The sequence below is a fragment of the Corynebacterium macclintockiae genome (assembly GCF_027570165.1).
Classification (GTDB): Bacteria; Actinomycetota; Actinomycetes; order Mycobacteriales; family Mycobacteriaceae; genus Corynebacterium; species Corynebacterium macclintockiae.
Window position 1 is genome coordinate 114,345 of sequence record NZ_JAKMUV010000002.1, and the last position, 57,671, is coordinate 172,015.

The window sequence follows — 57,671 nt, forward strand, 5'->3', positions numbered from 1 at the left end:
GACAACGTGATGATCGACCTGGCCGGTGAGGGGGAGAACGACCCGTACCGCATGGCGCAGGTAATCCGCCGCAAGGTGGGCAAGCTGATCTCCGACAAGTGGAACCGCAAGCCGATGATCGTGCCGACCGTGGTTCCGATGAGCTCCGAGATCGTCGAGGAACTCGACGAAGAGGACTCCCGCGAGTCCATCTAGCGAGCCGCTTTTCGCTACGCTGGGGTGCCATGGACAATCGCACCATGAGCACCTCCCAGTCCGAACGCGAAGCGCTGGCTAACCTGCTGCAGCAGTCCGGCCCCGATGCACCTACACTCTGCGAGGGGTGGACCACCCGCGACCTCGCTGTGCACCTCGTTATCCGCGAGTATCGCCCCGACGCTGCAGCGGGGCTTTTCTTCAAGGGGCTGGCAAATCGCCTGGATTCCGTCAGCCACGACTATGAATCTAAGCCATTCGGTGAGCTGGTTGAGATGTACCGCAGCGGTCCGCCCGCGTGGAACCCGATGCGCCTGGCAGACAAGTATGCCAACCTCGCCGAGAACTTCATCCACCACGAGGACGTGCGCCGCGGGGGAGGGGAGGGCGCCCCGCGTGATTTACCGCAGTCTGCCCGGGATGACCTGTGGAATGCGGTGAAGGTGATGGCTAAGTTCTTCCTGCGTTCCTCGACTATCCACGTAGTCCTGGAGCGCACGGATGCCGCCACGCCGACCGTCGCCCGCGCCGGAGCTGATTCTTCCTTCGACGAGGTGCGGGTGAAGGGCGCCTCCGGGGAGCTCTTGCTGTGGCTGTACGGTCGCGATAGCGTTGCCGAAGTCACCTTGACCCCGGAGGATCCGGCTACAGTGAACCGCATTGGTCGCCACGTATTTTAACCCATCTTTTTAGAGCAAAGCGCGTGTTGCTCGTGTGACTACTGTGGTTGCTGCGACTAGAGTGGTGACCATGTCTGTCACAAGTCGTTCACGCAGCTCGGCGCCCCGCAACCGGGACGCCCACGTCGGCCGTTCTAGCTCTGGCTACTCCGGCTATTCCGGGGACGAGGGCTTCGAAAGGACCGGCAGCGCCTTTGGAGTGGTCGGCCATTCTCTAGGATCTGCGTTCAGCGGTGCCGCACGGGGGATTGGTGGCCTGACCCGCCGTCTAGCCAGCCACAACCGTAGTAGCGACTTTGACACTTTTGACGATGAAGATCTAGACGTTGTAGAGGAGGCGGAGACGCAGGTGATCTCCAAACGGGGTAACCAGCGAGGATCGCGCACAAGTCAAGTTAAGAAGGTTGACAAGCGTCGCGGTTCTCGAGCAAGCGACAACTGGACCCCGGATACCGAAGACGATGGTTTTGACGCCGACTTCAACGCCGATGATTCCCGGGACACCGAGGGCTATCCAACGCGCATCGGTGGATCCTACGATGGCGCAGCGATCGGCGTGTTCGCCGTTGCCCTGATTCTGGCCGGAACGTTGTGGTTCGGCGTGGGCGGAGCAGTGGGCAACGCGATCGCCGGCATTCTCACCTGGATCATCGGCGCCGGCGGCTACGTGGTACCGGTTGCTATGGCGTTTGCCGCCTGGGTGCTGATGGTGGGCATCGAGCGCACCCAGCGCTCCACGCTCCGCCTGTGGCTCGGCTCTGCGTTGATCGTGCTTTCCATGCTGGGGTTGATCCACATATTTGCCGGACAGCCGACGACCAGTGGCGGTAAATCTAGCGCTGGCGGACTCGTCGGCCAGGCGATCGGCACGCCGATGGCCGTGGGCTTTAGCTCCTACCTGGCTGTACCACTCCTGCTGCTGGCGATCGTCTATGGAGCCCTGCAGCTGACGGGGCTGACGGTCAAGCAGATCTACAACCTCGCCGTGGACTTCCTCGGCGTGGGAGGTGGCCGTGGTGGCGCCGCTTATGACGCCTACGATGACGATGCCGAGGGGATCGACGACGATCAATATGGCCATGTCGACCGCGAGATCACCCGCGCGGCTCGCGCGAACTACCGCACGCCGATGGATAACTACCCCGTGGAGGCCGACGCTGACGCGGACCAGAACGAAACTCTGGTGCTGGACGACCTGGAGCAGCCGAAGCGCCAGCCGCGCCGCCGACCGAAGGCAAAGCCGGCGTCCAAGGCAGCACCGAAGCCTGTAGCCAAGCCCGAGCCCCAGGTCGACGACGTTGCGGATCTGCTGGAAGACGACGACCTGGATGCAGAGTTGGATCTCGACGCACCGGCCAAGCCCGCCCGCCGGGATCCCGTGGCCGACTCGCGCGATTCGGTACGCAATGCCATCGTCGCTCGCTCCGGAATTGATGCCGCCAAGATTCCAGCTTCGACCCCCAAGTCGGAATTGGAAGAGGCTGAGACTGCGGGACGGGGCGTCCAGAACAAAAACAACAACAACGACAGTGGCAGCGACAGCGATTACGCGCTGCCGTCAACCGAACTGCTAATCAAGGGCGACACACCGAAGACCCGCAGCGAGACGAACGACCGGATGATCGAAGCGATCACGGATGTGTTCGCGGAATTCAACGTCGACGCACAGGTGACGGGCTTTAGCCGCGGACCGACAGTGACCCGCTACGAGGTCGAACTGGGCCCTGGCGTGAAGGTTTCAAAGATCACCAACTTGCAGTCCAACCTGGCCTACGCGGTGGCTACCGATAACGTGCGTCTGCTGACCCCGATCCCCGGCAAGTCCGCCGTAGGCATCGAAGTTCCCAACACGGACCGCGAAATGGTGCGTCTGGCCGATGTGCTGGAGGCTCCGAAGGTGCGGGCCGACCACGATCCCATGGTTATCGGACTGGGCAAGGATATCGAAGGCGACTTTGTGGCTCACTCGATCCAGAAGATGCCGCACCTGTTGGTGGCAGGTTCGACGGGCTCCGGTAAGTCGGCATTCGTTAACTCGATGCTGGTTTCCCTGTTGACCCGTGCAACCCCCGACGACGTGCGCCTGATCCTGGTCGACCCGAAGATGGTGGAGCTGACCCCCTACGAGGGCATCCCGCACCTCATCACGCCGATTATTACGCAGCCGAAGAAGGCCGCCGCGGCGCTGACCTGGCTGGTGGAAGAGATGGAACAGCGGTACATGGACATGAAGGCCAGCCGCGTGCGCCACATCAAGGACTTCAACCGCAAGGTGAAGTCGGGTGAAATCACCACACCGCTGGGCTCCGAGCGCGAATACCGCCCGTACCCGTACATCGTCTGTGTGGTCGACGAGCTGGCCGACCTGATGATGACTGCCCCGCGCGAGATCGAGGACTCGATCGTGCGTATCACCCAGAAGGCCCGTGCCGCCGGCATCCACCTGGTGCTGGCGACACAGCGCCCGTCGGTAGACGTAGTCACCGGCCTGATCAAGACGAACGTGCCTTCGCGACTGGCCTTCGCCACCAGTTCGTCGACGGACTCCCGCGTGATCCTGGACCAGGGTGGCGCGGAGAAGCTGATCGGCATGGGCGACGGCCTGTTCATCCCGCAGGGTGCTGGCAAGCCGCAGCGTATCCAGGGTGCCTTCGTGACGGACGAGGAGATCAGCGCGGTCGTCGAGGCTGCGAAGGATCAGGCAGAACCCGACTACACCGAAGGCGTGACCGAGGACAAGGCCGCTGAGGCGAAGAAGGATATCGATCCGGACATCGGCGATGACCTGGAGGATCTGCTGCAGGCAGTCGAGCTGGTCGTGACTAGCCAGTTCGGATCGACTTCCATGCTGCAGCGCAAGCTGCGCATCGGTTTTGCCAAGGCCGGCCGACTTATGGACCTCATGGAAACCCGCGGCGTGGTTGGTCCGTCCGAGGGGTCGAAGGCGCGCGAGGTGCTGGTCAAGCCGGAAGAGCTGGAGACGATGCTCTGGATGATCAAGGGCGCTAACCCGGAGGACGCGCCCAAGGAGGTAGCGGAGGAAGACTCCGAGACCACCCGTGTAGTCTCGGCCAATCCGCCGAGCGGGGCAGTGTAGGTACCTCTATCCGCCCCCGCCTCCCCAAGCCCGCGCCCAGGGCGTGTAGAGTGAGCACCAGTTGGAGGGGAGTACCCTAACGCCAAAAATTTTTTGGCGCCTCGACATTGATCGTCAACACGGCAGGTGCGGATGTCCCGCGAACGTCCCGGTCATGTCGGCTCGTGACTGTTTTTGGAACGGGCAGGGGAGACCTCCGGTCTAACAAGTGACGCATTTTTACGACCGGAGGTTTTACATGGAAGTTAACGCCTTAACCTGGGTGATCACCATCGTCGTGGTCGCCGGATTCTTTGTCTTCGATTTTTACAGCCACGTCAAGACTCCTCACGAGCCGTCGATGAAGGAGTCGGCGCTGTGGTCGCTGTTCTACGTGGCTCTTGCCTGCCTCTTCGGTGGTTTCCTGTGGCTGACCTGGGGTGAGCCGGGGAACCCGCACCAGCACGGCATGGAGTTCTTCGCCGGCTATATCACCGAAAAGGCCTTGAGCGTAGACAATCTATTCGTTTTCGCGCTGATCCTGAGCTCCTTTAAGATCCCACGCAAGTACCAGCAAAAGGCGCTATTGATCGGTATCGCGCTGGCGCTAATCCTGCGTGGCGTGTTCATCGCCCTAGGCGCGGCCATCATTGAGGCCTGGTCCGATGTGTTCTACCTGTTCGGCCTGTTCCTGCTGTGGACCGCCGCGAAGCTTCTGTGGGACGAGATCTCCGGCCAGGAGGAGCAGGACCCGCAGGACATGATGGTCATCAAAGCAGTGCGCAAGTTTATTCATGTCTCGGATCACTACGAGTCGGACCGTTTGTGGTTTAAGGAAAATGGCAAGAAGGTTTTGACGCCACTTTTCATCGCCCTGGTGGCCATCGGCTTCGTCGACGTGCTCTTCGCCTTGGATTCCATCCCTGCCATCTACGGCATTACCAGCGAACCATACATTGTGTTTACGACCAACGCCTTGGCACTGTTGGGACTGCGGCAGCTCTACTTCCTGCTGGATGGCCTGCTGGATCGTCTGGTCTACCTGTCTTACGGGCTGTTCCTCATCCTGGCGTTTATCGGTGTGAAGCTGATCCTGCACGCCCTGCATGAGAACAACCTGCCGTTTATCAACAGCGGTCAGGGGCTGTCTGTGCCCGAGGTTTCCGTGGAATTCTCCCTGCTGACGATCGTTGGCATCCTCGTTGTCACGACAGTTCTGAGCTTGACGGTGGGCAAGAAGAATCTGGCCGAAAACGAATAGAGCTCCGCGCTAGGATAGATACTCGTGAACACTTCAACACCGCGATCGTCGTTTGGCAGGTTCGTCCACAACGTGAGCCTGCCGAATGTACTCACGTGCATTCGCATCGCCTTGATCCCGGTGTTCCTCTGGCTGATCCTGACTTCCGGGGAGTGGGACGTGGCTGGGTCCGATACCGACCGTGCGCACCGCTGGTGGGCTCTGCTGGCGTTTAGCCTGTTGATGTTCACCGACCAGCTGGACGGCTACCTGGCGCGTCGCTATGAGGTCATCACCGACTTCGGAAAGTTGGCTGATCCCATCGCGGACAAGGCGCTGATGATCTCCGCGTTCGTAAGCCTGAATATCCTCGGCGAGCTACCGTGGTGGGTCACTGCCATCGTCGTTGTGCGCGAGCTGGGAATCACCGTCTGGCGCATGGTGTTGGCGCGCCAAGGTAATGTGGTGCCAGCATCCAAGGGCGGGAAGCTAAAGACCGTGCTGCAGACCCTGGCGGTGTTCCTTTACATACTGCCTTTCGGTGGGGTCGTGCAGACCATCGCCATGATCGTAATGGGCGTGGCCGTCGTACAGACCGTCGTCACGGGCGTGCAGTACATTGTGGATTCCCGCAAGGAAAACGCCTAAGTGTCCGCTCACCCCGCCGCCGTACGCTTAGTACGGGAGTTCACCCGGCGGGGTCTGACCGTGGCGACGGCGGAATCCCTTACCGCAGGTCTGTGTGCGGCCACAATTGCAGAAGTGCCTGGGGCTTCGGCGGTTCTCCGCGGCGGCGTCATTACCTATGCAACAGAGCTCAAGCACAACCTGGCAGGGGTCAGTCAGGAGACTCTGCGCGCGCACGGGCCGGTGTCGGCGGAGACAGCGGCAGAGATGGCAGCTGGGGCGGCAAAGGCCTGCGGCGCCGATGTCGGCATAGCACTGACGGGCGTGGCGGGGCCAGATCCGCAGGACGGGCATCCGGTGGGCGAGGTTTTCGTTGCGGTGTGTGACGGCACGGGTGCCATAAGAGTGGAAAACCTTTATGAGGAGTTTGCCCGCAGGCGCGACAGCGGCGAGTTCGACGGGTTAGATTCCGCACAGCTGCGGGCGGAAATTCGCCAGTTCAGCGTAAAGCGCGCGCTGGAACTGGCTAGCGCGTAGACTGGCGGGAACAAATTCGCCGCCTGGAACGTTGGGATGATTGATGAGTCACAATACTATGGTCATGGATACGGTTGCAGTGGAGCGTCCGAGTGAGCGGATGCCGGCGGACGAGCCACTTCTGCGGGAGGCTCTGGGAGCCACGCTGAAGGAATACCGCACAAACAACGGCTTTACGCTGCGCCAGCTTGCGTCTTTGGCGAACGTCAGCCCGGGGTACCTCTCGGAGCTCGAGCGGGGTCGCAAGGAGGTTTCCTCTGAGCTGTTGGCTAGCGTGTGTCACGCGATGGCGGTATCTGTCGCCTCGGTGATTCTGGAAGCTGCGTCGATGATGGCTCTGGATGCGGCGGCTGCAGAGCTGGCAGCGAACATGGCTGCGACCGCGGGGGACAGGGCTCGCGCATAAGTGTTGCGGAGGGAGCTGTGGAGGGGGCGTGAAGGGGCCGTAAAGGGGCGCAGTACAGCTGAATATTGATAGAATCATTCGCGTAGAAAAAATTTTTTAACCCGGTTCTCGGGGCCGTATTAAAGGAGTATTAGCGCATGGCCAATCCGTTTGTGAAGGCGTGGAAGTACCTGATGGCGCTCTTCGACAACAAGATCGAAGAGAACGCTGATCCGAAGATTCAGATCGAGCAGGCCATCGCGGAAGCGCAGAAGCAGCACCAGGCTCTGTCTCAGCAGGCCGCAGCGGTGATTGGCAACCAACGTCAGCTGGAGATGAAGCTGAACCGCCAGCTGGAAGACGTAGAGAAGCTGCAGGCCAACACCAAGCAGGCGCTTAACCTGGCGGATAAGGCGCGCGCTGCGGGCGACCAGCAGAAGGCGATGGAATACGAGAACGCCGCGGAGGCCTTCGCCGCACAGCTGGTGACCGCCGAGCAGTCCGTGGAGGACATGAAGAGCCTGCACGACCAGGCCCTGCAGCAGGCAGCACAGGCCAAGCAGGCGGTGGAGCGCAACTCCATGCAGCTGCAGCAGAAGGCTGCCGAGCGCACCAAGCTACTGAGCCAGCTGGAGCAGGCGAAGATGCAGGAGAAGGTCGCCGAATCCCTGCAGTCCATGGATGCTGTGACCGCTAACGGCTCTCCGAACCTGGACCAGGTGCGCGAGAAGATCGAGCGCCGCTACGCCAACGCACTCGGCCAGTCTGAGCTGGCACAGAACTCCGTCCAGGGACGCATGGCAGAGGTCGAGCGTGCCGGCATTCAGATGGCGGGGCACTCCCGCCTGGAGCAGATCCGTGCGGAGATGAACAGCGGCAACAGCCAGCTTGCCGGTGGCCAGCAGCCGGAGGCTATCGAGCAGGCGAAGCCGCAGGCCGGCAACGTCGGCCAGGATGCAGTCGCCGAGCGCATGCGTCAGCTGCGCAACGAGAACTAGTTTCCGACCCCACGGGATTTCAGCGCCTCGCCAAGGTGGCGGGCGCGAAGCAGGCTGCGGACAATAACCGGCACGCCGAACGCAAGCACGGAGCGCGATGCGCCCCGTGCTTTTCTTGCGTCCAGCACCTCGTTCACCGTCAGCGCGGTCAGTGGAATCAGGCGAATGGTCAGCGCAAGGAGCAGGCTGATGGTCTCCACGGGCAAGCCGATCCTGCCGAGCGGCCGCAGTCCGGCCTCTACGGCGTCCATCAAGGCCACGACCGTCGTGGTCAGTGTGAGTAGGCTGGCCATCGCGACCGCCGACAGGATCACTCCGAAGTAGGTCAAGGCAGTCGGCAGGTCGCGCTGCCACCACAGCAATCCAGCAAAAGCGGCCAGCAACACGGTAGGAGGCAGCAGCTGCTGCAGCGTTAGGCGGACGGGAATCCGCGCGGCCAGGTAGCAGATCGCCGTGAACCCGACGAGCACTCCGGCCTGCCACGGAACCTTGGCCCACAGGGCAGTGCCGACGAGGAAAACCAGCAGTAAAAAAATTTTTAGGCCCGCTGGTGCCCGGTGGAATACCGAGGTCCCGGGGTGAAACACGGACAGTGGCACATGTACGTGCAGGGGTTGCTTCATTCGTGAGCCTCCCTAACTCCGGTAGCTGTCAACGTAGTCGTTGATCACGCGCTCCGCCGGTCCGTCGTCGTGAATCCGGCCGTCGCTGACCCACAGCACCCGGTCCATGTCCTCTAGGAGTTCTAGGTCGTGGGAGACCACGATCAGTTGCTGCGGCAGTTCCGCCAGGGTGCGGGCGATCATCCGCCGATTCCCCAGATCCAGCAGGGTGGTCGGCTCGTCGGCAATCACTAGGTCCGGCTCGGCTACCAAGACTGAAGCAAGTGCTAGCAGTTGCTTTTCGCCACCGGAGAGGAAGTGCGGGGAGGCATCCGCCAGGTGCTCCAGGCCCATGTTCTGAAGCGCGCGTTGTACCTTCTTCCGCCGCTCGGGGCCTTTCTTGGTGGTTGCTCTTAAGGAAAACGCGACGTCTTCGGCGACAGTGGGCATGATGATCTGGTTGTCGGCGTCACTAAAAATAAACCCCACCTGCTTGCGCACCTGGCGACCGTGTTTGGCCACGTCGAGGCCCGCGACGCGCACCTGGCCGCGCGTTGGTTCGGCAAGGCCGTTGATGAGGCGCGCCAAAGTGGATTTGCCCGAGCCGTTGGAGCCGATGATGCCGATGCGCCGTTCGCTCAAGGTCAGGTTGATGTCGTGGAGCACGGTGCGTTGGCCTGTGGCGCTGGGGAAGGTGACGCCCACATTGTCGAACTCGATGACGGGCATTCTAGGCCTTGGGGGAGTCGGCGCTTTGGGGCTTGCGAAGCGTGGGGAGCAGGTCAGGAACGGCCTTTGTCACGGCGAGGGCAATGGCGACGGCGAGGACGATCTTGATGAGGTCGCCCGGGATGAACGGCGTGTTGGTGGCCAGTGCGGTGCCCAGGTTGTAGTCCAGGCGCACCATCAGGCCGACGGTGCCGCAGAGGTATTGGATGATCACGCCGACAATGCCTGCCAGGAAGAACACGGCGGCGCGGGCGTTGAGGTTGCGTGGGGCGTACTGGGCGATGAGGCCGATGACGAAGGCGGCGATGACGTAGCCGACGATGTAGCCCACGGTGGGGCCGGCGACGGCTGCTGCGGCGGGCTTCCAACCGGCCATGTTGGGCACGCCGACGAAGCCTACGGCGATGAACAGGGTAGTGGCCAGGCCGCCGCGCCAGAAGCCGAGTATGAGGGAGGCTAGGAGGATTCCCATGTTTTGGAGCACGATGGGCACTCCGGAAACGCCGACGGGGAACTGTACGCCGCCGAGGACGATGATGAGAGCTGCGAAAACGGCGATGTACGCGAGGTCCACCGCTTTGAACTTTGTAGTTTCTGTGGTTGACATAAATAGAATGATAAACCAGTTCGTCGTGAAACTTGAACAGTGTTCAAGGAGGGGTTGGGTCGGGGGTGGGGTGTAGATTGGGAAACCATGCGCAGGACAGAGTTTGATCGACTAACCGAAGGTGAATTTGGCGATGGCTTCCGTGCGTGGATCGCGGACACCCACGTGCTGAGTTCCTTGGGGGACACGCCCGCGGCGCTAATCGAACAGGGGTATGATCCGCGCGATGTGTGGCTGGCGCTGTGTGATGACTTTGATGTGCCGGAGGAGCGCCGCTTAGGCGAGGATATCTAGTTCTCTCCGTTCTTTCTTTATGGACGCCCATCTTGTGCGCGATTGAGGAATTCAGTTAAACAATCGAACAAAGGTTCGTGTAGGGTGTGTGTCGGTGCCATGGTTGTCCGCGCGGTCGAGTACAACTGTCAATGAACCTTTTCGCGGTGCCCTCGGTCTAAGGGATCGGGGGGTGCGAAAAAGATGACGAATATAGGCACGTTAGATAAGCAGGGCACGGAAACAGCAGGTGCCGACGCAGAAGTAAGGAGCAGCAACTCTATGCCACCGAAGAAGAAGCAGACCGCCGCCGCGGCGGGGAAGGATCGTTCCAAGGCTCTAGAGCTTGCTATGGCGCAGATCGAGAAGGACTTTGGCAAGGGTGCCATCATGCGCCTCGGCGACGATACCCGCCCGCCGATCCAGGCGATTTCCACCGGCAATATCGCCATTAACGCAGCGCTGGGCATCGGCGGTTTTCCGCGCGGTCGTGTGGTGGAGATCTACGGGCCGGAGTCTTCCGGTAAGACCACCGTGGCGCTGCACGCGATTGCGGAGGCGCAGCGGGACGGCGGTATTGCGGCCTTCGTGGATGCCGAGCACGCGCTGGATCCGGAGTACGCCCGCGCGCTGGGCGTGGATACGGATGCGCTACTGGTTTCTCAGCCGGATACGGGCGAGCAGGCGTTGGAGATCGCGGACATGCTGATCCGTTCTGGGGCCATCGACATTATCGTGGTGGACTCCGTGGCGGCGCTGACGCCCAAGGCGGAGATCGATGGCGACATGGGCGACTCCCACGTCGGTCTGCAGGCGCGTCTGATGAGCCAGGCGCTGCGCAAGATGACCGGTGCCCTGTACCAGACGGGCACCACCGCCATCTTCATTAACCAGCTGCGCGAGAAGATCGGCGTGATGTTCGGCTCGCCCGAGACGACGACGGGCGGTAAGGCGCTGAAGTTCTACGCTTCGGTTCGTTGCGATATTCGCCGTATCCAGGCGCTGAAGGACGGCCAGGACGTGGTGGGTAACCGCACGCGCATCAAGGTTGTGAAGAACAAGGTTTCCCCGCCGTTTAAGATCGCGGAGTTCGACATCCTCTACGGCGAGGGCATTTCGCGCGAGGGCTCCATCATCGACCTGGGTGTGGAAACCGGCCTGATTAAGAAGTCCGGCTCCTGGTTTACCTACGACGGCGACCAACTGGGGCAGGGCAAGGAGAAGGCCCGCGAGTTCCTCAAGAACAACCCGGATCTTTCCGCGGAACTGGAGGATCGCATTGCCCGCGAGCTGAAGATCGGCCCCTACGCCAAGATGAAGGACGAGCAGGCTGACGGTGCCACCGAGGGGCAAGTGGACGAGGATAAGCCCATTGAGCTGAGCCCGAACTTCGACGATGACAGTGAAGAATAGGGATCGCGAAGGAACGATAGAGGCACTCCGGCAGGCCATTGCCAACTACTCGCCCGGTGAGGGTGGGGGATTGGTGGATACGGCGCAGGAGGAGAGGCTCGCGCCGATTAAGGCCAAAGCGGTGCGGCTGATCAACCACCGTGCCCGGTCTACCGAGGAGCTGCGCCGCAGACTGCTGGAGGCCGACTGTGAACCGGAGGGCGTGGAAGAGGTTCTGAACCGCTGCACAGCCAATGGAATGTTGGACGATGCCGAGTTTGCCAACGAATGGGTGCGCCAGCGGGAGAAGAACCAAAAGAAATCCGTTGCTGTATTGCGCCGCGAACTGCAGCAGAAGGGGATCGCCTCCCCGCTGATCGACGATGCCTTGGCGCAGGTCGATGACGAGTCCCAGGAACGGATCCTCGACGATCTGGTGACCAAGAAGGCAGCCAGTATCAAGACCCGACCCGCCGATCGCAAGGAATACGACAAGGCTCTGCGACGTGTGGTGGGCGTTGCCGCCCGTCGCGGGTTCCCGGAGGGCTTAGCGCTGCGCCACGCGCGCCGCGCGCTGGACGCGCGACTAGAGGAGTTGTAGCGGGCGTCACTAGGTAACAACCGCGCTTTCGTAAACGCAGCAATGGAAGGGGTAGGGTAATCCACGTGACACAGACGATTCAGACGCAAACGGGCGAGACCAGCGGTGCCGCGCGTACTTACGAGGTGCGCACCTTCGGCTGCCAGATGAACGTCCACGATTCCGAGCGACTGTCCGGGCTGCTCGAAGACTCCGGATACGTCCCCGTAGATGAGGGCGCAACCCCGGACGTGGTGGTTTTCAACACCTGCGCGGTACGGGAAAACGCAGATAAGCGCCTGTACGGCACCCTCGGCCAGATGAAGGCCATCAAGGACGAACACCCCGGCATGCAGATCGCTGTCGGTGGCTGCATGGCGCAGAAGGACAAGCAGACCGTGGTGGACAAAGCACCATGGGTCGACGTGGTGTTCGGCACGCACAACCTAGGGTCGCTGCCAACGCTGTTGGAGCGTTCCGCGCACAACCACAAGGCAGAGGTGGAGATCTTCGACTCGCTGGAGGAGTTCCCCTCCGTGCTGCCAGCCAAGCGCGAATCCGCGTACGCCGGCTGGGTGTCCGTCTCCGTCGGCTGCAACAACACGTGCACCTTCTGCATCGTGCCCGCGCTGCGCGGCAAGGAACAGGACCGCCGCCCCGGCGAGATCCTGGCCGAGGTCACGGCGCTGGTGGCACAGGGCGTGAGCGAGGTGACGCTGCTGGGTCAGAACGTCAACGCCTACGGCGTGAACTTCGCCGACGAGACCCTGGAGCGCGACCGCACGGCATTTTCCAAGCTGCTGCGCGCCTGCGGCGAGATCGAAGGCCTGGAACGCCTGCGCTTCACCAGCCCCCACCCGGCCGAGTTCACCGACGACGTAATCGACGCGATGGCCGAAACCCCCGCAGTCTGCCCGCAGCTGCACATGCCACTGCAGTCCGGCTCGGACAAGGTGCTGAAGGACATGAAGCGTTCCTACCGCTCCAAGAAGTTTCTGGCGATCCTCGACAAGGTGCGCGAGCGCATCCCGCACGCGGCGATCACCACGGACATCATCGTCGGCTTCCCGGGCGAGACGGAGGAGGACTTCCAAGCGACCATGGACGTCGTAGAGAAGGCCCGGTTCTCTAGCGCCTACACCTTCCAATACTCGCCGCGCCCTGGTACTCCCGCTGCGGAGATGGAAAACCAGTTGCCGAAGGCTGTGGTGCAGGATCGCTACGAGCGCCTGCTGGCGCTGCAGGAGCGCATCAGCGAGGAGGAGAACCGCAAGCTCATCGGCACTTCCCAGGAGCTGCTGGTGCAGGCGGATGGCCGCAAAAACGACCGCACCCAACGCCGCTCCGGTCGTGCCCGCGACGGGCGCCTCGTGCACTTCACACCGGAGGGCGATATCCGCGCAGGTGATGTCGTGGAGGTCGTTATTACTGACGCCGCGCCACACTTCCTCATCGCCGACGGCGGAGTTGCGAGCCACAGGCGCACCCGGGCTGGGGACATGACAGAGCTGGGGGAGACTCCGACGACGGCGCCTGTGGGCGTCGGGCTCGGAATGCCCAGCATCAAGAAGCCCGAGCCGACCACGGCGGGCGGATGCAGCACGGGAGGATGTGGCTGTGAGTAAAGAAGACGCTGTGAGTAAGGAAAAAACAGACAACAGTGCAGATCAGGTGGACCGGCTAGCGAAGTACCGGGACGACCTCGGTGGTGCCGAGCGCAAGGTCGCGCGCCAGGTGGTGCTGGGGCGCTACATGCCTCTGCTGGCCTTCGGGTTGCTGGTTCCGCTGATCACTATTTTCCTGCCGCACGCGGGCGACGTGCGCGGCTTCGACGTGCTCTTCGATACGCCGGTGGCGCAGAACAACGATACGACGAAGCCGGAGATGATCTTTTCCTGGCTCCGACTGACTGCCATCTTGCTGACGATTGGCACCATCGTTTCCAAGTCCTGGATGGTGGCCTGGGTGACCTGGGCTTTTGCGGGCGTGGCCTGGTGGTACAACGTGTTTGCCGTGTGGATGCGGCAGACCCGCCCGCCGACACTCACGGGCGACGGGCCGGCGATCCCGCTGGTCTTCAGCCTGCTTGGGTTGACGGTGCTGTTTATCGCCATGTCGGCCGTGGTGTTCCAGAAGAACCCGCTGCAGCGAGCCCTGGCGGCCGCGCGGCGCGAGGAAGCGCACCGGGACGAGGAATCCCGTCTGGCGCAGCAGCGCCTACGCACGGGCATTGAGGAATGCGAGGTAGCCGAGATCGTCGATGACCGGCGTGCCCGCGCGAAGGCTCGGCGCCAGCGCAAGGCGGAGCAGAAAGCCGAGCAGGATTCCGAGCAGGATTCCGAGAGCTAGCTTTCTAGCGCCGCCGCAGCGGCATCTGCCCATTCCTGCCACTGGGCGGCCTGTGCGCGCAGCTTCTCTGCCTTGGAGGCGTTGCCGGCCTTCTCCGCCGACTCGGCTTCGCGGGTGAACTGGTCAACCTTGGCCTGGAACTGGGCGACACGTGCCTGAGCCTCCGGGTCGGTGCGGCGCCACTCGGCATCGGCAGCTTCCTCAACGCGGGACTCGATGGCCTTGATCTTGTCCTCAAATTCGCGGACTCGGCCACGGGGGACGAAGCCGATCTGCTCCCACTTCTCCTGTAGCTCGTGAAGCACCTTGCGGGCCTTGTCCACGCCGTGGGCCTGCGGATCGACCTTGGGGGAGTACTCGTCGATCAGAGCCTGCTTGGCCTCCGCATTCGCCTCGAACTCCTTGTCCTTTTCCGCGTTGGTGGCCTTGCGCGCGGCGAAGAATACGTCCTGTGCCTTGCGGAAGCGTTCCCACAGCTGGTCGTCCACGTTGCGAGGGGCGCGGCCGGCTGCCTTCCACTGGCTCATCAGGTCGCGGTACTTGGCGCTGGTGGCACCCCAATCCGTGGAATCCTGCAGAGCCTCGGCCTCCGCGATAAGGTCTTCCTTCCTTAGTCGCGCGCGCTCGCGATTGCGGTCGAGTTCATCGAAGTGTGCCTGGCGCTTGCGGTTGAACTCGGAGCGGGCAGAGGAGAAACGCTTCCACAGCTCGTCGTCCTTTGCACGATCCACGCCCTTGATGGCGCGCCACTGTTCGACGATGGTGCGGATGCGCTCGCCGGAGCGCTTCCAATTCACTGTAGAGGGGTCTGCCGCAGCGATCGACTCGACCTCCGCCAGCAGCTCCTCCTTGCTCTCCAGAGCGGACGCCCGGCGCTGTTTCTTGGCCTCCGCGACCTCCTGTTCGGCGGTCTGGGTGCGCTGAGAAATTTTTTCCAGTCGCGCCTCGAGCGCCGGGATATCGCCGATCACCGCCGCGGTGCTCAGCGAATCCAGCAGTGCCTGGGCATCGTGACGAATGGTCGGGGCCTGCTCCGGGTTGTTAGTCAGGCGGGCCTCGAGCATCTGAACCTCGGTGCACAGATCGTCGTAGCGCGCACCGAAGTGCTGCAGCCCCTCCTCCGGGGTGCCGGCCTTAAACTCGCCGACCTGGCGCTCGCCCTCGGGTGTCCTCACCCAGGCCACTCCTTGGTTATCTACACGGCCGAACTGCGCGGGGTCGTTCTTGGGAATAGAGACACTCCCGGGCTGAACCACCTTCGGTCCCGGCTTCGGGCCGGGCTTTGGACCGGGCTTGGGAACCGGACGAGAATTCGTGAGATCAGTCATTGGGGATACTCCTACCTAAAACCAAAACGTTCCAATCGCCTTCACAGGCAATGAGGTCATTATTACACCAGCCAGCACCTTGGTGGGGGATCTTGGGCGGTGCACTGGGGCGGCTACACTGGTTTCCTATGAATTCCTCCACCCGTCCGCGCCCCATTGCCGTCGTCGGCCCCACTGCGTCCGGCAAGACGGCAATCTCCTTGGCGTTGGCCAAGCAGCTGGACGGAGAAATCGTCAATATCGACTCTATGCAGCTGTACCGCGGCATGGATATCGGCACGGCCAAGGTTCCGGAATCCGAAAGGGAGGGCATCCCGCATCACCAACTGGATATCTGGCCGGTCACCAAGCCAGCCAGCGTGGCGGAGTACCGCGATGGGGCGATCGAGACCGTGGAGAAAATTTTTTCCCGCGGCAAGGTGCCCATCATCGTCGGCGGTTCCATGATGTACGTCCAGGCGCTGGTCGACGAGTGGGACTTCCCTCCGACCGATCCGGCCGTGCGCGCAAAGTGGCAGCGCCAACTCGACGAACGCGGCGTGGCTGCCATGCACCAGCACCTGGCGACGATCGACCCCGAGGCCGCCCGGATCATCGAGGACAACGATCCCCGCCGCACCGTCCGCGCCCTCGAAGTCATTGAACTGACCGGCAAGCCCTTCGCGGCCTCGCAGCCCCCGAAGGACTCCACACCACGGTGGAACATGCGCCTGTTGGGGCTGAACGCTCCCGCCGAATGGCTCAACCCGCGCATCGAGCTGCGGGTTCGCCAGATGTTCGACCAGGGACTCGTCGACGAGGTGCGGGCTCTGGTCGGCGAAGGCCTGGTCCGCGAATCCACCGCCGGCCAGGCTATCGGTTACGCGCAGGTGTTGGACTATTTCGCCGGCGAGCTGACGTACGAGGAAGCCGTGGATCGCACCATTACCGGCACCCGTCGCTATGCTCGGCGGCAACGTTCCTGGTTCCGGCGCGATAAGCGGATTGTGTGGATTGACGCCGACTCTCCCGACCCGGTGCGCGTAGCGACGGAAGCACTGGGATTAAACGACTAGAAGGAGTTCCCTACAGTGATCGAGTTCATGAAGGCCCACGGCACGGAGAACGACTTCGTGGTGTTGCTCGACGAGGCCGTGGAAGTGCAGCTGTCCGAAGAGCGCGTGCGCGTCCTGGCAGATAGGCGGGCCGGGATCGGCGGCGACGGGGTGATTCGCATTGCCACTGCCGATGCTCTGGTTAACGCCGGCGTGCTGCCAAACTTGCCCGAGGGCGTGCACGGTGACGAATGGTTCATGGACTACCGCAACGCCGACGGCTCGCTGGCGGAGATGTGCGGTAACGGTGTGCGCGCGTTCGCCCACGTGTTGTGTTCGCAGGGGAAGGTGCAGGCAGGGGAGCAGTTCGGCATCGGCACCCGCGCAGGCCGCAAGCTGGTAGAGGTCCACGAGGTGACCGGCGAAAATCAGGAGCACGCCATAGTCAGCGTGGAGATGGGCGCCCCGCAGGTGCTGGGAGTTTCTACCGCCCAGGTCGGCGACGTGAAGGTTGCGGGGCTTGGGGTAGACATGGGCAACCCGCACCTGGCCGCGGTGATTCCGAGTCTTACTGCGGACAAGCTCCGGGAAATGCCCATCGATCAGCAGGTACAGTTCGACCCGGAGTTCTTCCCGGCGGGCGTGAACCTGGAGGTTCTCACGCCGCTGGATGAGGCGGGCGCGGTGCACATGCGCGTCCACGAGCGCGGGGTGGGCGAGACTCGCTCGTGCGGCACCGGCACTGTTGCCGCCGCTGTGGCTGCTCTTGCGGACGCCGAACGGGCCGAAGGTACCGTCACCGTGCACGTTCCAGGTGGCGAGGTGAAGGTGGAGATCTCCGCGGAAGGTTCCGTCTTGCGCGGGCCGTCTGCGATCGTGGCCTGGGGGCAGACGGTTCTTTAGCGGCCCTTTTTAGTGGCCTCCGCAGCCGCAGCTGCCGGATCCACAGGCGCCGCCACAACCGGCGGCCTCTACGGTGCTGGCGGTGAACTGCACGGTGCCGGCCACGATCAACGGAGCATCGGACTGTGCGAGTTCCTCGTCGACCGCATCCTCGGGTAGAACTACCGTGAACTCGAAGGGGGAGGTCACCGTTGCCGTCCAGAACTTCTGGCCGGTCAGGGCGTTAATCTTGCGGGACCAATCGGAGGCCTCCACGGCGATGTTGGCCGTGGCGTGCGGGGTAGCGGCAGGGGAGTTGATGTCCTGCAGACCGCTCGAATCCACCACTCCGATCTTTAGGCCGCCGTCCTTGGCGAACTCAGTCGAGTTCCCGTACACGCGCACGGAGCTGGCCAGAGCCCCAATGTGGAACTGGTGGTACTCCAACGAAGGGGCGTCCACAAGCAAAGGCCCTTGCGCGATCGTGGCGGTAAGGGAAGCGATCGTCGGTGCCTGCTGGCCGGCGATCTGCAGCATGGGGCTGTCGTCCACAACATCGAGCACGCCGATGATGTCGTTCAACATCGACAAGTGCGCCGTGGCGGGCACACCGCCGGTGAAGCTGCCGAAGGAGCCGAAGGGCTCGACGGCGAGCACCACCAGGCGGGCGCCCGAAGGGTCGTCGAACTGCAGAACCTGGCCGCCGCGAACCTCGCCCGAGACGGCGAGGCTACCCGAGGAGTAGGTGGCCTCCAGGGCGTCCTGCCACTTGGGGAAATCCATACCAATGCTGCGGAGTTCAGGAATCATGCCCACCACTCTAGTCCTCTACACCAAATTTCCTATTTACGTCCCCTGACAGGTAAAAATAGAGCGTAATGACGGAAAAGACGGATAGAACCGAACACACTACACACCTTTATGATTCGCCTGCGGCGCCCACGGTCGGCGAGCTCGATTTGGAGGCGCGCTCTAGCCTCCGGCGGTTGTCCCGCGGAGTAAATACCTACACAGACGAGCAGTCCGACGGCTACGACGTTGAGTACCGCAAGCTGAGGCTGGAAAAGGTCGTGCTGGTTGGCGTGTGGACCACCGGGACGATCGCGCAGGTCGAGGCGAGCCTGGAGGAACTGCGGGCCCTGGCGGAAACCGCGGGCTCCGAGGTGGCGGACATGCTCTACCAGCGGCGCGACAAGCCGGACTCCGGCACCTACATCGGCCGCGGCAAGGTCGAGGAGCTGAAGTCAGTGGTGCAGGAAACCGGGGCAGATACGGTGGTCTGCGACGGTGAGCTAAGCCCCGGCCAGATGATTGCGCTGGAGAAGGCACTGGATGTCAAGGTCATCGATCGCACCATGCTGATCCTGGATATCTTCGCCCAGCACGCGAAGTCCAAGGAGGGTAAGGCGCAAGTTTCGCTGGCGCAGATGGAGTACCTGATTACGCGTGTGCGTGGTTGGGGTGGCGCGCTGTCCCGCCAGGCTGGTGGCCGTGCAGGCTCTAACGGTGGCGTGGGCCTGCGCGGTCCGGGTGAGACGAAGATCGAGGCGGATCGTCGCCGCCTGCGCTCCGATATGGCGAAGCTGCGCAAGGAGATCGCGGCAATGAAGACCTCCCGCGAAGTCAAGCGCGAGCGGCGTGATGCTTCCGCCATTCCGCAGATCGCCATTGCCGGTTACACGAACGCGGGCAAGTCCTCGCTGATTAACGCGCTGACTGGCGCGGGCGTGCTGGTGGAGGATGCACTTTTCGCCACCCTGGATCCGACTTCTCGCCGCGCGCAGCTGGCCGATGGTCGCGCCGTGGTGTTCAGCGATACGGTTGGCTTCGTCCGCCACCTTCCGACCCAGCTGGTGGAGGCTTTCCGCTCCACCCTGGAGGAGGTGCTGGCCGCCGATGTGGTGCTGCACGTTGTGGACGGTTCGGATCCATTCCCGCTGGAGCAGATCAAAGCCGTCAACACGGTCATCGGCGGGATTGTGGAGGAATCCGGACAGGCAGCGCCGCCGGAGATCTTGGTGATCAACAAGGTCGACGCGGCCGATCCGCTGGTGCTGGCTGAGCTGCGCCACCGGGTGCCGGATGCTGTGTTTGTGTCGGCGAAGACGGGCGAGGGCATCCCGGAGCTAGAGGCGCAGCTGGAACTGTTCTTGAACTCTTTGGATTCCCACGTGACGTTGCATGTGCCTTTCGAGCGGGGCGATGTGGTGGCGAGGGTGCACGAGCTGGGCACGGTGATTGCCGAGGAGTACGACGCCGCCGGCACCCGCCTGGACGTACGCTTGCCCACGGTGGTGGCTAAAGAGCTCAAAGAGTTCATCGTCGCCGAGTAGACGGAGCCGGCTTAGTGGAGTCGGCTCGGTGGGGCACGAGTAGTTAGGCCGGGAAGGTGACCTCGATGCCCAGATTCTGCAGCTCTGAGACGTAGGGGGGCGGGCGCGTCGTGGTCGGTGACGATCGCCCCAATGTCTTGGATGCTGGCGAAGCTGACGAGGTAATCGAGGCCGAACTTCGTGGAATCACAGAGCGCGACCACGCGGTCGGAGTTCGCCACCATAGCGCGCTTGATAGCGCCTTCCTGCGCGTCTGGGGTGGAAAGCCCATGTTCGATCGTGAGTGCGTTAGTGCCGATAAAGGCGACGTCCGCGTGGAGCACGCCAATGTCGCGGGTAGCTAAGTCGCCAACTACCGCCTGCGAAGCCGCGCGGACGTGGCCACCGATTAGTTGCACGTCGCAGCGGGGGGATTCCGCCAGCGTCGTGGCGATGAAAAGCGAGTTGGTGACGATGTTGAGCTTCGGTGCCATGCGCTCCGGGTCGTTCGAAGCGTTTGCTTCGGCAATGGCTTCGGCGAAGATGCCGGTGGTGGTTCCCGCGTCGATGAATACGGTGCTGCCGGTATCCGGCAGCAGGGAAACCGCCGCCTTGGCGATAGCTCTTTTGGCATTGAGGGAGGCCTTTGACCTGGCCGCGAGCGTGGTGAAGTCCGTTCGGAAGTTCTGCACCGGAACGGCGCCGCCGTGCACGCGGAAGAGCTCCCCACCCTCGTCGAGGACGGCGAGGTCACGGCGAATTGTTTCTGCGGTGACGCCGAACTTTTCCGCCAGTTCATTGACAGTGACCCTGCCATGAATGGCGGTAAGGGAAGCTATCTGACGGCGCCGTTCTGCTGATTCCATACGCGATACTTTAGTGGTTTGCGGGCGGTAGACGGTGGCGTCAGAACCAATGGGGGGAGCCTAGATCTTGCGTAGGACGGCGGCGACCTTACCCAAGATCGTTGCTTCCTCCGCAGGAATGGGTTCGAACAGTGGGTTATGAGGCAGCAGCCACAGGCCGTCACCGTCCTTGTGGAACTCCTTGACGGTGGCTTCGCCGTCGATCATCGCGGCAACGAAATCGCCGAACTCGGCAACCGACTGGGAGCGTACGACGACCCAGTCGCCGTTGAAGATGCCAGCGTCCTGCATGGACTCACCAACCACCTGCAGCAGGAAGAGCTCTCCGTTGCCTACGAGCTCCTGGGGGAGCGGGAAGTGCGCTTCGACGTTTTGCTCGGCCAGGATCGGCGAGCCCGCGGCGATCTGCCCGACCACCGGTACGTAGGTGGCCTCCGGCATGAGCTCTTCGTTCTCAGAAGGCTGCGAAGTGCGGGGGGAAGACGAGGCGGCAGGGGCTTTGCCCTGATTGACCAGCTGACCACCATCAAACGAGCGCACGTCCACTGCGCGGGGGCGCTTGCCATCGCGGCGGAGATAGCCGCGCTTTTCCAGCTGCGTGAGGTGGTAGGAAACCGAGGAGGTGGAATGCAGGCCTACCGCGTCCGCGATCTCTCGGATGCTTGGCGGGTAGCCACGAATGACCGTCGAATCGCGGATGACCTCGAGGATGCGGCGTTGGCGGGTGCTGAGGGCTGGCTTCTTGCCCTCCTTCTCAGCCTGCTTCTCCGCTCGCTTGTCGGCCTCCGACTTCGGCGGGCGCCCCAGTTTGCGGCGGTGGTTAGCGCTTGCGCTCGGGGTGGTGGGGGATTCGTCGGTGCTCACAGGGGTACCTCATTCCGGCGGTGTTTCACGATCGAATCCAATAGTACCCGAAATCGAACGGAGTTCTAGCATATGTGTTCGAAAAAGTTTGGATTTCACTAGACAGTCTCGAACATGCGTGCTAAATTTCATCACAGGTTCTTAATTCGAACAGGCGAGCGAAATGATGGAGAGATTTTCGAACGCTGTCCGGAGCGACTGGTTCACTGTGAACCGCAGTAAGAGATACGAAGCGCGTTACCCCTTAGTGGCAAGCGCGGATCTAAGAAGGAGAAACCACGTGACCACCTCGATTGTACGACAAGAAAACACCCGTCAGTCGCTGAAGTCTGGGCGTGTGTTGCCCATCGATCGTTGCGCTCCGCTGCGCCGCCCGCAGATTCGCAAGCCCGATTGGCGGGCGCTGGACAGTGCTCCTAATTCGAACACCTATGGGTATTCCAACGCGCCCACTGTTCGACCCGTTTCCCGCGATCGTATGGATCGTATCGCAGGCCGGAGTGAATACATGTTCGATCGCCCGAAGGGACGAATGGATCGTTTCTACGCTCGTGTTGACAGAGTTGTGCACTCTCCAGGAGCCACCATTGTTTCTTTGGCTGCAACGTCGATGCTACTGGGGCTGGCCCCGCTCATTGCGCCCTAAAACGCAAACCTAGCCCAAGCTATCGCGGGTGAACGCGAGTGTGCTTGTAGGTTTTTGTTCGGGTTCTGTGTGCGAGGGAGGGGGAGACTAGGCTTAGGGGCGTGTTGTGCCCTTCTTGTAGCTCGGACTCCTCCCGCGTAGTTGACTCGCGCTCCATCGAAATGGGCGTGTCCATTCGCCGCCGCCGGGAGTGTAGCCAATGCCAAACGCGTTTTACCACCATCGAAAGGTCTGTCCTGTTGGTGGTTAAGCGCAACGGAGTGACCGAGGAGTTTAGCCGAGAGAAAGTCATCAAAGGCGTGCGTCGAGCGTGCCAAGGGCGCGATGTCTCCGATGATGCGCTCAAACGCCTAGCGCACGAGGTAGAGCAGGCAGTACGAGTGGCACACGGCTCCCAAGTGCCGGCCAACCAAATTGGCCTGGCGATCCTGGATCCCCTGCGCACCCTCGACGAGGTTGCGTATCTGCGCTTCGCCTCCGTGTACAAGTCCTTCAACTGTGCCGAGGACTTCGAGCAGGAAATCGAATCCCTACGCGCACACCGCAAAGCCCTGGCAGAGCGGCAGGACGGCTCCGAAAGTTCGCATCCCGAAAGCTAGCGGATTTTTTCCAGCTTCTTGCGAATGCGCTGCAGGGACACAGAATGGGCGGTGCCCAGGTTCTGCGCGAACAGACTGACACGTAATTCCTCGATCATCCAGCGCACCTCCTTGATCTGCGGTGATGCTGCGCGAGCAGTCGGCAGGCGCTTCTTAGTCTTCTCCAGCAGATCGAAGGCCTCCTGAACCTCATCGTCCAGATCTTCCTCCTTATCTGGATCCAGCTTCATCAGCTCCAACCGCGCCCGCATCGCTTCCACATAGCGGGGGACATGTCGCATGTGCTCAATGCCATTGCGTGCAATCGCGTGTTTGCCCAGGAAGAAGTCCAGCTGCCGCTGCATATCGTCGATGGCCGTTCCGGACCACCCCTGCAGCTCTGCGGTCATGTCCGCCACTGCCAGCACCGCGGGCGCCAAAGCAACCACATACTGGCGCACCCGGCCAGGCCCCTGGGAGCGGGCTTCTGCCACGACCTCCTCGCAGCGCTCCGGATCCCGAATGATGGGGCCCAGCTTCATCAACATGTCCCGGCAGGCCAACGCGACCACGTCGTTCACCAGCCCGTCCACGCCTCCGGGGATCTGCTCCATGGCGACCCGTTGCCGCAGTGGCAACCCCTTGATCATCTGGTTGGGGGATACTGTGCATGCGTCGATCATCATGTTCAGCACCGTCGTGAACTGCTGGGCATCAGCCGCTTGGCGGGTAGGGAATGCCTTGAGTGTGACTCCGCACTTGGCTGACTTGCCAGTCGACGTGCTTGCGACAATGGCCGGGTACGTGTGCAGAGTCTGCCCGTCGACAATGGTCTCAACAGTCTCCGGGAGCACACCGATGCCATCGGCCGTCCACGCCTCCGCGGTAGCCAGCACGCCGGTGGATGTTCCGGCGGTTTTCCCGCGCCCGGCACGAGCCGTGCCGTTGTTGACCTTGTTGTCCTTGTTGCCCCTGTTATCTTGGCTGCTCTTGCGGGCGGCCGGGGAATGCTGGGCGGCGTCACTGGGGCTAGCCAGGTTGGACCGCGCCGCCGCCTGCGCGATCGCGGAGGTGACCTGCCCGGATAGCTTGTTCTGCAGGTACTGCAGGTCACGCGACTTCTCGATGACCTTGCCCCTGCGGTCGATCGCCGCGAACTGCATCCGCAGGTGCCCTGGCACCCGAGACCAATCGAAATCCTGGGCGCTAATGCCCTGGCCACCCAGCCCACGCAATGCCTCCGCCAGTGCGAAGTCGAAATCCCCATTAAAGGGCACCATCTTCTGCAACGCGGCAGAAGCGAAGTTGCTGGCGGGAACCACACTGGTACGCAGTGGCTTCGGCAGTGAACGGATCAGCGCCACCGCTAGCTCCTCGCGCATTCCGGCCACCAGCCAGCGGGTCTCGGGCTCAGAGACATTGGCCAGCAAAGGTAGCGGAACGCGCATAGTCATGCCGTCATCCGGATCGCCCGGCAGGAAGACGTAGCTCAGCTCAAACTCCAGGCTGCCCTGCTGCCAAATATCGGGGAAGTCGTCGGCGGCCTGCGCGGCTTCCTGCGAATCGATCAGGGCTTCCAGGGTGAAGTCCAGCTGGTGCGGATCCTTATGGCGAGCCTTCTTCCACCAAGAATCAAAGTGTCGGGAGGACACGATCTTTTCTGGCAATCGGGCGTCATAAAAATCGAATAGCACCTGGTCGTCGACAACGATATCGCGACGGCGAGCCTTATCCTCTAGCTCCGTAGCCTCGGCCAGAAGTTTCTGGTTGTGCGCGAAGAAGTGGTGACGGGTCTTCCAATCACCCTCGACAAGCGCATGGCGGATGAACAATTCGCGGGCTAGGGGACGATCCACTTTGGAGGCATTGACCATCCGATCCGCGACGATCGGCAGGCCCAACAGCAGTACCTTTTCATGCACCATCGCCGCACCGCGGGAGGAAGACCACACTGGCTCGGAATAGTTGTACTTCACCATGTGGGGCGCAATGGCTTCGATCCAGCTGGGGTCGATGGGGCCTACGGTGCGGGCAAAGACCTGCGACGTTTCCACCAGTTCGGCGGCCATCAGCCACTGCGGCGGCTTCTTCGACACGTGCGAGGACGGATGCACCACAAAGTGCGACCCTCGGGTGCCGGTGAACTGCTTGGAGTTGCCCTCGCGCATACCCACATGCGTCAATAGACCGCTGAGGACGGATTTGTGGACCAGATCCTCGTTGATCGACTCGGGCTCGAAGACGAGCTCGCGGACGTGGCGAATATTGGGGATCTTCCAGCTCAAATCCTGCACCACGGACAGCATCTGGCGCACCAGGTCCATCCATTCCCGCACGCGGACGTAGTGGATAAACTCGCGCTGGCACAGCTTTCTGAACTTGTTCGCCGACAGTTCCTGGCGCTGTTGCTGCAGGTAGTTCCAGAGCTTCAGCAAGCTCACGAAGTCGGAGTTCGCCTTGAAACGCGCGTGCATCTCATCCGCTTGCTGCTGCTTTTCCAACGGCCTTTCGCGCACGTCCTGGATGGACAGCGCGGAGACGATAACCGCGATCGGTTCAATCAGGTTGTTCGCATGCCCTGCCACCAGCATGCGCGCCAGTCGCGGATCGGTAGGGATGCGCGCCATGTCGCGGCCGATGGGGGTAAGCGTTGCTTCTTTTTCTGACGCCAACGCTCCGAGCTCCTGCAGCAATGCCACACCGTCGCGGATCGACTTGCTATCGGGTGCTTGCAGGAACGGGAACTTCTGGATATCGCCCAAGCCCAACGCGGCCATGGACAGGATCACGCTGGACAGGTGGGTGCGCAGGATTTCCGGATCGGTGAACTCGGGGCGGGCCTCGAAGTCCTCCTCGGAGTACAGGCGGATCGCGATGCCGTCGGCGATTCGGCCCGAGCGGCCGGAGCGCTGTTTCGCGCTGGCTTGGCTAATTGGCTCCACCGGGAGGCGCTGGACCTTGGTGCGGTGGGAGTAACGGGAAATGCGGGCGTAGCCGGTGTCCACGACATAGTGAATGCCCGGCACGGTCAGCGAGGTTTCGGCGATGTTGGTGGCCAGTACGATGCGGCGGCGCGGACCGGTGCGGAACACGCGGTGCTGTTCGGCGTTGGAGAGGCGACCGAACAAAGGCAGCACGTCGACCTTGTGCGAGCCTCCGGGGTCTGCGAACTCGCCTTCCAGTGCCTCGGCTGCGTCGCGGATCTCGCGTTCGCCCGAAAAGAAGCACAGAATATCGCCGTCACCTGCGCGCATGAGCTCCTTGCAGGCAGCGACCAGCCCGTCCAGCGGGTCTGTTTCCACCTCGACGACCTCGCTGGTCTTTGGGTTCTCGCGCTGCGTAACGAGCGGGCGATAGCGAATCTCCACCGGGTAAGTGCGACCAGAGACTTCGATGATGGGGGCGGGGGAGCCGTGGGCGTCACAAAAATGCTGTGCAAAGCTTTCCGGATCGATCGTTGCAGAGGTGATGATGACCTTCAGGTCCGGGCGCTTCGGCAGGAGCTGTTTGAGGTAGCCGAGGAGGAAGTCGATGTTCAGGCTGCGCTCGTGGGCCTCGTCGACGATGATCGTGTCGTAGTCGCGCAGTAGGCGGTCGCGCTGGATCTCGTTGAGAAGCACGCCATCGGTCATCAGTTTGACGGCTGTTTCCTTGGAGATCGTGTCATCGAAACGGATCTTGTAGCCGACCAGGGAAGATCCGCCGGGACTGTCCTCTTCCAGTTCCTCGGCGATGCGCTCTGCCACACTGCGGGCGGCGATACGGCGAGGCTGGGTGTGGCCGATGACCTGCGTGCGACCGCGGCCGAGTTCAAGGCACATCTTCGGGATCTGGGTGGTCTTACCCGAGCCGGTCTCGCCGGCAATGATGACAACCTGGTTGTTCTCGATGGCCTTCTTGATGTCCTCGCGACGTTCCGAGACCGGCAGGTCGGGGTAGGAAATCGGCGGGATGGTGCGGACGAACTGGGGGCGACGGCGCTTCTGCGGGCGTCGGCGTGAACGCTTACGCCTCTGTGGCGTGCCCGGGGCGCGACCTTCGTGTGCGGGGGAGGTCGACCCGTGCTCGTCCGTCATTGTGTGAATCACCCATCTTGCTTGTTGAATTTGCCCCGTGTTTGTGGGGGCTGAACAGGCCGATTCTAACAATCGGGGTGCGGGGAAGGAACTTTCACCCCAAGTACTTTCTACCCCCAAATGAAATAAGAGGAGACTAAGTTTTTACTTAATTTATGAAAACCATCACACCCCCCCACGGTCTAAGCCTTATGTTTCGATAGTCAAAACAATCTATGGATTAATGTCCTTCTTCAGAAGCGAGAAACATATGTGCGAGCACACTAAGCAGGCCACGACCAGCAGTTCAAACAACTTCCTAGAGAACAGTTTCAGCCGCCGTAGCTTCTTCCGGGGGATGGCGGCCGTCACCGGCACCGTTGTGTGGGCTTCTGCCGGCGCCCCTGGTGCTGGTGCGCAGGAGGATTCAGGTTCCGGCACGGGAGGCTTTAAGGTCGGTCGCGGTTTGGCGGATATGACCGGCGAACCCTGGGGTGCCGGCATGTTTGGATACGCAGTCGACGAACAGAAAACGGTAGGAATTCAGCGCCGCCAGTACGCCCGGGCGTTCATCTTCGTTGACGCCAACCGCGAGGACTCTCGCTTCGTGCACGTCACCTGTGACGTCGGTCTGATGTTCCAGTCCATTCATCTGGAGGTGCTGCGCCGGCTGAAGGATAAATATGGCGACCTGTACACCCAGGAAAATGTTGTGCTGGCTGCGACCCATACCCACGTGGCGCCCGGTGGAACCTCCCAGCACTTGATGGTCGACATCACCCACGGCGGCTTCCGCCCGAAGACTTTCGAGGCGACGGTGGAGGGGATTGTGACTGCAGTGGAACGCGCCCACGAGGATATTCAGCCATCAGACGTGACGGTTGCTGAGTCGGCCGTTGCTGACGCGGGCGTCAATAGGTCTAAGACATCGTGGGATCGCAACCCCGAAGAAGACAAGAAAGCTCTCCCTAACGGCGTGGATACCCGCAGTGTAACCCTGCATGTCTCGCGCGGGGGCAAGCAGGTCGGTCTGATCAACTGGTATTCGCTCCACCCCACAAGTTTCGGTGCAGAATACAAGCACATTGCCGGCGACAACAAGGGTTATGCTGCCTGGGCTACCGAGGAAGCCCACGGCGTGGTGCATCGCCACCCCGAGGACGCGCCGTTCGTTGCGGCCTTTGCCAACATGTGCCCGGGCGACATCACCCCGAACATGGGGTTGACGCCTAACTCTGGACCCGGCGCAGACGAGCGTGAATCAGCAAAGATCCTCGGCGAGCGGATGATGAAGGCGACCGACGACCTGGGTAAGGACTGGTCGGCAGGCGGCATCGACGGGCGATTTCGTTGGGTGGATTGCCCCAAGCTGGTGGCGAGCCCCCGCTTTACCCCGGACAAGAAGGAGCACAAGCTCGGGCCAGCGATTCTGGGCGCGGCATTTGCTGGGTCTTCCCAAGAAGACGGCGGTGGCGTGCCGCTACTGGGCTTCAACGAAGGCGAACGCGGTGGTAATCCGTGGGTGCGCGATCTCAATAAGTTCCTTGCGCCACAGGAGGTTAAGGACATTCACGGCCCAAAGGAATGTCTGCTTCCGATGGGGTATATCGACGGAATGATTCAACAGGTACACCCGTTTACCATTCACCGCCTGGGAACCTTTGTTCTGGTCACCCTGGGATTCGAGCCGACCATTACCAGTGGGTTGCGCATCAAGCGCACTGTCGCCGCGGCGTTGGAAGTGTCGGAGAACACCATCGTGGTGCAGGGCTACACCAATGCCTACGGCCACTACATCACCACGCCCGAGGAGTACGAGGCGCAGAACTATGAGGGTGGCGCGACCATCTTCGGCCAGTACCAGCTGCCCGCATTCCAAGACGTCTTCGATGAGTTGGCTCGGGCGCTGAAGGAAGGTAAGCCCGTGGAAGTTGGGGAGCCCGCAGGCGACCTGACCGGCCTGATTCCTAAGGTCCCGGGAAGCGATAACTGGATGGACGCTCCACCGGCGGGGAAGAAGTTCGGGGAAGTCTTGGAAGCGCCAACGGAGGTCAAGAGTGGCTCGAATGCGCGAGTGGTCTTCGTGGGGGCTAACCCCAACAACGATATGCGACACGGTGAGGGCTATGTGACCATCGAAGACCTCAATGGTGAGGTTGTCGGAGATGATTCCAGCGAGAATACTCTGATCACATTCGAAAACAGCTTCGGGCAGACGCGAACCACGATTGACTGGAATACACAGGATGTTCCTCCGGGGCAGTACACCGTGCGTTTGAAGGGCGATTGGAAGGCGTTCTTGGGGAAGCTGACGCCATTCGAGGGCACTGCTGAACTGCAGATTACCTAGAGTTGGACTTGCTACTTATTTTTTACGGTTTAATTATACGTTTCTCATAATTGCTGTAATGTTGTGAGCGTGGTTCAGAGAGAGTATCGCCCTACAGTTGCCCAGCTGCGCACCTTCGTGACCATTGCCGAACACGGCCATTTCGGTACTGCCGCATCCCATTTGGGCATTTCCCAACCCTCCTTGTCGCAGGCACTAGCCGCGCTGGAAGCAGGGCTGGGGGTGCAGCTGATTGAGCGCTCTACTCGCAAGGTCATCGTCACCCCGGTGGGCCGGGGGCTGCTCCCGTACGCCCAGGCAACACTGGAGAGCCTAGAGACCTTCGTCACCCACGCCCGCGGCGCCCACGGTGGGCTGGTCGGACCGATGGCGATTGGCATGATCCCGACGGTCGCGCCGTATATCCTCCCGGACGTCCTGCATTCGGTCGCCGACTCTGCCCCAGAGCTCGAACCGCGGATCGTGGAGGAGAAGTCCCCGCTGCTAATCGATGCTCTGCGCCAAGGAAAGATCGACGTCGCCGTGCTGGGTATGCCGGGGGAAGGCGGCGGTCTGAATACCGTAGATCTGTACACCGAAGAGTTCGTCCTTGTCCTGCCGAAGGGGCACGCGCTTGCCGGGCGCAAGGACCTTTCCGTCGACGAGCTCAAGAACGTGGATCTGTTGCTGCTGGACGACGGGCACTGCCTGCGCGACCAGATTCTCGAGCTGTGCCGAACGGTGGATATGTCCAACGATCCGCGCCACTCTGTGACGCGCGCGGCAAGCCTGTCTACGGTTATCCAGCTGGTCGCCGCGGGCCTTGGTTGCACCCTGGTGCCACTGTCCGCGGTGTCCGTGGAATGTCAGCGGCCGGGTATCGCCCTGGCAACGTTCTCCGGCGGCGCGGTACGAGCCGGACGCACGATTGGTATGGCCTACCGTTCCAGCTCCACGCGCATCGACGATTACGCGGCACTGGGGGAGATCGTCGCGCAGTCGTTCAACCGCGTGGCGCAGGAAAGCCGGCGCGTTCTAGAAACCTACTTCTAGAGGCTTTCTTAGCCCTGCACGATGCTGAGCTCGGACAGGCGGATCTCGCCGGCCTCGTCCGTAGCGTGCAGATCCACCACACCTTCCAGCGCCCAGCCGTGATCGCCTTCCGGATCGTCGATGATCTGGCGCACAAACCAGCTGCCCGCGTCGGAGCCGGTGCCCCGCTTGATGAGGATGTTCTTGTTTGACCGCGCGGCGGCGTCCACACCAACATCCGCATACTCGTCGAAGTAGTCGTCCATGGCGGCGGGCCAATCCGGCGGCGAGTCCAGGTATTCGTCCATCTCCGCAAGTTCGCGCTCCTTTTCGAAGGCGAACAGCTCCACGTGGCGGAAGAAGTAGTTCCGCACCATGCGGGTCAGCGCCTGCGGGTTGGCGGACAGCAGATTCGTATCCTCCACCCCAAAGGCGTGCTCGGCGACCTGATCCTCGGTCAGCGGAGCGTCCGGGTCGGCCATCTGAACCCACTCGTCGATCAGGGAGGAATCGACCTGTCGGATCAGTTCACCCAGCCACACGAGGATGTCGTCGAACTCCTCGGAGCGATAAGCGTCCGGCACCGAGCGCTCCAGCGTGCGGTAGGCGTCCGTCAGGTAGCGCAGTACCACGCCCTCGGAACGCCCCAGGCCGTATGTCGCCACAAAGTCAGAGAAAGTCATGGCCTTTTCCACCATGTCGCGCACGATAGACTTCGGGCTGATCTGGAAGTCCCGCGCCCAAGGGTTGCCCTCACAGAAGGTCTCATAGGCCTGGTCGAGCTCGTCGGCAAGAGGCATTGGCCAGGTGATCTCCTCCACGATGGCCATGCGCTCGGTGTAATCGACGCCCTCTGCCTTTAGCGCCGCGATCTCCTCACCCCGCTCCGCTTTCTGCTGGGCGAGAAGTACCTGCCGGGGATCCTCTAGCACGGCCTCAAAGGTTGAGATGACGTCGAGCGCGAAGGTGTCGGACTCCGGATCCAGCAGCTCCAGCGCGGCCAATGCGAATGGGGACAGCGGCTGGTTGAGGGCGAAGTCGCGGTTCAGATCCGCGGTGAGCCGGGCATCTTTACCACTGGGAGTGTCGGCGGAGAATTCCTCCACGACCTCTGCGTTAAGCAGCCCGCGATAGAGCTCGATGGTGCGCAGGATCGCCTTGTTCTGCTTCGCGCGCGTGTCATGGTTAGTGCGCAGCAGGTGCTCCAGTGCCTCGAAGGTCCACTGGTCGCGGGCGACGACGTTGAGCAGCATGGAGTTGCTCATGCGGAACTGGCTGGTGAGTTCCTCTGGCTCGGCGTGGGTGAGCCGCTCGTAGGTCGACTCGGTCCACGTCGCCTGCCCGTCCGGGGCGGAGCGCTTCCGCAGCTTCTTGAGCTTCTTCGGGTCGCTTCCTGCGCGCTGGCGCAGGCGGAAGTTCTCAATCTCGTGCTCCGGGGCCTGGACGACCACGGTGCCTTCTGTGTCATAGCCCGCACGCCCCGCACGGCCGGCGATCTGGTGAAACTCGCGGGACTTCAGCACGCGGTGTTTAATGCCGTCGTACTTGGTCAGGCCCGTCATCAGGACCGTGCGGATCGGCACGTTGATGCCCACGCCCAGGGTGTCGGTGCCACAGATGATCTTCAGCAGACCCTTCTGAGACAGTCTCTCGACCAGGCGGCGGTACTTGGGAAGCAGACCCGCGTGGTGCACGCCGATGCCCTTGCGCAGCAGGCGCGAAAGCGTCTTGCCGAAGGCGGAGGTGAAACGGAAGTCGCCGATTTCCTCGGCAATGGCTGCCTTGGCCTCGTCGTTGACGAGCTTCATGCTGGTCAACGCCTGGGCGCGCTCGATGGCCTCGCGTTGGGTGAAGTGGACGATGTAGATCGGCGACTTGCCGTCGCTGATCAGTTCCTCCACTGTCTCGTGGACGGGAGTGTAGACGTAGTGGAAATCCAGAGGCACCGGACGGGTCGTACCTGTGACCAGCGTGGTTTGGCGCCCCGTGCGCTGAGTGAGGTCATCCTCCAGCCATTTCGTATCGCCCAGGGTGGCGCTCATCAACAGGAACTGCGCTTTAGGGAGCTCCAGCAGCGGAACCTGCCACGCCCAGCCGCGGTCGGGTTCGGAATAGTAGTGGAACTCGTCCATCACTACCTGGTCGATTTTCGCCTCCGCTCCGTCGCGGAGGGCGATGTTGGCAACGATTTCGGCGGTGGCGCAGATGATCGGCGCGCCACCGTTGACTGTGGCGTCACCAGTCATCATCCCGACATTCTCCGGGCCGAAGGTTTGGCACAGGTCGAAGAACTTCTCACTCACCAGGGCTTTGATCGGCGCGGTGTAGAAGCTGCGCTGCTTGCGCGCCATGGCGATGAAGTGCGCGGCGATGGCAACCATCGACTTGCCGGATCCCGTGGGGGTAGCCAGGATGACGTTGTCCTGGGCAACCAGGGCGGTCGCGGCTTCCTCCTGGGCGGGGTAGAGGTTGATGCCGCGGTCGCGCGTCCAACCCAGAAAGGATTCCAGAATCGCATCGTCGATCAGGGATTCTGGGACCTCATCGAGGTCGGGGAGGAGCTCGGCCAGTTCTGCGGCAATACCCACGTCGTCTACTTTTCCTCTACTTGTTTTCTTCCGGGCCGTCGGTGCCAGCGGAGCCGCCATCGCTGCCGCCCTCGTCCGACATGTTCTGTAGGAAGGCCTCGAATTCCGCCCCTAGCTCTTCGCCAGTGGGGATATCCTGGCCGGGCTGCAGCAGATTGTTTTCCCGCTTGCGGCGCATCCGCTCCATTTCCGCGTCGTACTGCTGCTCCAGTGCGCTGACGACCGTCGCAATCTCCTGCGAATCGTCGACCTGGTCCTGCAGCTGGCGCTGAACCCGCTCCAGCTCGCCCTCCAGCGCCTTCAACGGCAGTTCGCGGTTGGCAACTTCGCCGAAAGCCTGCAGCAGTCGCAGGGTTGCCTCTGGGTAGTCGGAGGCCGCGATGTAATGCGGAACGTGGGCCGTGAAACCGATGGTCTCAAAGCCATGCCGGTTCAGCTTCTTCTCGGTCTCCAGCGCCGCCGCACCGGGGACAATCATGCGGGAATCCCAGGTGTGGTAATCCCGGATCAGCGACGCCTCCGAAGCGTGCGCAGAGATCACCAGGCTACGAGTGTGCGGAACCGTCATCGGCGCGGAATACAGGGAGGCCACCATGCCTACCTGACCACGGCGGGCCAGATCCACGACGGCGTCACTAAAAGCACCCCACTTCAGATCTGGTTCCAGACCGCTCAGCAGCAAGAACGGGCGACCCTGCGTATCCTTCACAAGGTGCAGGTCAAGACGAATGTCCTCGCTGTCCACGACCTTGGAATTATCGATCGTCACGCCGGGGCGCCGGGAACGGTAGTCGATCAGCTCGTCAATCTTGAACGAGGCCACGGGGCTGTGCTCGAGGGCGGCAAGGAGGTGAGAGCTGGCGCTGGACACAGCTTGCCCCGCATCCGCGTAGCCCTGCAGGGCTACGAGCATCGGCAGCTCTTCGCTGGGCGCGCCATCGCCAGACGTGCCTTCACCCAGCACAGCTGGTTCGTCGGCGATAGACTGTCGATCGAATTGGATCGGAGCTGGGTATTCTAGCTCGTACATCCGTCCCGTCGACTGCTGCTCTGTGCGGTCGTTGTTTTCGAAGTGCTCATGCATAGTTTCGCTCTCCCTTCCGGCGGAACCTGTGTCCAACCAAGCACCGTCTGCCTAGCCTATCAGGCGCTTCGGACACGTTTATTCACAGTTGTGAGTTATCCACAGGCCCCTGGGGCTTCCATGCCGAAGTTCTCCCGCGCGTCGGCGAAAAGCTCTTCCCTCGGCGACTATCTGTGGCATGAACAACTCACCAGAAGACAACCAGCACAGCACACAATCTATTCCCACCCCTTCGGTTCACCTCGGCGCAGATAAGGGGAAGCTCATCGCCGCGATCCCCTCGCTGCTGGGATTCCCGCCCGTCGATTCCATGGTTCTCATTGGTCTTGTCGCGTCCGCCGACACGGATTCGCTGGCGGAGGGGCATCGTCGCTTCCGCATTGGTCCGGTCCTGCGTTGCGATCTACACCCCGTTGCCGTCGACGAAGCGGTGCGCGGTCTCTCTCGGATTCTTTGTGACGCCCCAGCGGCAGAGGCCATCATCCTCGCGATCGGAAACAATGACGACTGCCTGGGGACCTGTATGGCAACCGCCACGAACCAACTCCAGCGCGACTGCGTGGAGCTGCAATCCGCCCTGATCGTTCGGCGTATCGCCACGGGGGAGGAGTGGACCGACCTGCTGGACGGGGAAAAGGGCACGGTGGATAGCGTAGAGACCAATGAGCTGGCCGACATCAGTGCCTTAAGCGGAGCACGCAAGATGCGTGGCAGGGAGGAGATGGAACAGTGGCTGGATCCGGCGAACCTCCTGGAACCCGACTGGATCATCGAGGATCGTGGGGAGGCCTCGACGGTGGATCTGATCCAAGTGCTGATATCAGTCGCCTCCGTAGCCAACGGCACGCGGGTGCTAGAGCAAGAGTGCGAGCACGAATACTTGGTGGATAGCTTGGCCGCCGTCTGCAGTGACGAATTGCTGCACACGCTGGTCATCGCTTGGTCGTTGGGCGCGAATAGCGCGATTTTGCGGGAGATGCTGGCCAGCACGGCCCGTCGGACGACAGGAGCTGTGCGCCGGCGAGTGATGCTGATCTTGGCCCTTGTGGCCTCTGCAAACGACGAGGGAGTGTTGGCCTATCACACCTTGAATCGCCTGCTAGAGGAGCTGCAGGCTGATCTCCGCGCGGAGGATGCCTGCCACATGCTGGATCATCTGGGGCAGGCGCCGTGGAGCGATGACGAGGAGACGGATAGCCTCGCCGATGCACCGGAGGATGTGCTGCACAGGGTAGAGAATGAAGCCTCCTTCGACGGCGAACTGCAGCTTTCCGACATGGACAGCTTCACCGTGGATATCGCGATCGCAGCGTTGGATGCCCACCAGCGTGGAATGATCAAGTTACTGCTAGCCAAGGCCGTGCGCGCGGCCTGCACCGTGATGGCGAATGTGCAGATGGATCTGGACGCGGCCGAAGATGGCAGCGAAGAAGCCAGCGAAAATGAAGCTCCTGAAGGGGAGCATTCATATGTCACCGTCCGCGAATACGCCGGACTCGACATAGCTTGGGAATACGAGCGACTACTCCAGACGGTGGATTGGGATGCGATTAACGCTGTGCGGAATGCAACCTATCACCCAGTTGTCCGCTGAAGGCCCACGCGTCGGAGATGATGGTGTGCAGGTCGGAGCGGGTGGGGTTCCACCCCAACTCTGACTTCGCCTTCGCAGAGGAAGCGATAAGAGTGGCCGGGTCGCCAGCGCGACGGGGGGATTCGATCGCTGGGATCGGATGGCCCGTGACCTCTCGGCAGGTCTCGATGACCTCGCGCACGCTAAATCCGTCGCCGGAACCCAGGTTGAAGATGCGGTGGGTGCCGGAGGCATTGGAAGCTGCTGCCAGGAGGTGCGCGTCCGCGAGATCGCGGATGTGGATGTAATCGCGCACTGCAGTTCCATCGGCGGTGGCGTAATCGGTGCCGAAGATAGAGATGTGTTCGCGGTGGCCGAGCGCGACCTGCAAAACCAGCGGAATCAGGTGCGTTTCCACCTTGTGGTTCTCACCGATAGTGCCGTAGGCGCCGGCTACGTTGAAGTAGCGCAGGGACGTGGCACCCAGACCATAGGCCTTTGCGTAGGAGGTGATCATGTGGTCGATTGCCAGCTTGGAGGCGCCATAAGGATTGGTTGGCGCGGTTGGCATGTCCTCGGTGATGGGCACCTGCTCCGGCTCGCCATAGGTGGCGGCAGTGGAGGAGAACACAAGGTTCTTCACCCCATGCTCGTGCATCTGATCCAGCAGGTAAAGGCTAGTTCCTACGTTGTTGTGCCAGTAGATATCCGGCTTCTCCACCGATTCGCCGACCAGCGAGCGGGCGGCGAAGTGCATTACTGCAGCGACATCCCCGGCGGCGAAGACGTCGGAGATTACATCGCGGATATCGCCCTCAACGAAGTTCGCGCCGTCCGGAACTGCGTACCCGTTGCCGGTGGTTAGATCGTCGACGACGGTCACACGGAAGCCGTGTTCGAGAAGTACGGTGGCGCAGACACTGCCGACGTAGCCGGCACCGCCGGTGACCACGATGTGGGAGGAAGGCGGTAGGACGGAGGTGGAAAGATCGATATTGTTCACACGTCCAACGCTACCGCACTGACTAGTTGGTCTCCTTTACCCGCACGGCGTGGGATAGTTCTTCCGGCACGACCATGGTGCCGTTGTCGTTGCCGAACTCCAGGCCGTCCTCGGTAGCGACCAAGGTGACGACGCTGCCGGGTCGCATGTCCAGCGCGTGGAACTTCGCCATCAACTTGTGCTCGACCTGAACGATTTCGTTGATACTCAGGATCTTGACCGTGATGGGCTCTGCCGGATCGAGGTCAGAGGCGCGCTGCGAGGAGCCTTCCTGCAGCGTGCGGATCTTGTCTCGCATGTCGGCACGTTCTGCCTCCGGGACGCTATCCATCAGCTCGTCAAGTCCGGGGATCGGGTTGCCGAATGGGGAGGTGGAGTATTCGCTTAGAACCTTGACTAGCTGCACTTCGACTTCGTCGCCCATGACGTGCTCCCAGCGGCAGGCTTCGTCGTGCACCTTCTCCCAGGGCAGTCCAATAACGTCCGTCAGCAGGCGCTCGGCCAGGCGGTGCTTGCGCATGACGGCGGTAGCAAGTTCACGCCCCTGTGCGCTGAGCTTCAGGGAACGATCCTTTTCAACGGTCAGCAGATTATCGCGCTCCATGCGCGCAACCGTCTGGCTCACGGTAGGGCCGGACTGATCCAGCCGCTCGGCGATGCGGGCGCGCAGCGGAGGAATTCCTTCTTCTTCCAACTCGTAAATCGTTCGGAGATACATCTCAGTGGTATCGACGAGATCCCTCACCAGCGCTACGCCCTTTCTATACTGATTGACTTCGACCGATTATAGCCCCGACTGTCGGGGCTTGGGGCAGAAGCTTAAGTTCGAGCTTAGACTGCGTATTCGCGCAGCTTGTTCGCGCGGTCGCCCTCGCGCAGCTTGGCCATCACTTCGCGCTCAATCTGGCGAACCCGCTCGCGGGACAGCCCGAAGCGGCGACCAATCTGATCCAGCGTGCGGGGCATGCCATCGTCCAGGCCATAACGTAGCTTGATGACGTCCTGCTCACGCTCCTCCAGAGTGCCCAGCACTGCGCGCACATCGGAGTGGCGCAGGGAAGCCACAACTGCGGTCTCTGCGTCGGTTGCCTCGGAATCCTCGATGAAGTCACCCAGGGGAGCTTCTTCATCGCTACCGACTGGCATGTCCAAGCTCACCGGATCGCGGGATTGCTTCAGCAGCATCTCAATCTTCGATTCCTCAATGCCGGACTCTTCTGACAGCTCCTCGTTGGTGGCCTCGCGCCCCAGCTGCTGGTACATCTCGCGCTTGATGCGGGACAGCTTGTTGACCTGCTCCACCAGGTGGACGGGCAGGCGAATCGTGCGGGACTGGTCGGCCATGCCACGGGTGATGGCCTGGCGGATCCACCAGGTGGCGTAGGTAGAGAACTTAAAGCCCTTGGTGTAGTCGAACTTCTCCATCGCGCGGATCAGTCCCAGGTTGCCCTCCTGGATCAGATCCAACAGGGGCATTCCGCGGCCGGTGTAGCGCTTGGCCAGGGAAACGACGAGTCGCAGGTTGGCCTCTAGCAGGTGGCTGCGCGCTGCCTTGCCCTCGCGAGCCAGCACCTTCAAGTCGCGCTTCTTCGCGCGGGTTAGCTTCTCCGCCGTTGCCAGCAGGTGTTCGGCGTACAGGCCTACCTCGATGCGCTGGGAAAGCTCGACTTCGTCCTCTGCGGTCAGCAGGGCAGTCTTGCCGATGCCGTTGAGGTACACGCGCACGAGGTCAGCCGAAGGGTTTTCGTTGTTACCCCGGCGCCGACCTTTGTCCTCTTTTTTATCGCTATCGTCGGCGGAACTGCCGTTAATCCCTCGATCGTTGCTGACGGCCTGGATGTCGTCATCAAACATGGAGTTGCTCATAGTGCTGGTGTTCCTCCTGTGGCTCGATAGCGCTCAAGCCGTTCAAGATGTGTGGGTTTGTGCCGAAGCTCTAAGGGGTTAACGGACTACTGCGTCGAATTGTTCCCCACACGCCCACAAGGAGGGAACTGTGTGTACCCCCGCACAGGGGTTAGGGAGTGAACCCGCGCAGCGCCGTAGCCAGAAAAATCTTAGCCGACCAGGTTATTTAGCGCTCGATGAGGGTGCTGATTCAGGTCTCGATCAATACGGTAAACGGCCCCTCATTGGCGCTGGAGACCTTCATCATCGCCCCGAATCGACCTGTTTCTACAACTATCCCGCGCTTGCGTAGCAATTCGGCGATTCGGTCGAAGATTGGCTGCGCTGCCTCGCCGGGGGCAGCGTTCGCCCAGGACGGTCGGCGGCCCTTTTTCGTTTCCCCCATCAGGGTGAACTGGCTTACCAGCAACACCTGCCCGCCGACTTCCTCCACGGAGTGGTTCCGTGGCCTGTCCCATGCCTCTCCGTCTGCGGGGAGAAGGCGCAGCTCTGCGATCTTCCGCGCCATCTTTTCCACCGACTCGTTATTCGTCACGTCGTCCACTCCGATGCCCACCAGAGCCAAAAGCGCCGGCCCCTGAACCGCCCCGACGACCTCGCCGTCGACTGTTACTTCGGCACTGCTGACTGTACTTACCACTGCTTTCATTCGTTCCCGTTCCTTTCCCGCAGGTCTTCCGGCACAATCATCCCGTGCCGCACCAAATCAATCGCAATCGGCACCAACTGGTCCACTAGCTGCTCGGCCTCTAGGTCCAGTTCCTGGCCGTTGACGGCGTGATAGAGCTCGGCGACGTCGCCGAGGTTCAGTCCTTCCCAGTTCAGGCCCGCCAGAATCGCCGCCAGCGCCGCATCGATCTGGTGTGTCCACCCCGGACCCTCGGTTCGGGTGAGCGCTAACTCTTCGTCGCCGTAGCCCTGGTTCGTGGTGCTTGCTGTTTTTTCTAGTATGACGCCACGTCGCAGCTGATAGCGCGATCCCACTATCGCGTCGCGGGCCGAACGCCCAGGGACCTCCAAGTCGTCGATCCAGCGGGAGCGGGCGAACCACTCGGCTACCTCCTGGCCCAGGAAAGCTCCTGCTGGTAGCCCGTGGGACAGCGTTTCGACGGTCAGCTCGGTGGGGCCTGAAATTTTCTCAATGTGAATCCATCCCAGGCCAATGCGGGTGATTCCGTGGGTGGCAAAGTAGTCCAACCACTCGGTGGTGCGGCGCTGCCCGTCTGCGCTGCGCGGATCAATGCTCTCATCCCGCAGCCAAGTCGTGACATAGGTGGCGATATCCACCTCCTCGCGCTGTAGCACCCAGGCGCGGGCGCCTTCGTCGGGAAGCCAGCTGAGGATGCGCTCCGCGGCAGAGCCCTCATCCTCGAGAGCCCAGCCGGCCAACAGGTGCGCGTGGCCGGCGGGGGCAAGGTGCGCGACGGAATTCTCAACCACTAGTTTGCTGGCGGCGTCCAGGGGCAGGCCGGAATCGCGATACACGTGCCCCTCTGCGGCGTCCAGATCCACAGACGGACCGATGACGAAGGGCGGGTTCGCGACGATGACGTCGAACTCCTCGCCTGCAAAAGGCTCGAACCACGAGCCCTCAACCCAGTTGATTAGGGGCTCTTCCAGGCCTTGCGCCGCGGCGGCGACGCGGGCGTAGGCCAGTGCGCGGGCGTGGATATCGCTGCCAAAAATTTTTGGGCGGCTTGCGCTGTAGTTGGCGGCCAACACCATCGCAAGCACACCGGAGCCCGTGCCGAGGTCCAACACTCTAGCTTCTTCGGGAAGCCGGGGAATGGAGTTCAGAAGCGAAAGGGGAGCGTTGCCGACGCCGGGGACGTGATCGGAACCCGGGATACGGAGGTCCAGGGACGCATCCGGATCGGACAGCACCAGTACTTCCGCGTTGCCGTGCGCAGGATGGTGGGCAGGGCGAATGTCGAGGTTGAGCTGCAGCTGATCGTCGGCGCTGACCAGGGCATGCTCTGCCACCAAGCCGGAGGTCACATCTGCCCCGACGAGATCCTGGTAGAAGGTGGCTGGCTGGGGGCGTCGTAAATATATGGCGGCGACCAGTTGCGCGCCCGCAGCATTGCGGCGCTGCAGGTGCCAGTGCGCCGCCGCGGGCGAACCAGATTGCACGGCGGCGACACCTTCTTCGCCGAGCGCCTCCAAGATCAGGGCAGAGCCATACCCACGCGCGATAAGGGTGCGAACCAGTTGTTCGGTAGCTGCACTGGGACTACAAGAAGGGCTACAAGAATGGGCAGACATAGTGGATCCTTGCTAGTCGTCAGGGGGAGTCGGGGGCTTCGAGGTGATCAATGACCTGCGGGGCCGATTCGGTGGACTCGATCATCGGCCGGGCCGATTCACCCGACAATGCGGCGCGCTGGGCACGGCGCTGTTCGCGGACGAGGGCGGGTTTATAAACCTTGTTGGTGGTCTCGTCGACCTGGCCAGTCTCGTTGGCCAAGAGCACCGCGATCCACGGCAGCGGAATGCTGATCACCGCCACCCCCACAGCCAGGGCAGCGTTATGGGTCACCAGCATCACCACTGCACTCGCAGCGAGCAGAGGGATGCGCAGGATCTGCAGCACGGTATAAACCCTGCGACGGTGGTGCCAGCCTTCCAGGGGCGAACTTTTCGCATCCGTGATCACTTCCACCTGTGAGACACGCCTGGAACGGGATTCACCTCCCGTTTTCCTTTTTCGTGCAACTGCCATGGAACCCACGCTAGTACGCGGCTGGAAAACAGGCAGATTCAGGGGCATGATGGTGAACTGTGAGTAACCCAAGTACGACAACGATTGAACGCCCCGAAGTCAACACAGACTCGACGACGGATGACGATGTACCGAAGTTCTTCCACTACGTAAAGAAGGACCAGATCGTCGAATCCGCCGTGATGGGCAAGCTTGTCGTGGCACTGTGCGGTGAGACCTTCCCCGTGCGCAAGCAGGCGAAGCCGGGGTCGCCCGTCTGCCCGGATTGCGAGCAGATCTACAAGGGGCTGCGCAAGAAGTGAAGCACCTCCGCCTATGGCAGCAGGAGGCACTGAACAAATACGTCGAGACCAGCCCGCAGGACTTCCTGGCGGTGGCAACCCCGGGAGCGGGTAAGACGACTTTCGCCCTGACGATCGCGCGGCTGCTGTTAGACACCCGCACGGTTGACCGGCTGATCATCGTTGTGCCCACAGAGCACCTGAAGGTGCAGTGGGCACAGTCCGCAGCGGGGCAGGGGATTGCGCTCGACGCTGAGTTCACGAACTCCTCACCGTTCAACAACTCCTACGACGGAGTGTGCGTGACCTATGCCCAGGTGGGAATGAAGCCCACCAAGCACTACCAGGTCGCGACCGCGAAGAAGACGTTGGTGATCCTTGACGAGATTCACCATGCCGGCGACGCGAAGAGCTGGGGTGACGGCGTGCGGATGGCCTATGCGCACGTCGAGCGGCGCCTGGCGCTCACGGGTACGCCGTTCCGTTCCGACGATTCGCAGATCCCGTTTGTGCGTTACGAGGCCGTGGAGGGCGCCGACGGCGCGCTGGTTTCCTCCGCCGACTACACCTACGGTTACGCGGACGCATTGAAGGACGGCGTGGTGCGCCCCGTGGTGTTCCTGGCGTATTCCGGGCAGGCGCGGTGGCGTAACTCTGCCGGTGAGGAGTTCGAGGCTCGCCTGGGGGAGCCGCTGAACGCTGAACAGACCGCTCGTGCTTGGCGCACCGCACTGGACCCCAAGGGCGACTGGATCCCCGCCGTGTTGAATGCGGCGCAGACACGTCTGCAGCAGCTGCGGGAGACAACCCCGGACGCGGGCGGGTTGGTGATCGCCACCGACAAGACGACAGCCCGCGCCTACGCGAAGATCCTCGAACGGATCAGCAACACCCCCGTCACGGTCGTGCTCTCTGACGAGGCCGGGGCCTCGGAGCGCATCAAGGAGTTCTCCGCCAGCACTGATGAGTGGATGGTGGCCGTGCGCATGGTGTCCGAGGGCGTGGACGTTCCGCGTCTGGCCGTGGGCGTGTACGCGACGTCGTCCTCCACACCACTGTTCTTCGCCCAGGCTATTGGCCGTTTCGTGCGTTCGCGGCGGCCGGGAGAGTCGGCGTCCATCTTCCTGCCTAGCGTGTCGGTCTTGCTTGAGTTGGCGTCGAAGATGGAGCAGCAGCGCAACCACGTGCTCGGCAAGCCAGATCGGCCGAACGAAGGCTGGGACGACGAGCTGCTGCAGCAGGCCAACCAGGAAAAGAACGAGCCCGAAGAGGATAAAGGCTATGAGTCGGTCGGCGCCGAGGCCGAACTCGACAGTCTGATTTTCGACGGATCGACCTACGGCACTGCGACGCTGAGCGGATCGGACGAGGAGCAGGCCTACCTTGGCCTTCCCGGTCTTTTGGACGCCGACCAGATGCGTACGTTGTTGCGCCAGCGCCAAGCCGAGCAATTGGATGCCCGGGCGAAGGAAGAGGAACAGCGCCGCAAGCAGGAGAAGCAGAACCCCGCGCCCGAAGGCAGTGGCGCTGATCTGCGGAACAAGCGTGTGGCCAGCGAGGAAATTCCCGCGCTGCGGAAGGAATTGAATGCGCTAGTGTCGATGAAGTCGGCTCGGACAGGAAAGCCTCACGGGCAGATTCACAACGATGCCCGGCGAAACTGCGGTGGTCCGGCCACGGCGCTGTGTACCGCACAGCAGTTACGGGATCGCATCGCCTATCTGAGAGACTGGTAGGAATTAGCATGTACGTCGTCGAAGGCAATAGGCACTAGAGCCCTGAAATAGGGCTCTGAAAAAAAGGGCACTGAAAGGCAGGCCACGTGGCTCGGGAAGATTACACCGATCTGGACAAGTCCCATGCACAGAAGATTGAGCGCCAAAAGATACAACCCCGCGCCGTCGGCGGGTTGAGCTTGGCGGCGCTGCTTGTTGGCATACTGGCGATCCCCGCAGCTATCTTCCCCCTGGTTGGCGTGGTCGTGGCTGCGGTAGCCATTGTGGTGGGAATAATTGCTGTGATCAGGGCGAACCGCCGGGGAACGCAGCGCAGCTACGCAATCATTGGCTTGGTTCTGGCGGTGATTTCGATGGCTATGGCGATCTTCTTCACACAGGCCGCGATGAAGAGCATCGAGGGGTGCGAAACCCTCCGCGGCACGGAGTTCTCCGACTGCGTGAAGAACAACCAGAACAAGTAGCCGCGAGGCGCCGAGATCTGGACTAGTCCAGGTAGTCGCGCAGAACCTGGGAGCGCGACGGGTGGCGCAGCTTCGACATCGTCTTGGACTCGATCTGGCGGATGCGCTCACGCGTTACGCCGTAGACCTGGCCGATCTCGTCTAAAGTGCGTGGCATGCCGTCTGTCAGGCCGAAGCGCAGCTTCACCACACCAGCCTCACGCTCGGACAGGGTGTGCAGGACGTCCTGCAGCTGATCCTGCAGCAGGGTGAATGAAACCGCATCGACGGCCACGACGGCCTCCGAATCCTCGATGAAGTCGCCCAGCTGGGAATCGCCCTCGTCGCCGATGGTCTGATCCAGGGAGATCGGTTCGCGGGCGTACTGCTGGATCTCCAGCACCTTGTCCACGGTGATATCCATTTCGCGGGCCAGCTCTTCGGGGGTGGGCTCGCGGCCCAGATCCTGCAGCAGCTCGCGCTGGATGCGGCCCAGTTTGTTGATGACCTCCACCATGTGTACCGGAATGCGGATGGTGCGAGCCTGGTCCGCCATTGCGCGGGTGATGGCCTGGCGGATCCACCAGGTGGCGTACGTGGAGAACTTGTAGCCCTTGACGTAGTCGAACTTTTCCACCGCACGGATCAGACCCAGGTTGCCTTCCTGGATGAGGTCCAGGAAGGCCATGCCACGGCCGGTGTAGCGCTTCGCAAGGGAAACCACCAGTCGCAGGTTGGCCTCCAACAGGTGATTCTTTGCACGGCGACCATCGCGGTCGATTTCGCGGAGGTCGCGGCGGTTCATCGGGGAGAGCTTCTCACCCGACTCCTTGATCTCCTGCAGGCGGTAGGCGGCGTAGAGGCCGGCCTCAATTCGCTTGGCGAGGGAGACCTCCTGCTCTGCATTCAGCAGGGCTACCTTGCCGATCTGCTTCAGGTACGCACGGACGGAGTCCGCAGAGGCGGTAAGCTCCGCGTCCTTCCGTGCCTGGCGCAGCGCGGCGGATTCATCCTCGTCCCAGACGAAGCTACCGTCGTTTTTCTCTTCCTCGTCGTCATCCGAGTCATCGTCATCGGAATCTTCGTCGTCCTCGTTCAGATCGTCGTCCTCTAGATCATCGTCGAGGTCGTCATCTTCCAAGTCATCGTCATCGTCGAGGTCGTCGTCCAGGTCATCGAGATCGTCCAGGTCGTCTAGGTCGTCGTCCAGGTTATCGATGTCATCGAGGTCGTCCGGGTCGCGGTCGAAGTCGTCGTTATCTACGTCAGCGTCGTTGTCCTTGCCCTCGACCTGCGCGGCAGTCGCCTTCGTCGTTTCCTCAGCGACTTCAGCGGCCTCTGCGGCGGCCTTTGCTGCCTTGGTTCCCCGCTTGGTGGTTGCCTTCTTCGTGGCCTTGCGGGTGGTCTTCTTCGCAGTCTTTTTCGCGGCCTTCTTGGCAGTCTTCTTTGCGACCTTCTTCGCCGTCTTCTTAGCGGTCTTCTTCGCCGCCTTCTTCACGGGAGTGGACGCCTGCTCCTCAACCGCATTGGTCGTATCCACGTCGTTCGACGTGGCTGCCTTGGGTGCAACCTTCTTAGCTGCAGTCTTCTTCGCGGCCGTCGACTTCTTTGCCACCTTGCGGGCAGTCTTCTTCGCTGCCGTCTTTTTTGCTACCTTACGCACAACACCCTGTGCGTCATCGCCGGTGGTGGTCGAGTCGTTCGCTGCCACGGAAGCCCTTTCGCTCGTAGTGCATGGTGCAACGAATGGCCGCATGTGGTGGCCACATTCCTGTAGGGAATTGGATTGCACCAGGTTACGGCACGCCCGCAACCATTGGTCTAGGGGGTTCTGCGAACCCCTATTCTGGGAATCGACCGCCCATTATAACCCAAAAAATTGGCACGTGTGCCAAGGGTCCCCGGTCTTTCTATGGTTTGATTCCGTCACGCACGGCCATGGCGGCGCCGATGATGCCTGCCTGGTTGCGAAGCTTGGCGGGAATAACTTCCTGCTCGACGGTCAGCAAAGGCACCCACTTGTCTGCCTTGCGGGAGATACCACCGCCGACGATGTAGCGCTGGGGGCTAAACAGCGCACTGTAAGCGTGCAGAACCTCGTCCACGCGCGCAGCCCACTTCTTGTAAGACAGCTCCTCGCGATCCTTGGCCGCGGAACTTGCGTACCACTCCACATCGCCGTTCTTGTCGTAGGGAAGGTGCCCCAGCTCGGAGTTGGGGAAGAGGTGGCCGTCGCACAGCATCGCAGACCCAATTCCGGTGCCGAAGGTCAGCATCAGCACCGCTCCCTCCTTGGCGCTGGCCTCTCCGTACTCAACCTCTGCCAGGCCGGCTGCGTCAGCGTCGTTCAGCACTGCGATTTCGCGTTCCCCGAGGTGGCGCTTGAACAGCTCTTGCAGGTCGGTGTCGATCCAAGACTTATCGATATTGGCTGCAGTGCGGGCGCGCTGGTTCTTCACGACGGCCGGGACTGTCACGCCTACTGGGCCGTTCCACTCTGCCATGTCCATGAGCTTGCGTACGACCTCTGCCACCGCATCCGGGGTAGAGGGCTTCGGCGTGAGGATCTTGAAGCGTTCGGTGACCAGTTCACCGGTGTTTAAGTCCACCACGGCGCCTTTGACGCCGGAGCCGCCGATATCTACACCGAAACTCAGCTGCTGCTTGTGCTGTTCACCCTGGCTGGAAATATCCTCAGTCATGCGCTTAACCCTACCTTGAACCTTCATTACTCCGCTGAGTTGTCGGAGGTGATTACGGTGGCGATTATGGCACAGTGGTGCTCATGGAAAGTTCCCACATCGCCCACGATGTAGCACGCGTCCTCAACAGCACGCAGAAAGATAGCCCCGGCAAGGTGCAGCTTTACGTCTTCGATGAAGCCGTCACGGGGCGGGAGGATCGGGCGTCGATAAATAAAGAAACCCTGAGCCCTGCCCAGCTAGAGGTCGTAGCCCTCGAGGTGGCGCTGAATGCCGCTGCTCTTATTCGACGCCGCCGAGCCGAACTGGCCGACGAGCATGGTCACGTTGGCGTGCTGGGGACGAAAACCTCCGATGTGGACCCCGTCACGGAGGTAGATCAAGCCAGCGAGAAGCTGATTCGTGAGCAGCTGGTGGAGCGAGTGCCGGGTTCCCGGGTACTTGGTGAGGAAAGCGGGCTGAGTGACGGGGACTGTGCAGGTGACGGGGCTGGCGGGGAGGTTCTGTGGATCGTAGATCCGATCGATGGAACCGTGAACTTCCTCTACGGCGTACCTGCATATGCGGTGAGTATTGCCGCAGTGGTGGATGGTCAGCCGGTGGCGGGCGTGGTTGTCGATGTGAAGGCTGGTGAGGCATACGTGGCACACGCTGGAGGACCGGCACGGCGACTCAGCGGAGCTGGCAGCGCTGGTGAGGGTGGCGAAGAAGTGCTGCGTGTCGTTCCGGCGCAGGCTGAAGCGAGCCTGGGCCGCGCTTTGGTAGCGACGGGGTTCTCCTACGTGGCCGAGGACCGGCGCCGCCAAGCCGAGCGGCTGACGCGACTGCTGCCGCGGGTGCGTGATATCCGTCGCATCGGTTCGGCCGCGTTGGACCTCTGCCGCGTAGCCAGCGGGGAAGTGGATGCGTATTTCGAGCACGGATTGGGGCCGTGGGACCATGCCGCCGGAGCGCTCATTGCAGCGCGGGCGGGGGCGATTGTGGCAGCGCCTGACTACGACGTGATGAAGGAAGAAAAAGCGCTGGTTATGGCCGTTAAACCCGGCGTTGCTGTTGAGCTCGCTGGGTTGCTTGCGGACTAGGCGCGGGGGGAGGGGAAGTACCCCAATAGTCGCCCCTACCGCGCGTGAAAGTGACAAGTGCGGTACTGGTGCTCTACGATCCGCGAACAGCGAGCAAATTTAAGCAATTTTCAGCTAGTTCATCACGAAGGATCCCCACATGGCGACTGACTACGACGCACCCCGGCGACGTTCCGAAGACGACATCGAGACCGACTCTCTGGAGGGTCTGAAAGCGGCGGAAAAGGCCGAGCCAGCAATCTCTGATACCGACGACGGCGAGATCGTTGAACCCTTCGACGTTCCGATGGCGGATCTGTCCGGTGAGGAACTATCGGGTTCTGTCATCCCGCGTCAAAACGACGAGTTCACGTGCAGCGTCTGCTTCCTGGTGCAGCACCGCAGCTGCATTGCAGAGACCGTCAGTGACGGCGAGTACATCTGTAAGGACTGCGCATAGCGCTCAGTTCTGCCCTTAGCTGTAAGGACGGCGCTAATAGCCCTTACAGAAGAACCAGTTAGTAGATCGGGCTCCCCAGCTTCTCTAGAACCTCTTGAGGTTCCTTAGTGGAAATCAGCCAATAGGGCGTGGGATCGTCCGGATCGTTCAAAACCAACATTGCCATCGTTGGGATCCAGCCTTTGTGCACGACATATGCGGCAGGGTCCAGCTGGCGCCCCATGGCGGCGCGCTTAGCGGTGGGGGGAATTACCAGGCTCCGGCTGACCACTTCCGCGGGCAGTTTAGCGGGGCCGACGTGGAGCCAGCGCTCACCGGAAGAATCCTCTGTGACCTGCACTTTGGTGCGGGAGAAGTGGATTAGAGCCCAGATGGCCAGCGCTCCGGAAACAACCAGGGCGACGTAGAAAGCCCACATCGGTCGGCCCATCTGCGCCTGCCAGGAAATGATTGCCACAACGCCTGCGGCGAAGAGCCACCACACCAGGGGGACACGCTGATGCTCCGAATACAGCAGCTTTTCCTGCTGATTGTCCGATGCCACTTGAAAACTCCTGTTGATTGTTCGCTTCTAGTGCTGTGAAGCAATTCTAGCCCCACCGCGTTTGGACATCGTAACTTTGCCCGCTGACTTGTTAGTCTTGGTGATCGTGACCTCTAAGCAGAATGCAACTGATAGCACTAGCTCTTTTGGTAGCGACGCCCCGCTGCGCATCGTCCGGTTGGACAAGGAGCTGCCCTTGCCGCGTCGCGCCCACCCGACGGATGCGGGCATCGACCTTTACGCAGCGACGGATGTGACCATTGCCCCGGGGCACCGGGAGCTTGTGGGCACAGGCATCGCCATTGGACTGCCGGTAGGGACTGTGGGGTTGGTGCACCCGCGCAGTGGGCTTGCACTGAAGAAGGGGCTTTCCATCGTGAATGCGCCGGGGACGATCGATGCAGATTACCGCGGTGAGATCAAGGTATGCCTAATCAACTTGGATCCGGAGCAGCCGATTGAGTTGGCCCGCGGTGAGCGCATCGCGCAGCTGTTGGTACAGGAAGTGAGCCTGTGCGACGTGGAGGAAGTAGACAGTGTCGACGACCTGGGGGAGACCGTCCGTGGCGCGTCCGGGTACGGGTCGACCGGCGTATAAGACACATAGAAGCTAGTCACAGAAGTAAGCCAATCCAGAGAATCGGAGTTTGATGATGTTTGGGCGCAAGAAGAAGGACAACAACCCCGCTGAAGAGATGGAGCAGGTGGTGGCCGAGCAGGGGCAGGAAGACAACGACTTCGGTCCCTTTGACGGTGACACCGTGAACTTCGAGGACTTCGACTTCTCGGACTTCTCCGACGATGCCCTCGACCTGGGTTCCATGGTGATTCCAGTGCCTCGTGGCGGTGGAGTGATTGTGGAGATGGGGCCGGAGGGGCCACAGATGATTCACTTGCAGGTTGACGGTGGTCGCCTGACACCCGTAGCTTTCGCTGCACCTCGCAACGGCGACCTGTGGGCCGAAACCATCGACGAGACCGTGGCGGGCATGACCAAGGACGGGCTGGAAGTGCACCTGGAGGATGGCCCGTGGGGCCAGGAAATCTGTGCAGTCGCTGGTGAGGGGCAGATGCGCATCATCGGCGCCAACGGCCCGCGCTGGATGTTCCGCATGACGTTGGCTGGTGAAAAGTCCAAGGCCGAGGATCTGGCTTTGATCGCCCGAGAGATCGTCGCACGTACCTTTATCCGGCGTGGCAATGATCCGATCCCGGCTGGTCAGGCGCTGCCGGTGTTGATGCCACCGCCTCTGCAGGAGCAGATGGAGCAACAGCTGCGGCAGATGGAAGGCGAACAGAACGGCGGAGAACAGCAGTAATGGCCGAATCGACCGAATCGGCGGAATCTGGACAGAAGCAGAGCCAAACCAAGGAAGAGCCGGGCACTCTGCTAGAGCAGATGGGTGGTCTGTCCGGGCTGGTTTCGTCGACCCTGCCCGTGCTTGTCCTCGTGCCTGTGAACAGTCAATGGGGGCTAACACCTGCTTTGATTTCCGCGCTCGCAGTAGCGGTGGCGATCCTGGTGTGGCGGCTGGCGCGAAAGGAAAATCTACAGCCCGCAATATCCGGCTTCATGGCCGTCGCGCTGTGCGCAGCCATTGCTTGGTTCATGGGGGATGCAAAGGGATATTTCGCCTACGGCATCTGGTATTCGCTGGTGGCAGGCATCGCCTTCATCATTTCGATCTTTGTCCGCTGGCCCCTGGTCGGCGTGATCTGGCGCGGAATCAATGGCGACGACCAGCGTTGGCGCACTAACCGTCGGGCCGTGCAGGCATTCAACATCGCCACGATTGCCTGGGCACTGGTGTTCCTTGCACGCTTCGGCATTCAGCAGTGGCTCTATGTGGCCGACAAAACCGACGCGCTGGGGTACACCCGTATTGCCATGGGATGGCCGTTGACTCTTGTCGCGGTGGCCGTCACCGTCTGGGCCGTCAAGGCTGCGAACAAGGCGGAGGGCCGACACCTGGAGAACGCTGATCAACCCGAGAAGGCGGAGACCGACAGCACCGTGGGAAATGACGAAGAAGTGGAAGCGGATGGGCGTCACTAAGACGGAAGAAGTAGTGATCAACCTGGAGGGGCCAGCCAACGGCGGCACCGTGATTGGTCGGCTAGACGGACAAGTCGTGTTTGTGCGCGGTGGGCTGCCCGGGGAGCAAGATGTGACGGTTGCGCTGGATCCGGCGCGGAAATCGAACTCCAAGAAGGGCTTCCGGACCGGTGAGGCGACAGCGGTCGGCCAGCCACACCCGCACCGCGTGGAACCTCTGTGCCCAGCAGCGAAGGCGGGAGCGGGCTGCTGTGACCTGGACTTTGTGGACGCTATCGGCGCGCTGGATTATAAGAAGCAGGTCGTGCTTGACCAGCTGCGCCGGGTGGGCAAGATCGACGCCGAGACGTTGAACCAGATCCAGGTGACCACGAAGAGCCTGGAACCTTACGCGGGTTCACGAACCCGAGTGCGCCTGGCCGTTTACGCCCAAGGCACCGTCGGGCAACGCGCCCGCGGCTCCCACGACGTTGTGTCGGTGGAGCACGAATGCGCGCAGTGGAGTGACGCACTGAAGGACGGTTTGGCGCAGGACATCCACCAACTGCAGGAGGCAGAGCGACTGACCCCGAACACGGAAATCGCCGTGGCGGTGGGGGACGACGGCACCCGGCGCATGGTGCAGCTGCAGGGATCGGCTGGACGCCCGCAGGCGAAAGCGCTTACGGGCGGACCATTACCCACCGTCACCCGCACGGTGCACTATGGCGAGGGCTTGGATCGCGAGTTCGATGTGCAGTGGGAGAGCCAGGTACAGGACTTCTGGCAGGCTCACAGCGCTGCACCGCAGTTCTATTCCAGCTGGATCGCGCGGCACATACCGCCAGCGGGCAAGGAGCGCGCTTCCGTCGCGTGGGACCTCTATGGCGGCGCGGGCGTATTCAGTGCCGCGCTGTCCCGGAAAACCGACCGCGTGGTGTGCGTAGACGTTGCCGGGAGCGCCAGTGAAGCCGGGGCGCGGGCCTTGGATGCGGCGGGAATCGACAACGTTGAGTTCGTCGACGCCGATGTAGCCCGAAGCGTTTCTAGCCTCCCGCGGGGCGGAAAAGTCCACGCCGTGGTTGTGGATCCGCCGCGCACGGGTGCGGGTGCGCAAGCAATTACCGACATCGCTAAGGCACGGCCGCGCCACGTTGTGCACGTCGGATGTGACCCTGCCACTGCAGCCCGTGACCTGGGTGTATGGATTCAGCGGGGCTATGCGATCAAGGAGCTGTGCGTAGTGGATGCATTCGGCCTTAACCACCACGTAGAGCTATTGGCATATCTAGTTCCTACCCGTGGCCGTCGAGCTGGTTCACGAGCTGATTCTTAGGTAGCAGCGCGGACTCACAGCGGATTCTTTCAATTCGCTAGGGCGCCGTTAGAATAGAACGAAAATCACTCATCGGCGCGCGATAAAGGATGGAGAAGAGTAGCTTCACATGGGAATTCTCGACAAGGTGTCCTCGCCCGCTGACCTAAAGGGACTGGATGCAGACCAGCTCGAACAGCTGGCCGCGGAGATTCGCGAGTTTCTGATCCAGAAGGTCTCCGCCACCGGCGGCCACCTGGGGCCGAACCTGGGCGTAGTGGAGCTGACCATCGCGATGCACCGGGTATTCGATTCGCCGTCGGACCCGCTGATCTTTGACACCGGCCACCAGGCCTATGTGCACAAGATCCTGACCGGTCGCCGTGACCTCTTCGATACCCTACGCCAAAAGGATGGCCTGTCCGGCTATCCCGACCGCGCGGAATCCCCGCACGACTGGACTGAATCTTCCCATGCTTCCGCATCTCTGTCCTACGCGGATGGTCTGGCCAAGGCGTTTGAACTCACCGGGCAGGTGCACCGGCACGTCGTTGCCCTCGTGGGCGATGGTGCCCTGACCGGTGGTATGACCTGGGAGGCGCTCAACAACATCGCTGCAGCAAAGAAGCGCAGCCTTGTTGTTGTCGTCAACGACAACGGGCGCTCTTATTCCCCGACGATCGGCGGCCTGGCCGAGAACCTGGCCGCGCTGCGCCTACAGCCCATGTACGACCGGGTGATGGATACCGGAAAGAACGCCCTCGGACGCATGGGCTGGGTCGGCGACCGTGCCTTCCAGGTGATTCACGGCTTCAAGGAGGGCGTGAAGCACACCGTTATCCCGCACGAGATGTTCCCGGAGCTGGGGCTGAAGTACATCGGCCCGGTCGACGGCCACGACCTCAAGCAGGTGGAAAACGCCCTGCGTTATGCCAAGGACTACGGCGGCCCAGTTATCGTCCACACCGTGACGCAGAAGGGCAAGGGTTTCGACCCAGCGGAGCAGGACGAGGCCGACCAGATGCACTCGACCGGCGTGATCGACCCGATTACCGGCGAGTCGATGGCGAAGAAGACCGAGGGCGCAATCAGCTGGACCAAGGTGTTTTCCAATCGCCTGATCGATATCGCCAACGAGCGCGAGGACGTAGTTGCCATCACCGCCGCCATGGCTGGCCCTACGGGTCTGGCCGACTTCGCCAAGGTACACCCCAGCCGTACTTACGACGTCGGCATCGCCGAGCAGCATGCGGTGACCTCCGCAGCCGGCTTGGCGCTCGGTGGTCTGCACCCCGTCGTTGCTGTGTATTCGACGTTCCTGAACCGCGCCTTCGACCAGCTGCTGATGGACGTCGCCCTGCTGAAGCTAGGTGTGACACTCGTCCTCGACCGCGCAGGCATCACCGGCTCCGACGGCGCCAGCCACAACGGTATGTGGGACCTGTCGATCACGGGCATCGTGCCGGGCATCCACGTCGCCGCGCCGCGTGATGCGCGCACCCTCGAGCTGGCACTCGACCGTTCGGTGGCCATCGACGATGCGCCTACCGTGGTGCGTTTCCCGAAGGGCAACGCCCCCGCAGCGATTCCTGCGGTGCGAGAGGAAGCCGACTACGACGTGCTCTTCGAGCAGGGCGGCGACGGTGCCAACTCTGGCAAGAAGGTGCTCATTGTTTCCTTCGGCGCTCTGGCCGCGCAGGCCCTCGCTGCCGCCCAAGCTCTTTGTGACGCCGACTTTTCCGCCACCGTCGTCGATCCCCACTGGGTCATTCCCACGTCGGAGAACCTGCTGGAGCTGGCCCAGGACTTCGATCTGGTTGTCACGATCGAAGACAACGGCATCCACGGTGGTGCCGGCAGCACCCTGCAATACGAGCTATCCGCCGCGGGCATTGACGTGCCGGTACGGATCCTGGGCGTGCCGCAGAAGTTCCTGGCTCACGCCTCGCGCGGGGAAGTGCTGGAGGAGCTCGGCTTGGACGTCGACACGGTCGTGGACACCGTACTGGGTTACGCCCAGAAGCTGTAGTCCCCGCTATACACCCCGGCCACGGCGGGGAGGGTGGCGTTGAGGAGGACCTCTACCTGCCACGGACGCAGCCCCAGGCGTTCCCATTGAGTGCCCAGAAGCTCCTCCCATTCGGCCAGTGGGTCGGCCGCCCCGTCGTAGGCATGGCTGGCCTCCGCCAGCCAGCAGGCCCAGGCGGCTTTGCGCAGGTTTCGCCTGGTGACGATGGTATCCAGCCGTATCTGTAGATTATCGGCGACGTCGTCCGCCGCAGACAGGATTGCATCTGCGTAGGCAGCGGCGCGCGGGTATTCCTGGGACCAGATCTTGTGGTCGGGAATCCCGGGGGACGAGTGCCGGGGCGCACGGTAGTGCTCTAGTTCGAGGTCGTAGGGTGCGGAGGTGAGGGCGTCCGAAAGAACCTCAGTAAACCGCCTGCGAGCCCGCGGGGCAAGGCGAACCCGCGAGCGGTGCAGACAAAATCGGAGTTGCTTCAGCGCAGCATTCGGATCGTCGACGACGTGACCGGCGATGGCGACGATGTCGCGGCTGCGCAGGATGGTTTCGGGGGATAGATCGCGGTGGCGGGCCAGTTGATCGCGCGCCTCCCACAGGTCGTGGGCGACCTTGCGTGACAGAGGCTCGCGCAGGGAGGAAAGCCCCTTTAGCGACGTCCAGTCGGGGGCGGTCAGGGCAGTGGCGGATGCGAGTACGTGGGCGCATTCCTGGCTGTACCACTCGGTGCGGCCCATTTCGGCGAGCTCCCGTATGCAGAGCGTGTGGATCTCGATGAGCCATTCCACGTCCAAGGCCGCGTAGTTGAGCATTTCTGCGTTCAGTGGCCGGCGCGACCAGTCGGCGTTGCCCTTGTCCTTTGGTACTTCGATGCCGAAAAAATCCTCCAGCAGGCCGGACAGCCCGATGCGTTCGGCGCCGAGGATCTGAGCCGCGATCTGTGTGTCATGCAGACGCTGCGGGTGCCACCCCAGAGCCATCAGGCAGGGCAGATCCGTGTGTGCGGCGTGCAGGATCCAGTCGGCGCTATTGACGACCTCCGACATGCGGGCGGCGGCCGTGGGCTGCGCTTCTGGGTCGATGAGGAAGGTTCCGGCACCGCGGCGCCGCAGCTGGATGAGGAAGGCGCGGTCGTTGTAGCGGTAGGCGGAAGCGCGCTCGGTATCGATGGCGATGGGGCCGGTTCCCGCGGCGAGAGCGCGGGTGGCTTCCTCGATCTGCTCCGGGGTGTCCCGCAGAGGCGGGGTACCGGCGGCGGGGACAGATACAAAGCTCACACGACAACGATACGCCACGGGCGCGTTGCTGGCCGCTGGAGCTGCACTGCGGAGGCGTGCGATTTAAGAGTCGTTGGCGGCGTTGGCGGTGCCCGCGGAACGGGCGCCGAAGGCGAGTGCGGTCACACCCTCTGGTGGCAAGCCAGCGACGTTGGCCAGAACCTCGGCAAAAGCCTGGACGTGGCCGGTCAGGTCAGAGCCGGTGGCAGTCCAGGACGCACGCAGTTCCAGCTGGAAGGCACGCGGCGGGCCACCGATGTCGCCATAACGAACAGAGGCGGTAGAAGTGACCGTTCCGCCGAGGTCGGTGTAGTCGCATTCCGGCGAATCGAGCTGTTCTTTAAGCCAATCCCAGGCAACATCCGGCAACAGGGGGTCGGAGGCAACGGCGGCGTCCATGTCCGCCTGAATGTAGGCGACCATGCGCATTTTCTTGCCCTTCCACTGCTCCTCGCCTTGCGGGTCGTGCAGCAGAATGAGGCGGCCAAAGGCGTCGCCTGCGGGGGTAGCGCTAGATTCGGCGCCGGGGGTGTCCTCGTCGGCGGGCAGCACCTCGAGGCCGATGGCGTGGCTGAGGGGTGCGAGGTTGCGGGGAGGGCGAATATCGCCGACGCTGATGCCGCGACGCACATGTGCTTCCGACATGGAGCGCACGGCTTCGTGGAAGTACTCTGGGATCTCAGTCTCTTGGCTCACAAGGCCTAAACCTAGCCTTTAAGGTTTGGTGCAGACGTGAGGCGCGCCGAGGCGATTGTGATTGCCGGGCGCTCCGCTGGCGCTGGCATAATGGAGGCCATGACGCGTGAGCCTTTTGATCGCCTAGATCCTATGTCCGACTTGCCCGCCGATGTCGCTGCTGCCGAGGCACGCCGCCGAGCCGATAAGGATGCGCCTTTCCTGGCCGCTGCGCGCGGCGAAAAGCCCAGTCGCCGACCGGTGTGGATGATGCGCCAGGCAGGCCGTTCGCTGCCTGAATACCGCGAGATTCGCAAGAACCACGGGATGTTGGAATCTTGTTTCAACCCTGAGCTGTTGGCGGAGATCACGCTGCAGCCGGTGCGGAGGCACGATGCTGATGCCGCGATCCTGTTTTCCGACATTGTGGTGCCGCTGAAGGCAGCGGGGGTGGACTTGGATATTGTGGCTGGTCGGGGTCCGGTCGTCGAGCACCCGGTTCGCACGCAGGAGGCCGTCGACGAGCTGCCGATCGTCGAACCAGGCCAGTTGGACAGCATCGTCGAGGGCATCGGCGGAGTTCTGGAGGGGCTGCGCAACGACCAGGTGCTCATCGGATTCGCAGGCGCACCCTTCACCCTGGCTTCTTACCTGGTGGAAGGTGGCCCATCGAAGAACCATGAGGTCACGAAGGCACTGATGTACACCCATCCTGATGTGTGGCATTCGTTGATGCGCCGATTGACGCCCACAATTGTCCGCTTCCTCCAGGTTCAGGCGGAGGCTGGCGTGGATGCCCTGCAGCTGTTCGACTCTTGGGCGGGCTACTTGTCCGCCCGGGATTACCGGGAATTCGTCCAGCCGTTTTCCGCCCAGATCTTCGATGCGATGCGTCCCTATGGCATTCCGATGATTCACTTCGGCGTGGGCACCGGCGAGCTACTGGGAGAAATGGCTCTGGCCGGCCCGGATGTGGTGGGAGTGGATTGGCGCGTCCCGATGGACTCTGCGGCGGCGCGCATCTCTGCCGCACTGCAAGAGGCCAAACCCACCGCGGAGCCTGCCAGCCGCGCGAAGGCACTGCAAGGCAACCTGGATCCCGCGGCGCTGTTCGCTGGCCCGGACATTACCGCAGAGAACGTCGCCCGCATCTGTGCAGAGGCCGACCGAGCTATCGAGCGTGGCCAGGCTCGCGGGCACATCTTCAACCTCGGCCACGGGGTGTTGCCCAACACGGATCCGGATGCCATCACTCGCGCCTTTGAGGAGGTTCACAAGCGATGAAAGCTAACCAGTTCTCCTGCCACTTCGAGAAGCTAGATACCACCGGGCTGGAGGGGCTGCGCGTCGCCGTCATCGGCGGCGGAGTTGCGGGTCTGAGTGCCGCCTGGGAGTTGCGTCGACAGTTGGGGCCGAATGCCCGCATCCTGGTGACCGAGGCCTACGACCGCCTGGGCGGGAAGCTCAAGACGGTTAACTTCGCCAACGGCCCAGTGGACATGGGAGCGGAGGCGTACCTGGGTTTTCGGCAGGACTTCACAGAGCTAATCGAGTCCGTCGGGCTGGGCGATCAGTTGTGCACTCCCTCTGGCCTGCCGAGTGGTTTCTACGTCGACGGTGCCCTGGTGGACATCCCCCGCCGCACGCTGATGGGAATTCCGTCCCGCGGCGAGGACGTGCTGGAGGTCGTCGGCAAGGACGGAGCTGCCCGCATCGACGCGGAGCGTAACGGTCAGCCCATGACGTGGACCCCCGGCCAGGACACCTCTGTTGGCCAGTTGGTGGAAGCCCGATTGGGCCGCATCGTGGTCGACCGGTTGGTCTCCCCGCTGCTCGGAGGCGTGTATTCCGCCGACGGATTCGACCTGGGCGTCCGCGCCACCATCCCACAGCTTGCCGCGGAACTTGATCGTCTGGGCGAAACCGGCCAGCCGTTCTTCCTGGTGGATGCCGTGGAAGCGATTCTTTCGAAGCGTGCGGCTGCACAGCCGGAGGCGGGGGAGAAGCCCAAGCCGGTGTTCCGCAGTCTGCGCGGAGGCTACGCC

General features: G+C 62.1%; 54 protein-coding genes (2 of these 54 cut by a window edge). 33 read left to right on the plus strand and 21 right to left on the minus strand.

Features of this window, described 5'->3' with window-relative positions; translation table 11 throughout:
• The 8 genes from L8U58_RS02175 to L8U58_RS02210 all read left to right on the plus strand — a co-directional run.
• Positions 1-195, plus strand: the end of a protein-coding gene (locus L8U58_RS02175) for a ribonuclease J (protein ID WP_034991656.1). It extends 1,926 nt beyond the left edge of the window; only the last 195 of its 2,121 coding nucleotides appear in the window; the start codon falls outside the window, past its left edge; its stop codon occupies positions 193-195.
• 44 nt (positions 196-239) lie between these two features.
• Positions 240-875: a TIGR03085 family metal-binding protein gene (locus tag L8U58_RS02180; protein WP_269954596.1), complete on the plus strand. Its 636-nt coding sequence runs from the start codon at positions 240-242 to the stop codon at positions 873-875.
• Between the two features lie 70 nt (positions 876-945).
• Positions 946-3,972, plus strand: coding sequence for an FtsK/SpoIIIE family DNA translocase (locus tag L8U58_RS02185; protein ID WP_269954597.1), 3,027 nt, complete (start codon positions 946-948; stop codon positions 3,970-3,972).
• Positions 3,973-4,210: 238 nt separating this feature from the next.
• A complete protein-coding gene (locus L8U58_RS02190; protein WP_034982054.1) occupies positions 4,211-5,212 on the plus strand; it encodes a TerC family protein in 1,002 nt (333 codons plus the stop codon).
• A 24-nt stretch (positions 5,213-5,236) separates the two neighbouring features.
• Positions 5,237-5,839, plus strand: a complete 603-nt coding sequence (pgsA, locus tag L8U58_RS02195) for a CDP-diacylglycerol--glycerol-3-phosphate 3-phosphatidyltransferase (protein ID WP_034982053.1) — start codon at positions 5,237-5,239, stop codon at positions 5,837-5,839.
• A complete protein-coding gene (locus L8U58_RS02200) occupies positions 5,840-6,355 on the plus strand; it encodes a CinA family protein (protein ID WP_269954598.1) in 516 nt (171 codons plus the stop codon).
• A gap of 58 nt (positions 6,356-6,413) precedes the next feature.
• On the plus strand, positions 6,414-6,761 hold the full coding sequence (locus L8U58_RS02205) for a helix-turn-helix domain-containing protein (protein WP_034970740.1): 348 nt from the start codon (positions 6,414-6,416) through the stop codon (positions 6,759-6,761).
• A gap of 137 nt (positions 6,762-6,898) precedes the next feature.
• Complete coding sequence (locus L8U58_RS02210; protein WP_269954599.1) at positions 6,899-7,738, plus strand: PspA/IM30 family protein; 840 nt, start codon at positions 6,899-6,901, stop codon at positions 7,736-7,738.
• Here L8U58_RS02210 and L8U58_RS02215 read toward each other — a convergent pair.
• From L8U58_RS02215 to L8U58_RS02225, 3 genes are read right to left on the minus strand one after another with little or no spacing between them, the layout of a single operon-like run.
• Positions 7,735-8,361: an energy-coupling factor transporter transmembrane component T family protein gene (locus L8U58_RS02215; protein ID WP_269954600.1), complete on the minus strand. Its 627-nt coding sequence runs from the start codon at positions 8,359-8,361 to the stop codon at positions 7,735-7,737. The genes L8U58_RS02210 and L8U58_RS02215 overlap by 4 nt on opposite strands.
• A gap of 12 nt (positions 8,362-8,373) precedes the next feature.
• On the minus strand, positions 8,374-9,069 hold the full coding sequence (locus tag L8U58_RS02220; RefSeq protein WP_269954601.1) for an energy-coupling factor ABC transporter ATP-binding protein: 696 nt from the start codon (positions 9,067-9,069) through the stop codon (positions 8,374-8,376).
• A gap of 1 nt (position 9,070) precedes the next feature.
• Positions 9,071-9,676 carry a biotin transporter BioY gene (locus L8U58_RS02225; protein ID WP_196244230.1) on the minus strand — a complete coding sequence of 202 codons (606 nt, stop codon included), beginning with the start codon at positions 9,674-9,676 and terminating at the stop codon, positions 9,071-9,073.
• Positions 9,677-9,763: 87 nt separating this feature from the next.
• On the opposite strand from L8U58_RS02225, the gene L8U58_RS02230 reads away from it, so the two are divergent.
• The 5 genes from L8U58_RS02230 (at position 9,764) to L8U58_RS02250 (ending at position 14,270) form a co-directional block, all read left to right on the plus strand.
• Complete coding sequence (locus L8U58_RS02230) at positions 9,764-9,970, plus strand: DUF3046 domain-containing protein (protein WP_034970741.1); 207 nt, start codon at positions 9,764-9,766, stop codon at positions 9,968-9,970.
• Positions 9,971-10,231: 261 nt separating this feature from the next.
• The gene (gene recA / locus L8U58_RS02235) at positions 10,232-11,362 is read left to right on the plus strand and encodes a recombinase RecA (protein ID WP_034972876.1); all 1,131 of its coding nucleotides are present in this window, start codon (positions 10,232-10,234) and stop codon (positions 11,360-11,362) included.
• A complete protein-coding gene (gene recX / locus L8U58_RS02240; protein ID WP_269954602.1) occupies positions 11,346-11,942 on the plus strand; it encodes a recombination regulator RecX in 597 nt (198 codons plus the stop codon). Before recA ends, recX begins: the two co-directional genes overlap by 17 nt.
• Before the next feature lie 65 nt (positions 11,943-12,007).
• Positions 12,008-13,546: a tRNA (N6-isopentenyl adenosine(37)-C2)-methylthiotransferase MiaB gene (gene miaB / locus L8U58_RS02245; RefSeq protein ID WP_269954603.1), complete on the plus strand. Its 1,539-nt coding sequence runs from the start codon at positions 12,008-12,010 to the stop codon at positions 13,544-13,546.
• 10 nt (positions 13,547-13,556) lie between these two features.
• Complete coding sequence (locus L8U58_RS02250; protein WP_255463813.1) at positions 13,557-14,270, plus strand: Rv2732c family membrane protein; 714 nt, start codon at positions 13,557-13,559, stop codon at positions 14,268-14,270.
• Here L8U58_RS02250 and L8U58_RS02255 read toward each other — a convergent pair.
• Positions 14,267-15,598 (minus strand): DUF349 domain-containing protein, encoded by a 1,332-nt coding sequence (locus L8U58_RS02255; RefSeq protein WP_269954604.1) that lies wholly within the window; start codon positions 15,596-15,598, stop codon positions 14,267-14,269. The genes L8U58_RS02250 and L8U58_RS02255 overlap by 4 nt on opposite strands.
• Positions 15,599-15,726: 128 nt before the next feature.
• On the opposite strand from L8U58_RS02255, the gene miaA reads away from it, so the two are divergent.
• On the plus strand, positions 15,727-16,653 hold the full coding sequence (gene miaA, locus L8U58_RS02260) for a tRNA (adenosine(37)-N6)-dimethylallyltransferase MiaA (protein ID WP_269954605.1): 927 nt from the start codon (positions 15,727-15,729) through the stop codon (positions 16,651-16,653).
• Between the two features lie 15 nt (positions 16,654-16,668).
• The gene (gene dapF / locus L8U58_RS02265; protein ID WP_269954606.1) at positions 16,669-17,535 is read left to right on the plus strand and encodes a diaminopimelate epimerase; all 867 of its coding nucleotides are present in this window, start codon (positions 16,669-16,671) and stop codon (positions 17,533-17,535) included.
• 9 nt (positions 17,536-17,544) lie between these two features.
• Here the strand turns inward: dapF and L8U58_RS02270 are convergent, their stop codons facing one another.
• The gene (locus tag L8U58_RS02270) at positions 17,545-18,324 is read right to left on the minus strand and encodes a hypothetical protein (RefSeq protein WP_269954607.1); all 780 of its coding nucleotides are present in this window, start codon (positions 18,322-18,324) and stop codon (positions 17,545-17,547) included.
• Between the two features lie 68 nt (positions 18,325-18,392).
• Between L8U58_RS02270 and hflX the strand changes: the two genes are divergently transcribed.
• Positions 18,393-19,847: a GTPase HflX gene (gene hflX / locus L8U58_RS02275; protein WP_269954608.1), complete on the plus strand. Its 1,455-nt coding sequence runs from the start codon at positions 18,393-18,395 to the stop codon at positions 19,845-19,847.
• Between the two features lie 11 nt (positions 19,848-19,858).
• Here the strand turns inward: hflX and L8U58_RS02280 are convergent, their stop codons facing one another.
• Together L8U58_RS02280 and lexA are read right to left on the minus strand one after the other, a co-directional pair.
• Positions 19,859-20,692: a DeoR/GlpR family DNA-binding transcription regulator gene (locus tag L8U58_RS02280; protein ID WP_269954609.1), complete on the minus strand. Its 834-nt coding sequence runs from the start codon at positions 20,690-20,692 to the stop codon at positions 19,859-19,861.
• A 60-nt stretch (positions 20,693-20,752) separates the two neighbouring features.
• Positions 20,753-21,556 (minus strand): transcriptional repressor LexA, encoded by an 804-nt coding sequence (gene lexA, locus L8U58_RS02285; RefSeq protein WP_034970666.1) that lies wholly within the window; start codon positions 21,554-21,556, stop codon positions 20,753-20,755.
• A 280-nt stretch (positions 21,557-21,836) separates the two neighbouring features.
• Between lexA and L8U58_RS02290 the strand changes: the two genes are divergently transcribed.
• Together L8U58_RS02290 and nrdR are read left to right on the plus strand one after the other, a co-directional pair.
• The gene (locus tag L8U58_RS02290) at positions 21,837-22,202 is read left to right on the plus strand and encodes a hypothetical protein (protein ID WP_141747038.1); all 366 of its coding nucleotides are present in this window, start codon (positions 21,837-21,839) and stop codon (positions 22,200-22,202) included.
• A 101-nt stretch (positions 22,203-22,303) separates the two neighbouring features.
• Positions 22,304-22,801 carry a transcriptional regulator NrdR gene (gene nrdR, locus L8U58_RS02295; RefSeq protein WP_034982030.1) on the plus strand — a complete coding sequence of 166 codons (498 nt, stop codon included), beginning with the start codon at positions 22,304-22,306 and terminating at the stop codon, positions 22,799-22,801.
• Here nrdR and hrpA read toward each other — a convergent pair.
• Positions 22,798-26,856 (minus strand): ATP-dependent RNA helicase HrpA, encoded by a 4,059-nt coding sequence (hrpA, locus tag L8U58_RS02300; protein WP_269954610.1) that lies wholly within the window; start codon positions 26,854-26,856, stop codon positions 22,798-22,800. The two genes, nrdR and hrpA, sit on opposite strands and share 4 nt — an antisense overlap.
• Positions 26,857-27,106: 250 nt before the next feature.
• Between hrpA and L8U58_RS02305 the strand changes: the two genes are divergently transcribed.
• Together L8U58_RS02305 and L8U58_RS02310 are read left to right on the plus strand one after the other, a co-directional pair.
• A complete protein-coding gene (locus L8U58_RS02305) occupies positions 27,107-29,185 on the plus strand; it encodes a neutral/alkaline non-lysosomal ceramidase N-terminal domain-containing protein (RefSeq protein ID WP_269954611.1) in 2,079 nt (692 codons plus the stop codon).
• 69 nt (positions 29,186-29,254) lie between these two features.
• Positions 29,255-30,217: a hydrogen peroxide-inducible genes activator gene (locus L8U58_RS02310; RefSeq protein ID WP_269954612.1), complete on the plus strand. Its 963-nt coding sequence runs from the start codon at positions 29,255-29,257 to the stop codon at positions 30,215-30,217.
• 8 nt (positions 30,218-30,225) lie between these two features.
• Here L8U58_RS02310 and L8U58_RS02315 read toward each other — a convergent pair whose 3' ends face one another.
• Both L8U58_RS02315 and L8U58_RS02320 read right to left on the minus strand, forming a co-directional pair.
• The gene (locus L8U58_RS02315) at positions 30,226-32,784 is read right to left on the minus strand and encodes a DEAD/DEAH box helicase (protein WP_269954613.1); all 2,559 of its coding nucleotides are present in this window, start codon (positions 32,782-32,784) and stop codon (positions 30,226-30,228) included.
• Between the two features lie 16 nt (positions 32,785-32,800).
• Positions 32,801-33,868: a PAC2 family protein gene (locus L8U58_RS02320; RefSeq protein WP_034970674.1), complete on the minus strand. Its 1,068-nt coding sequence runs from the start codon at positions 33,866-33,868 to the stop codon at positions 32,801-32,803.
• A gap of 178 nt (positions 33,869-34,046) precedes the next feature.
• On the opposite strand from L8U58_RS02320, the gene L8U58_RS02325 reads away from it, so the two are divergent.
• Positions 34,047-35,462 carry a DUF4192 family protein gene (locus tag L8U58_RS02325; RefSeq protein WP_269954614.1) on the plus strand — a complete coding sequence of 472 codons (1,416 nt, stop codon included), beginning with the start codon at positions 34,047-34,049 and terminating at the stop codon, positions 35,460-35,462.
• Here L8U58_RS02325 and galE read toward each other — a convergent pair.
• The 6 genes from galE to L8U58_RS02355 form a co-directional block, all read right to left on the minus strand.
• Positions 35,419-36,444, minus strand: a complete 1,026-nt coding sequence (gene galE / locus L8U58_RS02330; protein WP_237744187.1) for a UDP-glucose 4-epimerase GalE — start codon at positions 36,442-36,444, stop codon at positions 35,419-35,421. The genes L8U58_RS02325 and galE overlap by 44 nt on opposite strands.
• Positions 36,445-36,466: 22 nt before the next feature.
• Positions 36,467-37,189 carry a metal-dependent transcriptional regulator gene (locus L8U58_RS02335; RefSeq protein ID WP_034970675.1) on the minus strand — a complete coding sequence of 241 codons (723 nt, stop codon included), beginning with the start codon at positions 37,187-37,189 and terminating at the stop codon, positions 36,467-36,469.
• 86 nt (positions 37,190-37,275) lie between these two features.
• The gene (locus tag L8U58_RS02340) at positions 37,276-38,310 is read right to left on the minus strand and encodes a sigma-70 family RNA polymerase sigma factor (protein WP_420839822.1); all 1,035 of its coding nucleotides are present in this window, start codon (positions 38,308-38,310) and stop codon (positions 37,276-37,278) included.
• A gap of 232 nt (positions 38,311-38,542) precedes the next feature.
• A complete protein-coding gene (gene dtd / locus L8U58_RS02345) occupies positions 38,543-39,001 on the minus strand; it encodes a D-aminoacyl-tRNA deacylase (protein ID WP_034970677.1) in 459 nt (152 codons plus the stop codon).
• Positions 38,998-40,617 carry a DUF7782 domain-containing protein gene (locus L8U58_RS02350; RefSeq protein WP_269954615.1) on the minus strand — a complete coding sequence of 540 codons (1,620 nt, stop codon included), beginning with the start codon at positions 40,615-40,617 and terminating at the stop codon, positions 38,998-39,000. Before L8U58_RS02350 ends, dtd begins: the two co-directional genes overlap by 4 nt.
• A 19-nt stretch (positions 40,618-40,636) precedes the next feature.
• Positions 40,637-41,014, minus strand: a complete 378-nt coding sequence (locus L8U58_RS02355; RefSeq protein ID WP_237745473.1) for a DUF3099 domain-containing protein — start codon at positions 41,012-41,014, stop codon at positions 40,637-40,639.
• Between the two features lie 119 nt (positions 41,015-41,133).
• On the opposite strand from L8U58_RS02355, the gene L8U58_RS02360 reads away from it, so the two are divergent.
• From L8U58_RS02360 to L8U58_RS02370, 3 genes are all read left to right on the plus strand, one after another.
• Complete coding sequence (locus tag L8U58_RS02360) at positions 41,134-41,376, plus strand: DUF3039 domain-containing protein (protein WP_034970683.1); 243 nt, start codon at positions 41,134-41,136, stop codon at positions 41,374-41,376.
• Positions 41,373-43,091 carry a DEAD/DEAH box helicase gene (locus L8U58_RS02365; RefSeq protein ID WP_034970686.1) on the plus strand — a complete coding sequence of 573 codons (1,719 nt, stop codon included), beginning with the start codon at positions 41,373-41,375 and terminating at the stop codon, positions 43,089-43,091. The genes L8U58_RS02360 and L8U58_RS02365 overlap by 4 nt, the downstream gene beginning before the upstream one ends.
• An 86-nt stretch (positions 43,092-43,177) precedes the next feature.
• The gene (locus L8U58_RS02370; protein ID WP_034991690.1) at positions 43,178-43,555 is read left to right on the plus strand and encodes a hypothetical protein; all 378 of its coding nucleotides are present in this window, start codon (positions 43,178-43,180) and stop codon (positions 43,553-43,555) included.
• Between the two features lie 22 nt (positions 43,556-43,577).
• On the opposite strand, the gene L8U58_RS02375 is transcribed toward L8U58_RS02370, so the two are convergent.
• Together L8U58_RS02375 and ppgK are read right to left on the minus strand one after the other, a co-directional pair.
• On the minus strand, positions 43,578-45,245 hold the full coding sequence (locus tag L8U58_RS02375; protein ID WP_269954616.1) for an RNA polymerase sigma factor: 1,668 nt from the start codon (positions 45,243-45,245) through the stop codon (positions 43,578-43,580).
• A 199-nt stretch (positions 45,246-45,444) separates the two neighbouring features.
• Positions 45,445-46,236: a polyphosphate--glucose phosphotransferase gene (gene ppgK, locus L8U58_RS02380; RefSeq protein WP_051879474.1), complete on the minus strand. Its 792-nt coding sequence runs from the start codon at positions 46,234-46,236 to the stop codon at positions 45,445-45,447.
• A gap of 83 nt (positions 46,237-46,319) precedes the next feature.
• Between ppgK and L8U58_RS02385 the strand changes: the two genes are divergently transcribed.
• Together L8U58_RS02385 and L8U58_RS02390 are read left to right on the plus strand one after the other, a co-directional pair.
• Complete coding sequence (locus tag L8U58_RS02385; protein WP_269954617.1) at positions 46,320-47,318, plus strand: inositol monophosphatase family protein; 999 nt, start codon at positions 46,320-46,322, stop codon at positions 47,316-47,318.
• Positions 47,319-47,457: 139 nt separating this feature from the next.
• Positions 47,458-47,757, plus strand: coding sequence for a DUF4193 domain-containing protein (locus L8U58_RS02390; protein WP_034970692.1), 300 nt, complete (start codon positions 47,458-47,460; stop codon positions 47,755-47,757).
• A gap of 58 nt (positions 47,758-47,815) precedes the next feature.
• Here L8U58_RS02390 and L8U58_RS02395 read toward each other — a convergent pair whose 3' ends face one another.
• Complete coding sequence (locus L8U58_RS02395) at positions 47,816-48,301, minus strand: DUF3093 domain-containing protein (RefSeq protein ID WP_034970694.1); 486 nt, start codon at positions 48,299-48,301, stop codon at positions 47,816-47,818.
• 106 nt (positions 48,302-48,407) lie between these two features.
• On the opposite strand from L8U58_RS02395, the gene dut reads away from it, so the two are divergent.
• The 5 genes from dut (at position 48,408) to dxs (ending at position 53,680) form a co-directional block, all read left to right on the plus strand.
• Positions 48,408-48,899 carry a dUTP diphosphatase gene (gene dut / locus L8U58_RS02400; RefSeq protein ID WP_051891512.1) on the plus strand — a complete coding sequence of 164 codons (492 nt, stop codon included), beginning with the start codon at positions 48,408-48,410 and terminating at the stop codon, positions 48,897-48,899.
• Positions 48,900-48,951: 52 nt separating this feature from the next.
• On the plus strand, positions 48,952-49,620 hold the full coding sequence (locus L8U58_RS02405) for a DUF3710 domain-containing protein (RefSeq protein ID WP_269954618.1): 669 nt from the start codon (positions 48,952-48,954) through the stop codon (positions 49,618-49,620).
• Entirely contained in the window at positions 49,620-50,357 is a 738-nt protein-coding gene (locus L8U58_RS02410; RefSeq protein WP_034972831.1) for a DUF3159 domain-containing protein, read from the plus strand. The genes L8U58_RS02405 and L8U58_RS02410 overlap by 1 nt, the downstream gene beginning before the upstream one ends.
• A complete protein-coding gene (locus tag L8U58_RS02415) occupies positions 50,323-51,672 on the plus strand; it encodes a class I SAM-dependent RNA methyltransferase (RefSeq protein WP_269954619.1) in 1,350 nt (449 codons plus the stop codon). The genes L8U58_RS02410 and L8U58_RS02415 overlap by 35 nt, the downstream gene beginning before the upstream one ends.
• Before the next feature lie 109 nt (positions 51,673-51,781).
• Entirely contained in the window at positions 51,782-53,680 is a 1,899-nt protein-coding gene (gene dxs / locus L8U58_RS02420) for a 1-deoxy-D-xylulose-5-phosphate synthase (RefSeq protein ID WP_035002339.1), read from the plus strand.
• Here dxs and L8U58_RS02425 read toward each other — a convergent pair.
• Together L8U58_RS02425 and L8U58_RS02430 are read right to left on the minus strand one after the other, a co-directional pair.
• Complete coding sequence (locus L8U58_RS02425; protein ID WP_269954620.1) at positions 53,662-54,951, minus strand: ribonuclease D; 1,290 nt, start codon at positions 54,949-54,951, stop codon at positions 53,662-53,664. The two genes, dxs and L8U58_RS02425, sit on opposite strands and share 19 nt — an antisense overlap.
• Positions 54,952-55,014: 63 nt before the next feature.
• Positions 55,015-55,647, minus strand: coding sequence for a DUF3000 domain-containing protein (locus tag L8U58_RS02430; RefSeq protein ID WP_034972824.1), 633 nt, complete (start codon positions 55,645-55,647; stop codon positions 55,015-55,017).
• A 132-nt stretch (positions 55,648-55,779) separates the two neighbouring features.
• Here L8U58_RS02430 and hemE point away from each other — a divergent pair, with 132 nt between their 5' ends.
• Both hemE and hemG read left to right on the plus strand, forming a co-directional pair.
• Entirely contained in the window at positions 55,780-56,910 is a 1,131-nt protein-coding gene (gene hemE, locus L8U58_RS02435; protein ID WP_269954691.1) for a uroporphyrinogen decarboxylase, read from the plus strand.
• On the plus strand, positions 56,907-57,671 hold the 5' portion of the coding sequence (hemG, locus tag L8U58_RS02440) for a protoporphyrinogen oxidase (protein ID WP_269954621.1). It continues 687 nt past the right edge of the window; only the first 765 of its 1,452 coding nucleotides appear in the window; the start codon lies at positions 56,907-56,909; its stop codon lies beyond the right edge, outside the window. The genes hemE and hemG overlap by 4 nt, the downstream gene beginning before the upstream one ends.

Coding starts and splice junctions, on each gene's coding strand:
- L8U58_RS02180 (WP_269954596.1), top strand. CDS start 240: ATGAGCACCTCCCAGTCCGAACGCGAAGCGCTGGCTAACCTGCTGCAG.
- L8U58_RS02185 (WP_269954597.1), top strand. CDS start 946: ATGTCTGTCACAAGTCGTTCACGCAGCTCGGCGCCCCGCAACCGGGAC.
- L8U58_RS02190 (WP_034982054.1), top strand. CDS start 4,211: ATGGAAGTTAACGCCTTAACCTGGGTGATCACCATCGTCGTGGTCGCC.
- L8U58_RS02205 (WP_034970740.1), top strand. CDS start 6,414: ATGGTCATGGATACGGTTGCAGTGGAGCGTCCGAGTGAGCGGATGCCG.
- L8U58_RS02210 (WP_269954599.1), top strand. CDS start 6,899: ATGGCCAATCCGTTTGTGAAGGCGTGGAAGTACCTGATGGCGCTCTTC.
- L8U58_RS02215 (WP_269954600.1), bottom strand. CDS start 8,361: ATGAAGCAACCCCTGCACGTACATGTGCCACTGTCCGTGTTTCACCCC.
- L8U58_RS02220 (WP_269954601.1), bottom strand. CDS start 9,069: ATGCCCGTCATCGAGTTCGACAATGTGGGCGTCACCTTCCCCAGCGCC.
- L8U58_RS02225 (WP_196244230.1), bottom strand. CDS start 9,676: ATGTCAACCACAGAAACTACAAAGTTCAAAGCGGTGGACCTCGCGTAC.
- L8U58_RS02230 (WP_034970741.1), top strand. CDS start 9,764: ATGCGCAGGACAGAGTTTGATCGACTAACCGAAGGTGAATTTGGCGAT.
- recA (WP_034972876.1), top strand. CDS start 10,232: ATGCCACCGAAGAAGAAGCAGACCGCCGCCGCGGCGGGGAAGGATCGT.
- recX (WP_269954602.1), top strand. CDS start 11,346: ATGACAGTGAAGAATAGGGATCGCGAAGGAACGATAGAGGCACTCCGG.
- L8U58_RS02255 (WP_269954604.1), bottom strand. CDS start 15,598: ATGACTGATCTCACGAATTCTCGTCCGGTTCCCAAGCCCGGTCCAAAG.
- miaA (WP_269954605.1), top strand. CDS start 15,727: ATGAATTCCTCCACCCGTCCGCGCCCCATTGCCGTCGTCGGCCCCACT.
- L8U58_RS02270 (WP_269954607.1), bottom strand. CDS start 18,324: ATGATTCCTGAACTCCGCAGCATTGGTATGGATTTCCCCAAGTGGCAG.
- hflX (WP_269954608.1), top strand. CDS start 18,393: ATGACGGAAAAGACGGATAGAACCGAACACACTACACACCTTTATGAT.
- L8U58_RS02280 (WP_269954609.1), bottom strand. CDS start 20,692: ATGGAATCAGCAGAACGGCGCCGTCAGATAGCTTCCCTTACCGCCATT.
- hrpA (WP_269954610.1), bottom strand. CDS start 26,856: ATGACGGACGAGCACGGGTCGACCTCCCCCGCACACGAAGGTCGCGCC.
- L8U58_RS02305 (WP_269954611.1), top strand. CDS start 27,107: ATGTGCGAGCACACTAAGCAGGCCACGACCAGCAGTTCAAACAACTTC.
- L8U58_RS02320 (WP_034970674.1), bottom strand. CDS start 33,868: ATGCATGAGCACTTCGAAAACAACGACCGCACAGAGCAGCAGTCGACG.
- L8U58_RS02325 (WP_269954614.1), top strand. CDS start 34,047: ATGAACAACTCACCAGAAGACAACCAGCACAGCACACAATCTATTCCC.
- L8U58_RS02340 (WP_420839822.1), bottom strand. CDS start 38,310: ATGAGCAACTCCATGTTTGATGACGACATCCAGGCCGTCAGCAACGAT.
- dtd (WP_034970677.1), bottom strand. CDS start 39,001: ATGAAAGCAGTGGTAAGTACAGTCAGCAGTGCCGAAGTAACAGTCGAC.
- L8U58_RS02350 (WP_269954615.1), bottom strand. CDS start 40,617: ATGTCTGCCCATTCTTGTAGCCCTTCTTGTAGTCCCAGTGCAGCTACC.
- ppgK (WP_051879474.1), bottom strand. CDS start 46,236: ATGACTGAGGATATTTCCAGCCAGGGTGAACAGCACAAGCAGCAGCTG.
- L8U58_RS02385 (WP_269954617.1), top strand. CDS start 46,320: ATGGAAAGTTCCCACATCGCCCACGATGTAGCACGCGTCCTCAACAGC.
- L8U58_RS02390 (WP_034970692.1), top strand. CDS start 47,458: ATGGCGACTGACTACGACGCACCCCGGCGACGTTCCGAAGACGACATC.
- L8U58_RS02405 (WP_269954618.1), top strand. CDS start 48,952: ATGATGTTTGGGCGCAAGAAGAAGGACAACAACCCCGCTGAAGAGATG.
- L8U58_RS02410 (WP_034972831.1), top strand. CDS start 49,620: ATGGCCGAATCGACCGAATCGGCGGAATCTGGACAGAAGCAGAGCCAA.
- L8U58_RS02415 (WP_269954619.1), top strand. CDS start 50,323: ATGACGAAGAAGTGGAAGCGGATGGGCGTCACTAAGACGGAAGAAGTA.
- dxs (WP_035002339.1), top strand. CDS start 51,782: ATGGGAATTCTCGACAAGGTGTCCTCGCCCGCTGACCTAAAGGGACTG.
- hemE (WP_269954691.1), top strand. CDS start 55,780: ATGTCCGACTTGCCCGCCGATGTCGCTGCTGCCGAGGCACGCCGCCGA.